Origin of the sequence: Geothrix limicola, assembly GCF_030268085.1 — a bacterium.
Classification (GTDB): Bacteria; Acidobacteriota; Holophagae; order Holophagales; family Holophagaceae; genus Geothrix; species Geothrix limicola.
The window spans coordinates 1-57047 of sequence record NZ_BSDE01000001.1 but is presented as its reverse complement, the minus strand read 5'-3'; the positions used below and the strand labels follow the sequence as shown (position 1 = coordinate 57047).

Sequence of the window (57047 nt, the reverse complement as noted above, 5' to 3'; positions counted from 1 at the left end):
GCTCGCCCGCCAGGCTTGCGGCGCCCCAGCGGCGGAAGTGCTCCCGGAAGAGCGCGCGCCAGGCCTCGTCGAGTTCGGCCCGCCGCGCCCGCAGACGCGCTTCCCGCCCAATCAGGCTCAGGCGCCGCCGCCACAGCTCCGAATCCTCCTCCAGGTGCCGCGCCCAGCCCAGGGCGGCCTCCACCAGTCCCGCGGCGTCGAGGGCCTCGGAAAACCAGGTCCGGAGATCATCCTCGTCCAGGAAGAGCAGGTTCAGGGGCTGGGCTTCGAAGTCGCGGACATTCAAGCCAGTCCCGCGATCAGGCGGGGCGCTGCAGAGGGCCGTCAGACCTTCGGATTCGACCCGTTCCACCGCCCTCGCCAGCGCCACACGGCGCTGGGTGCGGGCACGATCCTGCCGGCGGTCCTTCATGCGATTTGATGAAAAAGGCACGGGATCAAAATCAGGCCCCCCGCACCAACTCCCGCTCCAGACTCTGCAGGCGCTTCAGGCGGGCGAAGGTGCCAGCCTGCCCGGCCAGGGCTTCGGGGCTGCCGAGCTGGATGGGCAGGCCTTCTTCCAGCACCAGCACGCGGGCGCAGGTTTCGGCGACGAAGACGCGATGCGTGGCCAGCACGAGTGTGGAGGTGCCCAGGAAGCCGCGCAGGTTCTCGAGGATGCGGCTTTCGGTTTCCGCATCCACTGCGGACAGCGCGTCATCCAGCAGCAGCAGGCGCGGGCGGCGCAGGAGGGCCCGCGCGAGGGCCGTGCGCTGGCGCTCGCCGCCGCTGAGGATCACGCCCCGTTCGCCCACCACCGTGTCCAGGCCATCGGGCAGGCGCCGGATCAACTCATCCATGGCCACCACCCGGGCGATCTCCCAGATCTCTTCTTCCGTGGCATCGGGACGGCCCATGGCCAGGTTGACGCGAAGCGTGTCCGAGAAGAGGAAGGCCTCCTGGGGCACCCAGCCGAGGCCCGCCCAGTGGCGGCGGAGCGTGGCGTGGGACAGCGGTTCGCCGTCGACGAGCATCCGGCCCGACTGGGGTTCCCGCAGGCCCGCCAGCACCTGCAGCAGCAGCGTCTTGCCCGAACCGATGCCGCCCACCACCGCCAGGCTGTCGCCGGGCGTCAGGTGGAGATCGAGGGGACCGAGCCCGCGTCCCGTCTCGAACCGGTGGCTCAGGCCCTCCAGGCTCAGAGACACCGGAATGTCGGGAAGGGCGATGGGGTCGGCGGCCGGGAGCGCCGGTTCGGGGCTGTGGACCAACTGATCCAGGCGCTCCTGGCCGGCTTTGGCGCGCTGGAAGAGGTTCGCCGACCAGCCCAGGCTCATCATGGGCCAGGCGAGGGCCACGAGGAATCCTGTGAAGGCCGTCAGGTCTCCCAGGGTCAGCTTGCCGTGCACGACGAGGTTGCCGCCGTAGGAGACGAGGACCAGCGCGGACATGCCACCGATGAGGGCTGAGAGCGGCGCGTAGGCGCTGAAGATCACCGACTGCTTCATGCTGAGCATGGCGTGGCGGCGGCTGAGGGTCCCGAATTGCGCCACCCGCGCCTCTTCGAGGCCGAAGGCCTGCACCACCCGCTCACCGCTGATGGTCTCGTGGCTGAAGGTCGAGAGGGCCGAGAAGGCCAGCTGCAGCTTCTGCTGCACCATGTGGCTCCACTTCCCGATGACGTAGAAGCCCAGGGCCAGAAACGAGAACGGCAGCATGACGGCCAGCGTGAGCCGCCAGCTGGTATGGAACATCAGCCCCAGCGTCACCGGCAGGATCGACAGCACCTGCAGGAAGCTCATGAGCCCGGGCCCCGTGGCCATGCGCACCGTACCCACGTCGTCGCCCACGCGCGACATGAGGTCGCCCACGCGCTGCCGCTCGTAGAACGCGAAGGGGCGCGAGAGCAGGTAGCTGTAGAGCGACTCGCGCTGTTCCCGCTCCACCTCGCGGCTGAGTCCGATGAGGGTGTTACGCATGAGGTAGCGGCCGATGCCGGCGGCGACCGTGAAGCCCAGCATCCAGCCCAGGAAGACCCGCGATCCGTGCCAATCCTGGCGTTCCAGCGCGTTCACCGCGCGGCCCGACCAGTAGGGCACCACCGAGGCCGCCACGCTGCACCAGACCGTGGCCGTCAGGCCCCAGTAGAGGGTGCGCCGGTGTCGCGCCATCAGCGGCCACCACCACCACAGTTTCGAATTCGAAAGATCCGCCAAGCGGGCCTCCAGGCAATCAGAGTAGCAACACCAATCCTCCCTCGGTGCCAGGAAGCATCTTCCTCGGAAGCGCGGGCCGGCGCATCCTAGAGGAAATTCAGGGATTCCAAACCATGCGCGACATGCTCCTCGCATTCGGCCTGATCGTCTTCTCGGCCCTGACACCCCTTCCACTCGCCGCCCAGATGGTCGAGGAGTCCCTGGCCCGGGATCCGGGTCCACTCGATTTCATCGAAGGCGAGGGCTACGAGCAGTGGATCCTGCAATCCCTGTCGGGGGACGCCCTGGTGGGCCTCGCGCCGGACGGCCGGCTCGTGCCCCGCTTGGCGATGAGTTGGAAGGTCCTGAAGGACGGCCGCGTCCAGTTCGCGCTGCGGACCGACGCCCACTACACGGATGGCAGTCCCGTCGGCGCGGAGGACGTGCTTTGGACGCTGCGCGAACTGCTGCGCGATCCCAAGGCCAGCCCCACGAAGCGGGCCATTCTCGAGGGCGCCGAAGCGGGCGTCGAAAACGGCCGTCCCTGGGTGCGCTCACCCAAGCCCATCGGACGCCTGCTTATGGAACTGGCCCGCGTGCCCATCGCGCAACAGGGCCATCCGGACCGCGGCTCGGGCCCCTTCGCCTTCCGCAAAGAGCCCGGCGCCTGGGTCTTCACGCGCCGCGACCACTTCCTGAAACCTCGCATCGAAGGCATCCGCTTCCGCCTGCTGCCCGATGCGGCCGGCGTCATGGCCGCGCTCCAGAAGGGATGGCTGAGCCTCGGCGCCCCGGCCACGCGGCGACAGACCGAGGTGCCGCAGACCCACCGCCTGGTGACCCAGCCCATGCAGGCCCAGCTGGTGGTATGGAGCCATGTGGGTGTGGGGCCCCTCCAGTTGCTGGAGCGCTGGCGCAGGGACGCCTTCCCGCCCCAGCTCCTCGCCCTCAATGGCCACCCAAGCCGTGGCCTGTGGCCGGAGACCCTCGGCTTCGAACCCCAGGCCATCGCCGCGAACTCGGCGGCCCCCAAGGGCCCCGGCCTGCTCCGCCTGCTCTATCCCGCCGGGGATGAAACGGTGGAGAAACTCCTCCTGGCCCTGCGCGAACGCGCCCGGCGGGATGGGTTCGACATCCAGTTGACGCCCCTCGAACAAGGGCTGCTGGTGGGGCGCCTTCAACAGGGGGATTTTCAGCTGGCCTGCTCCCTCGTGGTCTTCGATCCTCATCCATGGGCGGTCATGGAGTATCTGGAACCGAAGGGCCCCATGAACTTCACAGGCTGGACCCATCCCCGCCTTGCGGAACTCAGCGCCCAGGCCCAGCAGCCGGGAGACACAGCCTGGCGCGAGCTCCAAAGCCTCTGGGCCAAGGCGCCCGCTGCCCTGCCCTTGGTGGATTTCCAAAGCGTGATCTGGGTGGACAGGCGACTGCAGGTGGAACCGAGCCCCCTGGGCCTCTACTTCCACACCCCGGGGGCCGCCGGGTGGCGCTGGAACGCACGGTGAAGAGCACCTTCTGGCGGATGGCCCCGGGGTGGATGGTCTGGGTTTCCGGACTCGGTCTTGCCTTGGCCCTTCCCGGATCCACCTGGAAATCCGCCACCCCGCCCCTCTTCCCCTGGGAAGCCCTCGGGCCCTCCCTCCTAGCCGTGGCCGCTCTGTCCTTCCTGGCGCCGCTGTTGGCCTGGCGGGGTGGCCCCGACCTGGCGAGACACCGATCCCTCGCCCTTCTGGAGGCGCCGCCCGACCTGATGTGGGCGGCCCTGCTCTTGGCCCTTTGGCCATCAGCCTGGGGCCCTCCAGGCCTCGGCGGATGGCTGGCGGCCTTCCTGCTCGCATCCCTTCCCAGCGAGGTCCGGTGGCTCGCGCAGGCGATCCCCGCCGAGCATCCCTTCCCGCAGGCCTGGGGGAGCGCGGCGGTGCGGCGGGTCCGGCACCTGGCGCTGACACGTCTTTGGGGCCGCTGGGTCGCTGCACGTCTGCCCATCTGGCTCACGGCCACCCTGGTGCTGGAGCGGGTTCTCGGAGTGCCGGGCCTCGGCACCGACTGGATGACTCGCGTGGCCCTGCGGGACCGGGCGGGGCTGACGGTATGGATCCTCGCCCTGGCCCTGCTCTGGGCCCTGTCGCAGACCTGGGACCCGGAGGTCTCATGAGGTGGCGCCTCGCCTTTCTCGGGGCGCTGCTGATTCCCGACCTGGCCCTGGATCCCTTCCGCGGCGGGTTGACCGCCACCCTCCGACATCCCCTGGGAACGGATGATCTTGGGCGGGACGCGCTGTTGCGGCTGGCACTGGCAGCTGCACGCAGTCTGGGGTTCGCCAGTGCCTGCGCCTTGCTGGCCCTCTCGCTCGGTCTCCTGCTGGCCTGGTACGGCGGGAGGCTGCGCAGCGCCTGGTCCGCCCTTCGCAGCCTCCCGCCCCTGCTCTTCCTGCTGCCCCTCGCCGCCCTCCTCGGTGGGCTTTCACCTTTGCCCCTGGGGCTGCTGCTGGGCCTGCTCATCGCCCCCCATCTGGAGCCTCCCCTGCGCACGCGGCTGGAATGGTTCCGTCATTCGCCCGCCTGGGCGGCGGAGCGCACCCTCGGCGCGACCTGGCCTTCGACATTGCGGCGCTGGTCCCCCTGGGGCTGGCAGCAGGCCGCGGCGCTCTTCCCCGGCGCCTGGATCGCGGCCCTCTGGGGCGAGGCGACCTTGTCGGCCCTGGGACTCGGGCCCGGCCCAGGTCACGACAGCCTTGGCCGCCTGCTGGCCGAAGAACTGCCGCGCCTCGGATCGGATCCTTCACCCTTGGCCTGGGCGGCCCTGGCGGTGGTGCTGCTCCTGGCCTGGGTCTCCGCGCCCGGGCGCGCGGAGTGATCGGGCCGGGACCATGTCCCCCGCCGCCAGAACCCGCGCTAACCTGGGGATATGAGCCCCCTCCTCGGACACCCCATTCCCGCTTTCTCCCTGCAGGACGACCAGGGCACCACCGTCACGGCCAAGGATTTCAAGGGCCACTGGACCGTGCTCTACGCCTACCCCAAGGACAGCACTCCCGGCTGCACGACGGAGGCCTGCGACTTCCGCGACAACCTCGCCCGCGTGCAGTCCCTGGGCGCCCAGGTCTACGGCATCAGTCGCGACAGCCTGAAGAGCCACACGAACTTCATCGCCAAGCAGAACCTCCCCTTCCGTCTGCTCTCTGATCCCGACACGGCCCTGCTCAAGGCCCTGGGCGCCTTCGGCAAGAAGATGATGTACGGCAAGGAAGTGGAGGGCATCATCCGCAGCACCTTCCTCGTGGACCCCAAGGGCATCATCCGCCACGTCTGGCCCAAGGTCAGCGTGAAGGGCCACGTGGCGGAGGTGATCGAGATCCTGGCGGGTCTATCCAAATAAGGGCGCTGCGATTCGCGTCCTGAAAGAACAAAGATTTAACCGCGAATGACGCGAAAGGCTTGCATTGCAAGCCACGCGAATGGGGTCGCTGGGGGACCAAGCCGCGGCGGAAATCGTTTGGACCGCAGATCAGGACACCGTCCATTCGTGTGCATTCGCGCCATTCGCGGTTCAGATTTTTATCGCTTCGAGTACCGAGGCGATCATCCAGCCATGATGCTGAAGCCGCCGTCGACGTAGAGCGTCTGGCCGGTGATGCCGCGGCCCATGTCGCTGAGCAGGAACACGCCGGCATCGCCCACTTCCAGTTGATCCGTGTCCTTCTGGAGCGGCGTGTGGGAGCGGTGGGCCTTGAGCTTGGAGCCGATGCCCGGAATGGCCGAAGCCGCCAGGGTCTTGATGGGGCCGGCTGAAATGGCGTTCACGCGGATGCCTTGGGGGCCCAGATCCGAGGCGAGGTAGCGCACACAGGCTTCCAGGCTGGCCTTGGCGACACCCATGACGTTGTAGCCGGGTACCACCCGTTCCGCCCCGAGGTAACTGAGGGTCACGATGGAGCCACCTTCGGCCATGAGAGGCTGGGCCGCGTGACAGACGGCGGCCAGGGAGTAGGCGCTGATGTCATGGGCCACGCGGAAATCCTCGCGGCTGGTGTCGACGAAGCGGCCTTCCAGGGCCTGGCGCGGCGCATAGGCCACCGAGTGCACGAGGAAGTCGATCTTCCCCCACTTCTTGCGGATCTCGTCGAAGGCCATGACGATCTGGCTGTCGCTGCCCACGTCCATCATCTGAAGGTGGGGATTCTTCAGTTCGGCGGCCAGTTCGCGGACGTTCTCGCCCAGGCGCTCATTCTGATAGGTGAGGCAGAGTTGGGCGCCGGCCTCATTCGCCCGCTGGGCGATGCCCCAGGCGATGGACCGCTTGTTCGCCACGCCGATGATCAGGCCCCGCTTCCCTTCGAGCAAGCCACCCTTGGCCACCATGCGATCTCCTTTAGAGTCTTGTTCTAACAAGCACTTAGCATACCGTAAAATCACGTTCCCAGACTATACCCAGGGTAAAGACAGCTCCTGCCCGGATCGGGCTGGCCGCTTCCCTTACACTGGCTGATCCTGACTCGTTCAGGTTCCAACGAGGCCATCGTGATCTTCGCACCTGCGATCTTCCTCGCCCACGTCCAGCTCCAGAGTCCGGCCTATCGCGCGGATCTGGATGCGGGCCGCTACCTCAAGGTGATGGCCGAAACGGAACAGCGGCTCCGCCAGGATCCGAACGATGCGCTGGCCTTGGCCGCCAGATCCCAGGCCCTCTGCAGCCTCATGCGGTTCGCCGAGGCCCTGGCGGCGGCGGATCGCGCGGTCGCGCTTCGGCCGGGCCTGGCCGAAGCGCTGCTGGCGCGGGGCCTGGCCCGGGCCGGCGAAGCCATCCGGCAACGCAACCTCAGCGGCCTTCGCAAGGCCCTGAATGCCATGGACGACCTCCGCGCCGCCACTGCGGCGGATCCAACGTTGGCCTCCGCCTGGACCAGCCTCGGGCTGGCCTACGAGATGCTGCCGGGCCTACTTGGAGGATCGACCAGCAAGGCCCTGCAATGCGCCAGCTCTCTGCGCGCGCTCAATCCCGCCCGGGGCGACCTCCTGCAGGCCCTCATTCTCGTGGAGGAAGACCGGTGGAAGGAGGCCGAACCCTATTTCGGCCGTGCCCTCGCCCTGGCTCCCCAGGATCCGGAAGTGGTGGGCCAATGGCTGGACGCGCTGGACAGCCGCCCCGCCCGGAAAGCGCTCGGTGAAGCCGCAAAGAACGCCCGCCTGCTATCCGAAGCCGCTCGCCTGCTGCCGAGCGTGCGCAGCCGCGCCCAGGGCGTCATCGCCGTCAGCGATGCCTACGTGCATGCCGGCCAACCCGAAACGGCCTGGAAGGTGCTGCAGGATCATCTCCACCAGGTGGAAGCCCCCAGCCTCGTCCGCCAGCAGCTCGGCAAGGTTTCCGCCCTCAGTGGCACCCACCTCCAGGAGGGCCTGGCCGCCCTCGACCAGGTGCTGCGGGAACCCCTGGAGGGCGGCTCCTCCGGCTACCCCGGCACCTGGTGGCGCAAAGGCCAGATCCTCCACCGCCTCGGCCGCAACGACGAGGCCCGCCGTGCCGCCCAGGAAACCCTCAAGCTCGATTCGAAACACCGGGGGGCGAGGGAGTTGCTGGAGAAGCTGGATCGTTCCTGAGTCCTACAGGATCAGCAGAATGACCTCCCCGGAAGCGGCCCGGACGCGCGGCGGCAACACGCTGCCCCATTACGTCAATTCGCCCAGAATTATCGGGGTTTTTAACCAAACCGGATGGAATCCCAAATTCTCTAAATTCAATGTGCAAGACGATTTGATCCTTTTCTTGAGCTTTGGCATAGGCCTTGATATCTTTCCGTGCGGCCACCGCCCACAAGGAGATCTCCATGAAGAACCAGAAGGGCTTCACCCTCATCGAGCTGCTGCTCGTGCTCGCCATCATCGGCATTATCAGCGCCATCGCGCTGCCGGCCCTGCTCGGACAGCGCGCCCGTGCCCGCGACAAGACGGCCATCCAGGGCTCCATCGGCCGCATCGGTGATCTGGTCGGTCAGTACGACAAGGCCAAGGAAATGATCGCCAACGGCGATACCGGCACCATCAAGGGAATCATGGATTCCTACCTCAGCACCGCCGTCAGCTCCAAGGATCTGAACCCCTGGGGCACGGCTTCCACGGATCTGATCTTCGTGTCCGCGATCGACACCACCTCCATCACCGCTGCCACCGACAAGTCCGACTTCGACTCGAAGCTTGTTACGGCCATGGCTGGGAAGACCATCGGCCAGGGTCAGGCCTACCTGCAGCCCCCCACGGCCACCGTTCCTGGATTCGTGGGCGTCGGCGTCGTGCTCAACGGCAAGGATTCCGCCGGCAAGAACATGATTCAGATCAAGTCCGTCGCGGTCGAGTAACCATCTCGCACCTGTGGGTACCGAGTAGAAGGGGAGGCGCATGCCTCCCCTTCTTTTTTGTTTGTCTCGCCTTCTGAAGATCCCATACCCGGTTCTGTCGCTCCTTCGAACGGATCCCGCCTGGCACAGTTCCAGCCATGTGGGCGCCTCACAGTTAGGCTACGTCTGAGCCCGATTGTGATTGCCCGCCTCTCTCCATTGCCAAGGTCATCCACGTGGACGATCTCCCGTTTCCGAGGTGGAAATCAGATCCAGGCGCGGCCCAGCCAGTTCATTTTGATGACTACCCTGGCAATCCGCGAATTCCCCAGCGTTTTCCCCTTGAGCACTCAAATTTGAGGGACCTATTCAACCACCCGTAGGGCTAGGACTTTAGCCTTCGAAAGCATCACCACGGAACGTGACCGCTTTTTTCAAGCCACGAACGAAACTCAGCTTCGTTTCAAGGCGAACACGGCCATCTCTGAATCTAAATAGACTGGGGGACCGAGGAGTTGCCGGTACATGGCGAACAGGGCTCGAAGCAGGCCCGGCGGGTAGGTGCTCGGAAAGGCCAAATGGCGGTGCAACAAAAGGTGAGTGGCGCCGCTGCGGCTGATCGCCGTGGGATCCGTGAGGTCCACAAGTGACGACAAACCCTTCCGCTTCCCACTGGGAATCGGGCTGAGCACCTGATCGATGTAGGTGTTCCCGTAGATCATGCCGGGTACGGCGGAGGGTGCCTCCGGGAAGAGGGGCGCGTAGCCGATCAGGACGGGGCGGTGGTGGACGCGTTGATAGAAGTAGAATGGGTTTCGGTGGTCACCCGCCATCATCGGAAACTCGATGATTGGGCCCGTCCCCTCGCGGGCGAGTTCCAGATAATACGGGGGGATGTCTCCAACCTTCACGGTCCGTTTGGCCACCGCCACGGGCCTCAGTTCGCTGTCCAGAGACTCGGAGCGATCTTCCTGGGTGTGGAACTGGAAGTAGACGGTCTGCGCGGTGAAGGAATTCGGGAACCTGAAAAGCTCAGGCAGGGGTCCCGTCCAGAAACCAGCGAGGAGGATGACCGCTCCCAGCCCCCCTGCCAACCGAGCCGAGTTCCGCCCGAATGAGGCGCAGGCCGCCAATCCCCTAGCCACCAGCAGCAGAAAGACCGGGACGCACACGATGCTGTACCGGGTCAGGACGACGGGAGCATCGATGGAGCGCGGATGGAGGACCACCCCGGCCAGGAGGTGTGCAGGAATGCAGAGCACCAGGATCAGCGCGAAGGGCGGATTCTCCCTGAACAGGCGAAAGGCTCCCCAGATGGCGAGCCCGCCGATGGCCATCGCCAGGGCCAGGTTATGGGTCCCTGCCACCAGTTTGAAGGACAGAAGCAGGGTCCTCAAAGTCAGATGCCCCTGCCCCGCCACTTGGCCCAGGCTCGTCCGCATGGAATCCAGGGTCGGCCAGCCCATGAGTATCAGCGCGCCCACCAACAGGAAGGTTGCGGTCTGAGCGACCTCAGTTAAGTGGACCTGGCAGACCGAGGAAGGCCCGGAAGCCTGGTCTCGCTTCCGGAGTGCGAATAGGCCTCCAACGCCGAGTGGCAGGCAGACGGCCACCGCGGCAAAGAGGTGAAATTCAACCGCCGCCAGGCTAGTGGCGAAGTAGATCCAGCGCATCCGCTTCTGCCCCGTGGAGAGCCAGAGCCCGCCGGCCACCAACGCAGCGAAGGTCAGCAGGGCAGTCGGGCTGTAGGGACGAAAGACTCGACTGTACAGCACCAGGAGGGGTGAGCAAGCCAGCAGCCACTGGAACCAGGTGGCCGTAGTCCGGTCCGTCAACCGGGTCAGGGGGCGACGAAACACGAGGAGCATCGCCAGGCCAGCCACAATGGACGGAAGCCTCAGCAGCCATTCGTGCAGACCGATGGTATTCAGCAGCACCTTCCCATAGACATTCAGGGGGATGCAGGTGGCTCCCGGAATGGAGAAGTGCATGGTGAGCCAGGCGAGGTTTTTCCCGACGATGAAATGAAGCCCGTGCCACTCGTCATCGAGCAGGGGTTGGCCCCAGACCTGGACCAGACGAAGCAGGACTCCCGTGAGCACGGCCAGCACGGAGAGCCGAGGCCAATCGCGGGTGACCTCTGCCACACGCGACCAGCCACCCCGCCTGGCTCGTCCTGGAAGAGAATCCGCCACCCCTCCCTGCCCTTGAACCGGCAGAGTCGTGGAAGGCGATTCGGCAATCCGGGAAGGCGCAGCCTCGTTCATCCTTGGGATCCGGCCTTAGCCGTGGGCGTGAGGCTTCGCAGCGTCTGGACGGTCAGGGTCGGATCCGCACGCTCAAGCTTGTCGAGCCCCTGGGACAACCACGGGGAATCCGGCTTCTCGGTCCGGATGCGTTCGATGATATGACGTGCCTCCTCCGGACGATGATTCCCCAGGAAGGCCATCCCCAGATTGAACAACTGTTCCGGGTCGGCAGGTTTCATGGCCCAGACCTTGTCCAATTGCCGATTACCCTCGTCCTGGCGACCTGCCTCGTAGAGCAGGCGTCCGTAAACCACGCCCGCATAGAAGGATTTCGGGTCCCGCCCCAGGGCAACCTCCGTGGCCTTCAAGGCTTCCGGGAGCTGTTGGCGCGATAGGAGGATGAGGGCCCAGTCCACCTGCGAAGTGACAGGATTCACCCGGTCGGAGGCCGTACCAGCGGCGTCGGGAAGGTGCATGATCCGTTCGACGAAGGGGGCGGCCTCCTCATACTTCCCGATCCTCGTCAGCAGGTGGCCGAGGCCCTGGTTCACGCCCAGGAATCCAGGTTTCAACTCGTAGGATTTCCGGTAGAAGACTAGGGCCCGATCGTACTTCCCCAGCAGTTCCAGGACGTAGCCAACCCGATAATGGGCAAGATAGAGAGACGTGGAATACTTCAAGCCCTGGGAATAGGCCGCCTGCGCGTTTTCGAGTTGCCCCAGCTTGAGGTACTCATCCCCGATGTTCAGGAGCGCCACGGGGTTTTCAGGATCCATGGTGAGGGCATAGGAAAACAACCGAAGGTTGTCGCGCCAGATCTGGGTCTGGGCTGCCGTCAGTGTGGCCATCCCTCCCAGGAAACAGGCTGACACGCCCAGGACGGCAACGCGGGGAACCCTCCAGCGGTAAATAAACTCTTCAGCGAGGAAGGCCAATGCGATGAACACGCCGATCAGGGGGACATAGGTGTAGCGATCAGCATGGGACTGCCCACCCACCTGGATGATCCCGACCACCGGCAGCAAGGTGACCAGGTACCACAGCCATCCCACCGCCAGATAGGGCCGCCGGCGGAGGTTGAGGGCGCACACGGCTGTGATGAGGGCCAGGCCGAGGGAGGCGCCGACGATGTGAAACACGGGATGGAAATCCCAGCTGATGGGATAGAAGGCGCTGAGTTTGTCTGGCCAGACCATCTGGCGGAGGTAGACGAAGATCGCTCCCAGAGAGTTGCTGAGCCGCTGATGAGCGGGCAGGCTACTCAGGCTGGACATGGCCCCCACAGTCTTCTGGATCAGGATGGTCAGGATCCCGAACGCAGCCGAAAGAGCAAAGAGCGGGAGTTTCTCCACCAGCAGTTTCCAGGCCTCCCTGGACCAGAGCGCCTTGAAGCCCCGGTTGGCAAGATCCAGCCGCTGGAGCGGCCAGGCATCGAGCAGAAGCAGGATCACCGGCAAGGTCACCAGCATGCTCTTGGAGAGCAGGCCGAGGAAGAAGAGCAGGAGCATCCAGAAGTAGCCCAGCTTCGAGGGCCGTTCGACCCACCGCACGTACGCCCAGGACGTCAGGATCCAGAAGAGCGTGCTGAGGACATCCTTCCGCTCGGCGATCCACGCCACGCTTTCGACGTGCAGAGGATGGAGGGCGAAGAGCAGCGCCACGCCAGCGCTGGGCCAGGCCGAAGCCGTGATGCGCCGCAGGAAGTAGAAGAGAAGGACGCTGTTGAGAACGTGAAGGAAGAGGTTGGCCAGATGATGACCACCTGCCCAGGTTCCGAAGAGGGACACACAGGCCGCATGGGAAAGCCAGACGAGGGGGATGTAATTCCCCTCTGGTCCGGAACTGAATGCATATCGCAGGGTTTCCCAATTCAATCCTTTGAGGATGACGGGATTGTTGGATACGTAGACCGGATCATCAAAGGTCACGAAATCCGCCCAGCCCACTTGCAGGTAGACCCCCACGGTCAGGAGGACGATGGCCACTGCAATCCAGGTCACCTGTGTCGTCGTCAGAATCCGGGAACCCGCTGGAGACGCAGCCGATCCCCCGACGTCCCCTTTCGCGCCATCAGTGTCCAGGCTCATCATGGTCAGACCCCCTCAGAAGGTGCGGGTTTGCGGGGAAAGAGAGGGTCTGAGCCGAACCCCATGCGCGCCAGTCGAAACCTTAGCGCCGTACCGAGGCACCCGAAGCCGTACTGGACACTGCGCACGAAATTGATGGATGAGGCCTCCGGAAAATACTTGGTCGGGCAGGTAATCTCGGCGATGGTCAAACGATTCCAGACCGCCTGGGCCAGGAACTGGTTATCGAACATGAAGTCATCGCTGTAACGCTCAAAATCCAACTGTTCCAGGGCCTCCCTCGAGTAGGCGCGGTACCCGGTGTGATACTCGGACAACTTGGCGCCGATCATGAGGTTTTCAATCAGGGTCAGGCCCCGGTTTGCAATGTATTTCCACCAGGGCATCCCATTTTTGAGGGCGTATCCCCCCAGGATCCTTGACGCCAGCACACAGGGGTAGAGTCCCTGGGCAATGATGGACGCCATGGCCGGAATGAGTTTGGGTGTGTACTGGTAGTCCGGGTGAACCATGATGACGATGTCCGCCCCCTCCTTGAGGGCCAGCCGGTAGCACGACTTCTGGTTGCCGCCGTAGCCGCAATTTTTCTCGTGTACGTGGACCAGCGTGGACGGCAGGGAGCGGGCGATCGACACCGTCTCGTCCCGGCTCGAATCGTCGACGAGAATGACGAGGTCGACGATGCCGTGCGACATTACTTCATCGTAGGTTTTTCTCAAAGTGAGGGCCGCGTTATAAGCCGGCATGACGACGACAATTTTTTTTCCATCAAGCATGAAAATCCCTTCTAGTCCTTCAGATACACTCAAGCCGGCCGGGCAAAGGCGGAGGTTTGATCCCTAAATCAATGGCCCGATCGATTTGATTTTCAATGTCGGCGTTTCGTCAAATAGACGCATGCCCTACCGACAGACGGGCCCCTTTAGATCAAGCAAGAAGCCCACGCCTGTTATTTGTTATAAACGGTATTCAAAGTGATGGCCCCACTCTGATTGGCCGTCAGCACCTGGGCGTCGCCGAGCACGGGATCCGTAATCGTCATGTTGTAGGTGATGCCTCCAGCGAGCACTTCAACGCTGAAATTCATCTGGCTGGATCCCTTGGGGATGAACGTCGGGGCAAGGTCCGTGGACGGACGGGTCCCATCGGACTTCCAGAGGTAGGTCCCGGCGGTGCCGTAGATTCCCGTTTCAGCCTTCCGGGATTCCAGCGCCATCATCAGTACGTTGGCATTGCTGCGGGCGTCACCGATGACCCGTGCCCGCCGGCGCTGGCCAAGAAAACTCGGAATGGCGATGGCGCTAATGATGCCAAGGATGGCCAGAACCAGAAGCAATTCGATGAGACTGAAGCCTTTTGTCCGCTTGGCCTGAGATGACACATGAACCTCCAGGAATGCGAGGATTGTTGCAAGAATCGTGCAATCAATCCTTGCCCATCACGTTCGCCATATTGAAGATCGGCATGTACATGGCGACCACGATGAATCCGATGATGCCGCCCAGGACGCCGATCATCGCGGGCTCCATCAGGCTGGTGAGGTTGGCCACGGCGTTATCCACTTCGTCTTCGTAGAAATCAGCCACCTTGGCCAGCATGGCATCCAGGGCACCCGTGGCCTCACCCACTCCCACCATCTGGACCACCATGGGGGGAAACACCTTGGTCTCCGCCAGGGGGGTGCTGATGTTGCGGCCCTGCTCCACGGCGTCCTTTGATTTGAGGATCGCATTCTGGATGACCATGTTCCCGGCGGTACGGGCCGTGATATCCATGCCTTCGAGGATGGGAACGCCAGAGCTGATGAGGGTACCGAGCGTTCGGCAGAATCGGGCCACGGCCACCTTCCGTAGGACGTCGCCGAGGATCGGAAGCTTCAGGAGGAAGGCATCGATCTGGAGGCGTCCCTGGGGCGTCTTGTAATACTGGCGCAAGCCGAACACCACCAGGATCGTGGCCAGCACGATGAGCCAGCTGTAGTTGATGAGCGCATTGGAAATGCCCATGCAGATCAGGGTCGGGTAGGGAAGCTTGGCCCCCATGCCTTCATACATGGCCGAGAACACGGGGATCACCTTGATCATGATGATGACCACCACGGTGATGGCGATGCTGATGACGGCGATGGGATAGGTCATCGCGCCCTTGACCTTGGAGGTGAGCTTGACGGCCTTTTCGATGTACCCGGACAGGCGCTGCAGGATGATGTCCAGAATGCCGCCGCTCTCGCCGGCACCCACCATGTTCACGTAGAGGTCGTTGAAGGCCTTGGGGTGCTTGGACAGGGCCGCCTGCAAGGTGGATCCCTTTTCCACATCGTCCCGGACGGCTTCGATGATGCGCTGGAAGCCCTTGTCCTGCTGCTGGGCCCCCAGGATCTCCAGGCACTGAACCAGGGGCAGGCCCGCATCGATCATCACACTGAACTGGCGGGTGAAAATGGCCAGTTCCTTGGCCTTCACCTTGCCCCAGGACTTGGTCCCTTCGGCGGCCATCACCCGGATGTTCATGACCTCGATGCCGTTGCGCTTCAACGTGTTGGCGGCGGCATCGCGGGAATCGGAGACCAGGACTCCTTCCTGGATCTCCCCCATTCGATTCTTGCCTTTCCATGCATATGCGGGCATGCGGACCTCAGCGAGCAGCGGGAACGAGTGGTGACTTCAGGATAGGCAGGAAAACCCCCATAGAGAAGTGCTAGGTGTACTTGATGTTGGGATTCCGCCCCCCCAGAACGGGACTTGTGGGCTGGGCCGGTGCGCTCGCGCGTCCGCCCGCCGCCCCTAGACCCACACCACGATTGATGAGTTCACGGAGTTCATCGGTGTTGGAGGAATATTCAAAAGCCTGTTCCTGGGTGATTTCCTTTCGCATGACCAGGTCCGAAAGGCTCTGATTGAAGGTCTGCATCCCGTATTTCGATTGGCCCGACTGCATGACACCGTAGATCTGGTGGATCTTATCCTCACGGATGAGGTTCCGGATGGCGGGATTGGGAATCATGATCTCAAGAGCGAGGGCCCGTCCCTTGCCGCTGGCCTTGGGGATGAGGCTCTGACACACGACGCCTTCGAGCACCAGGGAGAGCTGGGCCCGGATCTGCGGCTGCTGATGGCTGGGGAAGACGTCGATGATGCGGTTGATGGTCTGCACCGTGCTGTTCGTGTGCAGGGTACCGAAGGTGAGGTGGCCCGTCTCCGCGATGGTCAAGGCCGATTCAATGGTCTCCAGGTCGCGGAGCTCACCCACGAGCACCACGTCCGGATCCTGGCGCAGGGCGGAGCGCAGGGCCTTCTTGAAACTGTGGGTGTCCGCGTGGATCTCGCGCTGATTCACCAGGGCCCGCTTGTGCTTGTGCACGTACTCGACCGGATCCTCGATGGTGAGGATATGCACCGGCTCCTCGGTGTTGATCTTGTCCACCATGGCGGCCAGGGTCGTGGATTTGCCGGAACCCGTCACGCCCGTCACCAGCACCAGTCCGCGCGGCTTGTCGCAGAGCCCCTGGATGGACGGCGGCAAGCCCAGCTGATCGAAGCTCCGGATCTGTTCGGGAATGGTTCGGAACACGCCGGCGGTGGCGCCCCGTTGGTTGAACACATTCGCGCGGAAACGGGCCACGCCTTGAAGGCCGAAGGAGAAGTCCACTTCGAGATCTTCCTCTAGGCGGTGCTTCTGCTGATCCGTCATCACGCCGTAGCAGAGCCAGCGGGTCTGGGCTGCATCCAACGGCGGCAGCTTGAGGGGCACCATGCGCCCATCGATGCGGATCTGCGGCGCCGTTTCCGTGGTGATGTGGAGGTCGGTGCCTCCGTATTCCACCATGGTCTTGAGCAGCTGCTGGAGGGGGGCCACATAGTTGGCGCCGATTTCGCTCACGATCTACCTCGCCTAAAGAACGGTCTCTCGGATGATCTCTTCGATCGTGGTGACGCCATCCAGCACCTTGCGGCAACCGGAGCGGCGGAGGGTGATCATGCCTTCCTTCTGTCCCTGCTCCCGGATCTCGATGGCCGACGCGCCCGTGAGGATCATGTCCTTGAGGGTTTCGGACATCTCCAGCACTTCGTAGAGACCCACGCGGCCCTTGTACCCCCGCTTGTTGCAGGTATCGCAGCCCACGGGCTTGTAGAAGGTAATGCCCCGCTGCACTTCTTCCGGCGTGAAGCCCACCTTGTAGAGCGCTTCCTCCGGCTGATGATGGGAATCCACCACCTTGCAGTTGTTGCAGAGGCGGCGCACCAGCCGCTGGGCGCAGATGATGTTCACGGAGGTGGCCACCAGGAAGGGTTCCACGCCCATGTTCATGAGGCGATTGATGGTGCTCGGCGCATCGTTGGTGTGCAGGGTGGAGAGCACCAGGTGGCCCGTGAGGCTCGCCTTGATGGCGATCTCGGCCGTTTCGAAGTCGCGGATCTCGCCCACGAGAATGATGTTGGGGTCCTGGCGGAGGAAGGAACGCAGGGCGGCTGCGAAATTCAGCCCGATCTGCTCTTTCATCTGCACCTGGTTGATCCCGGGGAAATTGAATTCCACCGGATCCTCGGCCGTCATGATGTTCGTGTCGACCGTGTTGAGCTTGGCGATGGATGAATACAGCGTGTTCGTCTTGCCGGATCCCGTGGGCCCCGTCACCAGCACCATGCCGTAGGGCTTCGAGATCTGGCGGTCCCATCGCTCCAGGCTTTCGGGTTCGAAGCCGAGCTTGGTGAGGTCCAGCATGAGCTTGTCGCTGTCCAGCAGCCGCAGCACGATCTTTTCGCCGAAGAGCGTCGGCAGGATGCTCACGCGGTAGTCGATGACCTTCTGTTTGCCGCCCATGTTGACGCGCAGCTTGATGCGGCCGTCCTGGGGCAGGCGCCGCTCGGCGATGTTGAGCTTGGCGAGGATCTTCACGCGCGAGGTCAGCGGATCCTTCAGCTTGAGGTTGGGCCGCATGACCTCCATGAGGATGCCGTCGATGCGGAACCGGATGCGGTAGTTCTTCTCGTAGGGCTCGATGTGGATGTCCGAGGCGCCACGCTTGATGGCGTCGATGAGCACCATGTTCACGAGCTTCACCACCGGCGCGTCTTCGCTGCCCCGCTTCAGGCTTCCGACGTTGACGCTGTCCTCGTCCTCATCCGCCGCGTCGAACTCCGCATCGGCGTCGAGTTCCTGCTCCAGTTCCGCCAGATCGATGTGTTCGTCCTCGTCACTGAAGGTGCTTGTCCCCCCTGACGTGGTCGTGGGTCCACTGGCCGCCGGGCCCGATCCCTGGGAACCGGCCGCCCGCGTGCCGTCGGCCAGGCGCACGGCGCTGGCACCCCCGTAGTACTTTTCAACCGCCCGGGCGAGCCCCATTTCGCTGGAGACGACGGGATCCACGTTGTAGCCCGTGTGGAAGCGCACATCATCCATGGCGAAGATGTCCGTGGGGTCGGACATGGCAAGGGTCAGGACATTCCCCGTGCGCTGGAGGGGCAGCACCTTGTGGCGCTGGGCCAGGTCTTTGGGGATCAGGGCGATGACGGCCGGGTCGATGGGAGGCCACTGCTCCAGGTCCGCCGCGGGCACCCCGTACTGCATGCCCAGGAAGCTCACGATGTCCTGATCCGAGCAAAATCCGGCTCTCGCCACGATGCTTCCGAGCTTGCCGCCTTCCCTGCGCTGGATTTTGATGACTTCATCCAGCTGGGCATCGGTGATGAGCTGGGCCTTGACGAGCATTTCCCCGAGCTTGCTGACCACGTGCTGCCTCCAGATTGGGGTGAAGCGATGGTATCACCACGTAAAGACAATCGAAGGCCTAACCATTGTATGCTTTTGCCATGTCCTCCCCAGGTACTCAGCCCCAGCGCCTGCTGCTGGCCCGGCAGCTGATCCGCGAGAAGGGTCTATCGAGGACGGACCTCGTGCTGCTGGAGGACATTCTGCGGGAAGGGGCCAGGGATCTGGAGCCCCTCCTCGAGGCCGCGCCCCAGCGGGTCCCAGCCCAGGAGGAGTCCCCTGCCCAAGCGGCCCTCCGCCGGAACCTGGGCTACTTCCTCGCCTTCCTGCACACCTTCTCGCCCCGCCGGCTGGGTGAATCCCGGAACGCCATGGGCCTGGTCATGCTCCACAGCCTGGCGCGCCTGGGTGAACAGGCCGAGGCCGCCCACCGGGAACTGCTGGCGGAGCTCCAGCAGCCCGAGTGGGTGACCCAGCTGCTGGACCTCCTGGCCTCGCTGCGCGCCATGTCCCTCGCGCCTTCCGAAGACACCGGCAACCTCCACCATCTGTGGTCTGCCTTTCTGTCGGATCACCGCGACGGTTTCCGCCGGGTCCTCACGGCCCTGCAGGAAAGCGAGCCCGGTACGGCCTCCGTGGCCCGGCTCAACGCCCAGATGAAGTCCGTGAACCGGGCCATACGCGGCCAGGGGCGGTTGGAGGAATCGCTGACCCGCCTGGCCGAGCAGCTCGAGGCCTGTATCCCCGCCGAAATCCACGCCCGCGTCGAACCGATGCTCCTCCTGGAGCACGTGGTCTCCAACCTGCGTCTGAGTCTGGTTCGTCCTCTGGACCGGGGCATCCACTGGCCCGCCGTAGAGCAGGTCCGGGGGAGCCTGCGCTGGCTCTGGGATCACCTGGGCTGGTCCTTGCCGCGCATGGATGCCGATCTCCTGCGGGAAAGCATGCCCCCGGACCTGCGCCGCCTCCTTCAGCAGCTGCGCCTGCACGATCGCCCTGCCTTTTCCGTGGTCGCCCGGGCCCTGCTCAGCCACATCTCCCTGCTCGGCCTCCTGGAGTCGCTCGAGCCCGCCGCCGCGGCAGGCCTCCGGGATCGCTATGCCGCGGTGCCCACCTTCCTCGTCCTCGAATCCGAACTGGGCCGGCTCGCCGAGCGGGCCTATGACCCGGCCCATGGCGACGGCCTGGATTCAACCACGCCTCAGACTCACCGCGTGCGGGCCTTCCTCCGCCAGGCCGTGCTGAGCCTCCACCAGGATCAGGGAACCCTGAGGAGCCTGCTCCAGCAGGCCCTGGCCGGCCAGGACGCGGACCAGCTGGCCCAGACTCTGGACAACCTGCGGGGCCTCCTCATCAATCACCAGAAGCAGCTGATGGGCGAACTCGTAGGGATCTTCTCCCCCGACGTGCAGCACCGGCTCTTCCCCGAATCGCCCAGCATGATGGAAGAAGGGGAGCGCCTGCGCCTGCGCATCCAGCGGCTCTGGGAACAGGTGCCGCCCCTTCATGGTCAGTTGCAGCTCCACCTCGAACTCCAGGACTGGCCGCGCCTGGCCCTGGGGCTGTCCCAGACCTACCGGCACCTGTTGGCCTTCCGGCGGAGCCCGGAGTTTCCGCTCATGCGCCGGCCGGACCGCGAGGAAGCCGAACGCCTGATCGAAGGCCTGGGCCAGCTACTGGAGTCCCCGCAGGATGTGCCCCAGGCCCTCCGGGACGGCATGGATCTGCTGGGCGAGCTGCTGCGTTTCCTCGAGCTCTTCCTGCTCCGCATCAACGCCCGGGTCCCCCTCATCCGCCAGGATCTGGAAGTGGCCCAGGAGGCCCTGAAGCTCATCGTCGAACTGCAGGCCAATCCCACCGGCGCCGATCGCACCCGCCTCTCCCACAAACTCATCCAGACCTCCAAGCGGCTCGGCGTGCGGGATCCCCAGTCCCTGGCCCTTTTGAAGCGCTGGGTTCGCGTGGAGCGCGGGCAGAAGGAGGGCTCGCTTCCGACCCTCGGCCAATTGGCCGCCCACCTCCGCCAGCTGGCCCTGCGCCTCGAAGCGGCCCTGGGTTAACCGGGGCCCAGCCTCATGCCGAAGAGCAGGCCATCCGGGAGCCCCATGCCTCGCATCCACTGGTTGGACGTCCATCCTTCCCCCGCCGGGGAGAGGCTGCGGGCGGCCCTGGCGGCCTGGGGACACGAGATCGTTCCAGGTGCCGGCCCCGGATCGCTGGTGCTGGTGGCGGAGCATCCTGATCCCCGGCTGGTTCCCGCCGAAGGAACGGAAATCCTCTGGTGGGTCGAACAGGCGGAACCCGAGGAAGTCAGCGCCGTGCTCAACCTCCGGCCCGGGTGGGTTCTGCTGCAGGACCGCCCCCTGGAGGCCGCCCGCGAAGCCATCCTCCACCTGCGTCAACGGGACCTGGGCAGTGAGGGCTGGCTGCGGCAGATGATGCACCTGGCGACCCTGGATGAGCTGTTGCGGCTGGCCCTCGGCCGGGCCATCCGCTTGTCCGGCGCCAAGGGCGGCGCCATCTGGCTTCGACGGGACGACCTCTTCTACCAGCGCGCCGGCGACGGCATCTTCCCCGAGGCCCCCCTGCCCGGACAGGAAGCGGCGGACCTCGTGCGGCGCGGCGAAGCCTACCTCCTCGTGCCCTCCGAACAGCTGGGCATCCTGCGCCTCGCCGATCCAAAAGAGCCGCCCGACCGCTTTCTGCGCGATTTCGACGACATGGCTCCCCTTCTGCTCAACGCCTGGCACCTGGAGGAAAGCCGCGCCCTGTCCTTCAAGGACGACCTCACGGTGGCCCAGAACCGCCGCTGCCTCGAGGCCGAACTGCCCCAGGCCGTCCGCTCCGCCGCGGCCAACGCCGAACCCCTCGCCCTGCTCTTCCTGGATGTGGACGACCTCAAGCGGGTCAACACCCGCCATGGCCATCCGGCCGGCAGCCTCCTGCTGGAGGCCGTCGCCCGCACGGCCCAGCGTCTCTGCCGCGCCCACGACCGGCTCTACCGCTACGGCGGAGACGAGTTCTGCATCCTCATGCCCGGCACCACCTCCCAGGGCGCACGAAAGCTGGGCGAGCGCCTGCTCCAGGTGCTTCAGGAACACCCGCTGGACCTGGGGCGCGATCACCTCGCGGTGTCCCTCAGCGCGGGCGTCGCCGCCTATCCCGAGCACGCCGATGGCGCCGGGCATCTCATCGCCCAGGCCGACCACGCCCTGCTCCAGGCCAAGAGCGAAGGCAAGGGCCGCGTCGTCGTGGCGGGCTGAGCCCGGGACGAGATCCCGAGCTACTTCCGTTTCTTCTTCTTGCCCTTCTCGGATCCGAATACCTTGGCGAGGAAGCCTTCATCCTCGGCCGGGTCGGATTCGCCTTCCAGGCTGCGGCGGAGCTGTTCGACCAGTTCGCGCTGCTCGGCACTGAGGGATTTCGGCACGGCCACCCGCAGGTGCAAATACAGATCACCCCGGCCGCTGCCCTGCAGGCGCGGCACGCCCGCGTTCACGAGCTTCACGACATGGTCCGCAGGGGTACCCGCGGCCAGCTTCACCTTGTCCGGACCGTAGGGCGTCTCCACCTCGAGGGTGCCGCCCGTCACCAGCAACGGCCAGTGGACTTCCAGTCGGCGGTGGAGATCGCTCCCATCACGCTCGTAGCGGGTATCCTGCTCGACGTCGAAGACCACGTAGAGGTCGCCCGTGCGGCCGCCGAAGCGGCCGGCCTCGCCCTGGTTCTGGAGCCGGAGCCGCGTGCCGCGATCCACGCCCGCGGGGACCTTGAAGCTGACCTTGGATTTGCGATGTACCCGGCCCTCGCCGTGGCAGCTCTTGCAGGGCTTGGGAATGATGCGCCCACGGCCTTCGCAGCGCGGACAGGGGGCGAGCATCTGGAAGAAGCCCTGGCGCACGGCCACCTGGCCCGCGCCACGGCACTGGGGGCAGGTTTCGGCGCGCGTGCCGGCTTCGCAGCCGGAGCCGTGGCAGGTGTCGCAGGCTTCGAGGCGGGGAATGGACAGCTCCACCGCGTCCTTGCCGAAGATGGCGTCCTGGAAGCTGAGCTTGAGGTTGTACTGCAGGTCGGAGCCCCGTTCCTCGCCGCCGGATTTGCGCCGGCCGCCGCCGAAGAGGTCGCCGAAGATGCCGCCGCCGAAGAAGCTGCCGAGGATGTCTTCGAAATCCGCGAACTGGCCCGGGTCGAACTGGAACTGCTGGCCGCCGCCGCCCGCGCCGCCTAGGCCCGCGTGGCCGAACTGATCGTAGACCTTCCGCTTTTCGGCGTCCGACAGCACGCTGTAGGCCTCGGCAGCCTCCTTGAACTTCTCTTCCGCTTCCTTGTTGCCCGGATTGCGGTCGGGATGGAGTTCCATCGCCAGCTTGCGGTAGGCCTTCTTCAGTTCATCGGCCCCGGCCTCCTTGGAGACGCCGAGCACTTCGTAGTAGTCGCGTTTCATCATCCCATCCTGATCTTTCAGGATAGCCGATGATTCCGAATCTTAATTGGGTGGAGCCGCACCCTCACCCTCCCCGTCCAGGGAGGCCATCATGGCTTCGCTGGCGGCCAGCACCGCGTCCGTCAGCAGGTTCTGGGCTTCCAGCAGCTGGGTCTCGCAGGCGCGCAGCGCCTCGGGATCCTGGGCGGCCACGGCCTGCCGCGCCCGGGAGAGCACATCCCGAACGAGGGACTGCTGCTCGTCCGTGAGGTACTTGCCGCACTCGATGAAGCTCTTGTCGCAGGAGAAGATCAGCCCTTCGGCGGAGGCGATGTACTTCATCGCGTCGCGCTTCTTCACGTCGGTTTCCGCGTTGGCCAGGGCCTCGCGGATCATCCGCTGGATCTCCAGTTCGGAGAGGCCCGAGCTCGGGCGGATGCTCATGCTCTGCTCGAGGCCCGTCATGAGGTCGCGCGCCGAGACCGTCACGATGCCGTTGGAATCGATGTCGAAGGCCACTTCGATCTGCGGCACGCCCTTGGGCAGGGGCGGCAGGTTGATGAGGTCGAAACGGCCCAGGCTCTTGTTGTGCTCGGACAGTTCGCGCTCGCCCTGCAGCACGTGGATCTCCACCCGGCTCTGGTTGTCGGTGACCGTGGTGAAGGTGCGCGCGTCGCGCGTGGGGATGGTGGCGTTGCGCTGGATGATCTTCACGAAGCCGCCGCCCTGGGTCTCGATGCCCAGGCTGAGGGGCGTCACGTCCAGCAGCACCAGATCCTTGATGTCGCCCTTGAGCACGGCGCCCTGGATGGAGGCGCCCAGCGCCACCACCTCGTCGGGGTTGATGCTGCGGTTGGGCTCCTTGCCGAAGAAGTCGCGCACCATGCGCTGCACGAGCGGCATGCGCGTCTGGCCGCCCACGAGGATGACTTCATCCACCTGCTTGGCGCTGTGGCCGCCCTGCTCCAGGGCATCGCGAATGGGGATGAGGGTCTGTTCGACGAGATCCTTGACCATCTCCTCCAGCTGCTCGCGGGTGAGCGTCGCCTCCAGATGCTGCGGTCCCGTGGGTCCCTGGGCGATGAAGGGCAGACGGATCTCCACCCGATCCAAAGTTGAGAGTTCGCACTTGGCCTTTTCGCTGGCCTCCTTCAGGCGCTGAAGGGCCATGCGGTCGCCGGAAAGGTCGATGTTCGTCTTTTCGCGGAACTGCTCCACCAGCCAGTTCTGGATGATCTGGTCGATGTCTTCGCCGCCGAGGAAAGTGTCGCCGCTGGTGGCGAGCACTTCGAAGACGCCGTCGTTCATCTCCATGAGCGTGAAGTCGATGGTGCCGCCGCCGAAGTCGTAGATGCCGAGGATCTGCTTCACGCCCTTCTTGTTGAACCCGTAGGCGAGGGCCGCGGCCGTGGGCTCGTTGATGATGCGCTGGACGTTCAGGCCCGCGATCTTGCCCGCGTCCTTGGTGGCCTGACGCTGGGCGTCATCGAAGTAGGCCGGAACCGTGATGACCGCATCGGTCACTTCCTCGTGGAGGAAGGCCTCCGCCGCCTGCTTCAGGGAGCGGAGCACGATGGCTGAGACTTCGGGCGGTGCGTAGTCGCGCTCGCCGACTCGCAGCCAGGCATCACCGTTGGGAGCGGACACCACGGGAAAGGGAAGCCGCGAGATGGCGCTCTGTACGCGGGGTGCCTGGAAGCGCTGCCCGATGAGGCGCTTCACGGCGAACAACGTGCGCTGGGGATTCGTGACGGCCTGGCGCTTGGCAATATGCCCGACGAGCACGTCGCCCTTGTCGGTAAAAGCCACCACGGAAGGCGTGGTGCGGCTTCCCTCGCGGTTGGGGATCACGCGCGAGTCCCCGCCTTCCATCACGCAGACGCAACTGTTGGTCGTACCGAGATCAATGCCGATCAGTTTGCCTGCCATGGGTTGAACTCCAGGGATCACGTTGAATCATCGTACCGACAACTCGGCGGCGCATCCAGCACAAGCACAAGAGCCGGCTAGGATATTCCCGAAATTCAAAGCCGATTCACCACCACCCGGGCGGCCCGGAGAAGCTGACCCTTGAGGTTGAAACCCCGCTCGTAGATGGCCGCCACGGCCCCGTCCGGAAGGTTCGGATCCGCGTAGGTCGTGAGGGCTTCCGCGTTGAGGGCGTCGAAGGGATCGCCCACCTGGAGGGGCAGTTGCTCCACGTTGAGGCGGCGGAAGGCTTCCAGGAACTGCTTGCGGATCAGGTCGACGCCGGCCCGGAAGGATTCAACGTCCTGGTAGCTGGCCCCGAGGCTGCGATCGAAATTGTCGAGGACGGGCAGCATTTCCAGGAGGATCTTGCGCTCCGCCTGCTCCACCGCCAGAGCGATGTCCCGCTGGGCGCGGTTGCGGAAGTTGTTGAAGTCCGCCGCCAGGCGGCGCTGCTGATCCATCAGCTCGGCTTCGCGGCGGAGGAGATCCTCCATCTGGTGCTCGGCTTCGGTCAGGGCCGATTCCAGGTTCACGCGCGCATCAGCCTCGAAGGGCTCGGGCGAATCGGACAGTTCCATCTCCGGCACGATCTGGGTGTGGTACTCCGAAGCGACCTCATCGGCCACGGACTGGAGGTCCCCCTCCAGCGAATCGTCGAGGTTGAGATCCACCAGGTCTTCGCCCTCACCTTGGGAAGCGAGGGGCTTGGCGTCCGGATGTTCAGGGATATCAGTAGGCATCGCAGCAGTATAAGCAGGTCACGCAAGCGCCGGGAATGCTTTAGGGCCGAGATCGCCGCCGGTGGACCTGGCGCGACCACCACTGCAGACCGCCCATGACCCGTCGGTAGTCCATGCGAAGCGGGCCCACCAGGGCGAAGGTGACGAAACCCGCGGGGCCGAGGGCCACCGTCCTTACGGCCGTGGCCAGCGGCCAGGTCTCGAAGTAGGGGTTCTCGGTTCCCAGCAGCAGCTGCACTTCTTCCGAGGCCCTGCCCGCAAAGGCGTTCAGGAGGCGGGCCAGGCGCCCGTGCTCCTCGAAGGCGGCCACCAGATCCCGGAAGCGGACCACATCTTCGAATTCGGGCAGGCCGCCCAGCTGGCCCAGGCCCGAGACGAGCACGGGCGGGTCATCGACCGCCGGATCCTCCGGCCAGCGGGCCGCCAGCTCCTGGAGCCGGAGGCGGATGGATTCGCCTTCCTGCACCCCCACCCGCAGGGCGTCCAGCAGGCGGGATCGCATCTCCGCCAACGTGAGGCCCGCAAACTGGGCCGTGGCGTAGTTTCCGAGCTCCGTGAGCACCTCCTGGGAGTGGTTCCAGAAGTTCTCCATCAGGCGATGCTCGACCTCGCCCAGGCTGCCCACCCAGATGGCCACCAGCCGCCCAGGCCCCACGGAGACGAATTCCAGCCGCACCAGGCGGCTTTGGGTGAGGGCCATGGGCAGGGCCACGCAGACCCCGCCCATGACCTCCGCCAGGGTTCGGCTGGCGTGGCGGGCCCAGGTCTCGGGGTCCATGTCCAGGCCTTCGAAGGTCGACGACAGCCGGCCCTCCACCTCGGGATCCGGCGGCATGCCCTTGAGCCAGCGGTCCACGTAGTACCGGTAGGCGCGCTCCGTGGGGATCCGGCCTGCGGACGTGTGAGGCTGGGCGACGAGGGATTCGTCCTCCAGATCCGACAGCACGCTGCGAATCGTGGCGCTCGACAGGGACTCGGGATACCGCTTGGCCAGCAGCCGCGAACCCACAGGCTCCCCCTCCTCGAGATAGGTCTCGATGAGGGTGCGCAGCACGGATTCGCCGCGGGGGTTGAGGTTGGGTTGGGCCATGGCGCGAATCCCACATGGGGATGCCATACTATACGGCACGCTCAACGATCTTCAGGAGGTCCCCATGCGCCCCGCCTTTTACCATGCCGCTCTCGCAGCGGCCCTCGTCTTGACCGTCGCTTGCAATCGCAAGAGTGAGGCCGCCATCCAGGCCGAGGAAGCCGCCAAGGCCGCCGACGCCAAGGTCGCCCAGCTCGAACAGCAGCTGGCCGAGGCCAAGTCCGGCAAGCTCTCCGGCGAGGATGCGGAGCACCTCACCAAGTCCCAGGTCAAGGCCCTCGAACGGCAGGTGGCCGACGCCAAGCGCCGCGCCGAAACCAAGAAGCAAGAAGCCCTCACCCTGGCCCAGGCCCCTGCGCCCAAGGAGACCTCCAAGCCCGTGGTCGTGGAAGTGCCCGTCGGCACCAAGCTCGAGATCACCCTGGCCCGGGAACTGAGCACCGAAAAGGATCAGGCCGGCGATGCCTGGGAGGGCACCCTGGCCTCCGACGTGGTGCAGGACGGCAAGCTCGTCTGGAGCGCCGGCAGCTCCGCCCGCGGCGTCATCACCCAGAGCGCGGCCGCGGGCCGCCTGAGCAATGGCCAGGGCGCCCTCGGCATCCGCCTCACGGAGGTCGCCGGCGTCGGCATCGACACCGACACCCACGTGGTCGTCGCCACGGCGCGCGGCGAGCGCAACGCCAAGTACATCGGCGGCGGCGCGGCTCTCGGCGCCCTCGTCGGCATCCTCGCCGACAGCAAGCACAAGAACGACCACGCCCTGGGCGGGGCCGCCCTCGGTGCCGCCGCCGGAACGGCCCTCGCCGCCGGCACCGCCGACACCGTCATCCGCATCTCCAACACCAAGCCCGTCTCCTTCAGCCTCAGCGCGCCGGAGCGCGTGACGCTGAAGAAGTAGGTCTCAGCCGATCCGCTGAAAGCGGATCGACATCAGAAACGGGGGGCTTCGCCCCCCGTTTCTGCATTTGGCGGCAGAAAAAAATCAGGCCTCGATGGACTGCAGCCGCTCCGCCTCGAAGGCCGCGCGCAGGGGCTCGATGATGGGCTCGATTTGCCCCGACATGAAGCTGTCGATCTGGTGGATGGTGACGCCCACGCGGTGGTCGGTGACGCGGCCCTGGGGGAAGTTGTAGGTGCGGATCTTTTCGCTGCGGTCGCCGCTGCCCACCTGGGATTTGCGCAGCGCCGAGTGGGCCGCGTCGGCTTCGTCCTGGGCCTTCTGTAGCAGGCGGCTGCGCAGCACGGTCATGGCCTTGGCCATGTTCTTGATCTGGCTGCGCTCATCCTGGCAGCTGACGACGGTGTTAGTCGGCAGGTGGGTGAGGCGCACGGCGGAATAGGTGGTGTTCACGCTCTGGCCGCCCTTGCCGCCGGAACAGAAGGTATCGATGCGCAGGTCCTTCTGGTGGATCTCGATATCGACTTCCTCCGCCTCGGGCATGACGGCCACGGTGGCGGCGGAGGTGTGGATGCGGCCCTGGGTCTCGGTCTTGGGCACGCGCTGCACGCGGTGCACGCCGCTTTCGAAGCGGAAGAGACTGTAGGCGCCGTCCCCCTGGATCTCGGCCGTGGCCTCCTTGAGCCCGCCCGCATCGGCGTCGCTCTCGTCCAGCACGGACACCTTGAAGCCGCGCCGTTCGGCGAAACGGATGTACATGCGGAAGAGTTCCGCGGCGAAGAGCGCCGCCTCTTCCCCGCCCGTGCCCGCGCGCACTTCGAGGATGACGTTCTTGGCGTCGGCGGGATCCTTGGGGATGAGCAGCCGCTTGATCTCAGCGTCGCCTTCGGCGATGGCCTTCTTCAGAACCGGGATCTCCATCTCGGCCATCTCACGCAGGTCCGCGTCCATGGTCTTGTCGCCCAGGATGAGTTCAGCCTCCTCCAGCTGCTTCATCCGCGTGCGCTGGGCCTGGAAGGCCAGCACCACGGGCTCCAGCTCCGCGCGGAGCTTGGTCAGCTCGCGCAGGCGCTTGGGATCCGACACCACGGCCGGATCCTGCAGCTGCGCCTCCACTTCCTGGAAGCGGGCATCGACGGCTTCTAATTGATCGAGCATGATCCACCTTTTCGCCACCTTCCAATTTCGGCCAAGCCGAAATTGGAAGCACACAAAAAAAGAACGGGCCGAGAAATCGGCCCGTTCTTGGGGACAGCAGAGCTAGGCTTCGGTCGTCTCGGCAGCAACCTCGGGGGCGGCGGCAGGGGCTTCCTTCTTCGCGTACTTCTTGTTGAACTTCTCCACGCGGCCTTCGGTATCCATCAGGCGCTGCTTGCCCGTGAAGTAGGGGTGGCAGTTGGAGCAGATTTCCACGCGCAGCTCCTTCTTGGTGGAGCGCGTCATGAACTCGTTCCCGCAGGCGCAGTGAACCTTCACGTCATGAAGTTCGGGGTGCATGTTCTCTTTCATCGCTTCCTCCTGGGACCGACCGGATGCCCCCATGAGCGGGGTATCTGCACGCGGCTTGTCCACGCAAGACGACCAGTCTAGCGCCGGAACCGCCTTGACTCAAGGGGGATTCCCCGACCAGCCGAGCAGACACGCCGCCTGTTGAGGAATAGCCGTATCCCGGCTCCGCCGAGATACGGCGTGGGGGTCCGGGGGTGTGCGCGCAGCGCGCCCTTAGGTCCTTGCAACGCGTGCGTTGCGAGGGGAACCCCCGGACAGCATTCACCCCTGCTCTTGGGGCATCAGCACCCGGCGTTCGGCGAGCATCCGCTTGAAGCGGTTGGCCAGCATCACGCTCAGCAGGATGGTGGCGTTGAAGCTGAGCTCCAGGGGCACCTTCCCCCACTGGAACCGGACCCGGCCCAGGATGCCGGCCTCGAGGATGAACATGAGGGCCGTGAAGACGATGGGTTCGAGGAGCGTTTCCCAGAGGGGCCGCTCCTGGCTGTGGCGCTCCAGCAGGAAGCCCGTGAAGGCGCCGTAGAGCAGCCGGGTGGGTTTGAAGCCGTGGTGGGTCGTGAACCCGAGGGGGATGGACAGGATCGAGGTGATGAGGAGGGCCACCAGGGTCCGGGCCCAGGGATCGAGGCGCAGCCAGTGGCGGCGCACCCAGAAGTAGCCGGCGCCCACGGCCAAGCCCTGGGCGGCAGCGAAGGCCAGGGCGATATACCAGCGCCAGCCCTCGAACCACATGTGCCCACCGGTGGCGAGGCCGATGATCATGCCGGCCGCCAGGGCCGCGCCCCCGCGGTGATTGGCATCCTGGCCCTCGCCCGCCGCCAGCTCCTCCGCCAGCAAGCTGGGATGTTCCTTTTCCGAAAGCATGGCCGCCATGGCCGATTCGGATTCGATCCCCCGGGCCTCGGCCTCATCCCGCAGATGGGCTTCCAGTTCCCGGATCAGGGTGGCGCGGCGTCGCCCGGTCAGCCCCTTGAGGCCTGTACCCACCTGGGCGAGATAGGCCTCCAGAGCCCGGGACACGTGTGCCTAGGCCCTCGGCCCCACGAAGGCCTGAACCATGTCGACGAACTGGTTCCATTCCTTCTTCTTGGCCGTCAGGAAGGCCAGGCCCGCCGGCTGGATGGCGTAGTAGCGCCGCTCCCGCCCGTTCTCCTGGGTCTCCCAGTACGAGGCGATGAACTCGGTCGCCTCGAGTTTATGGAGGGCCGGATACAAGGCGCCCTCCTTCAAGGTATAGGTGCCCCCCGTGCGCTGGCGAACCGTCTCGATGATCTGGTAGCCGTACATGGGCCCCTCGCAGAGCAAGGACAATAGCAGCAGGGGAGTGCTGCCCTTCAACAGTTCACGGTCCACGGGGGCCTCCGGGTTAGGAGAAAATGCACATCTTTAATGTGCCTCGCAAAGTGATGGCCGTCAAGGCGGGCGGGGATCTTTCCCAACGATTGATCTTGCGCCTCAGCCCCCCTTCATTGCCTCGGTCAGGGGAAGGCGGCTGGCCCGCCAAGGCGAAGCCCAACCGGGTGGCGAGGGGTGCTGCCAAAGCAGCGTTCCGAGCCGGGCACCCGGTGGGCTGAGCATCACAACCAGGTCGGCCTCAATCCATGCAAACTTCCGAGCCGGGCACCCGGTGGGCTGAGCGTCAGCCGGCTTCCGCAAACGCAGCACCGAAGGTGCAAGCGCGCGGCAGGGCTGGCCGCCTCAGCCCCCCTTCATCGCCTCAGTCAGGGGAAGGCGGCTGGCCCGCCAAGCCGGCAAAAATCCCCCAAGCAGCCCCATCACCAGGCTGAAGGCCACACCCTGGGCCATGAGCCCCGGAGTGATGGTGAAGGCGAAGCTGACATCGCTGAAGGTTTCGAAGCTGGTGGTCCCCGTTTGGATTCCGTTGACGAAGAGGGCCAGACCCGAACCCAGCAAGCCTCCGCTCACGCAGAGGAAGATGCTCTCCCACTGGAAGCTGGCCAGGATTTCCCGCTGACGGAAACCCAGGGCCCGCAGGGTGCCGATCTCCTTCGTGCGCCCGGCCACAGCCGCGTACATGGTGTTCATGGCCGCAAAGATCGCGGCGCCGGTGAGAATGAGCGTGATGAGGTTGCCCAGGATCTTGATGGGGTCGCCGGCCTTGGTGAGCTCCTTGAAGTAGTCCGTTTCGCGCACCACCTCCAGCTGTAGGCGCTTGTCCTCCTCGACGGCCTTGGCGAAGCCTTCCAGTCGCTCCGGCTGCTCCAGACGGGCCGCCATGACCGAGTAGGATTCGCGCTTGAAGGCCTGCATCACGTCGTTCACGTCGGACCAGACTTCGCTCTCGAAGCTGGCGCCGCCGGCGTCAAATGCACCCACGATCTGCCAGTCGCGGCCGCCCATGCGGAGACTGCGACCCATCTCCATGCCCGGAAAACGGCCCTGCATCTTGCGGGGCACCACCACCTCGCTGAGCCCCGGACGGAACCAGCGCCCCTGGACCAGATGCACCTGGGGTCGCAGCGTAAGGCCCATGCGTTCGAGCCCCCGGATGGTCACGTTGGTATCCGAACCGTCGGCCATGGGGAAGAGCTTGACGACCACCACCTCGGCGCTGGCCATGGGACCCTCCGCATCCCGCTTGAGCATGGGATGGACCTTGAGGATGCGCATGCGGTCGCGCTCGATGGAGCTGTTCAATTCGAAGCGCGCGTTGGGGCGCAGCACCAGGGCCTGGTCCGCGCGGCCGCTGCTGACGAAGGCCACGGACAGCCCCTGGGCCAGGCTGAGCACCACGACGAAGATGCCCACCACCAGCGCGATGGCCGCGGCCGTGCTGAGGGTGGAGACCTTGCGCTGCCAGAGCGAGCGAAGGTTGTAGCTCAGGGGAATCGGGTAGGCCACCAGGGCCCAGACGAGCCAACCCAGGTAGGTGAGGAATGGCAGGGCGAACAGCAGTCCGATCATCAGCCCACCGCCTTCAGGCCCTCGGTGATGGGGCGCCGCGTGGCCGCATAGGCCGGGATGAAGGTGGCCAGGATTCCGATGGCGAGAGCGCCCGCCAGACAGGCCAGGGCCGTCTCCGGCTGGATCGAGAAGTCCGCGAAGAAGGGCATGGCCATGCCCAGGGACCCCCGCACCCCGCCCGCCGCGAAGTTGGCCAGGGCCACGCCGAGGAAGCCGCCGACACCCACCAGCAGCACGCCCTCCGCCAGCAGCAGGCTGAGGACACGGCCCGCCGAGAAGCCCATGGCGCGGAAGACGGCGATTTCCGTCGTGCGCTCGCGGATGGCCGTGGCCATGGTGTTGCCCGTGACGATGAGGATGGCGATCACGACGGCGATGGTGATGCCCTGGATGATGGCGCCGATGTTGCCGAGCATCTTCACGAAGCCGAGGTTGAAGGCGTTTTCCGTTTCCGTGAGCGTCTCGTAGGCGCTGTTGGCGTAGTGCCGGTCCACCCGTTCGAGCAGGCGTGGGATGTCCTCCGGCCGCCGGGCCCGCACCCAGAAGGATCCGCACAGGCCCTTCATGCGCGGCACGCCCTCCTCCAGCACCTTGTAGTGGAAGTGCAGCGCGTTCTCATCCGAGAGCTTGGGGCTTTTGAAGATGAGGCGGATGGTGAGGCGCGGGTTGATGGGGAAGATGGTGCCCGTCAGCGGCACCACGTCGCCCACCTTCCAGCCGTTCTTCTTCGCCAGGCTTTCGCCGACGATGCAGCCGGTGCCATCCCGCAGGTAGTCCTTGATCTGGGCCTCCGTGATGTTGGAAGCGCCGAACTCCTCGCGGAAGATCTGGAAGAGCGTCGTCTCATCGCTGGCGAAGTTCGCGAAGAAATTGCGGGGGTCCTGGTAGTAGCCCCCGAACCACTGCAGCGCGCAGACCGTCTCCACCTCGGACTGCTGGCGCAGGTAGTTCTCGTAGCTGCGGGGCAGCATCTGGGTGAGGCCGCTCTTGTGGCGCACCACGAAGCGGTTGCTGGAACGCGGATTGTTCGTCGCCGCGTCCAGGGTGGTGAGCAGGCTCTGCAGCACCGCCACCGTGAACACCGACAGGACGAGGCTCCCCACGATGAGCAGGGTGCGCCGCTTGGAGCGCATGAGGCTCTTCCAGATGAGCGCCAGCCAGCGCATCAGCGTCCCCAGGCCGTCATCGGTTCACCTCGACTGTCCGGTCCAGCACACCCTTTTCGAGGTGGATCTGGTGCCCTCCACCGATCGCAGAGCGCACCGCGCTCTGCTCCCGCTCGCCGCTCCGCGGCTCGGCGGAGGTGGAGCCTCCATGATGCTCACGCGCGGCACGTGGACTCATCGGTTCACCTCGACGGTCCGGTCCAGCACACCCTTCTCGAGGTGGATCTGGTGCCGCGCATGATGCGCCGCCTTTGGATCGTGGGTCACCATGACGATGGTCTTGCCGAGCTCGGTGTTGAGCCGGGCCATCAGGGCCAGAACTTCCTCGGCGTTCTTCGCATCGAGGGCGCCCGTGGGCTCGTCGGCCACCAGGAGGTCGGGATCCGTCACGATGGCGCGCGCGATGGCGACGCGCTGTTCCTGGCCGCCGCTGAGCTGTCGCGGGTAGTTCCGCATGCGGTCCGTCAGGTTCACCAGTGAAAGCGCCTGCTCCACCCGGTCGCGGCGCTCGCCCCGGCCCGCCCCCGTGAGCAGCAGGGGCAGCTCGACGTTCTCGAAGGCATTCAGCACCGGCACCAGGTTGTAGTTCTGGAAGATGAAGCCCACGTGCGCATTGCGCCAGGAGGCCAGCTGATCGTCGTCCAGATCGTTCAGGTCATAGCCGCAGACCTCGAGCGAACCGCCTGTGGGACGGTCGATGCCCGCCACGAGGTTCAGCAGGGTGGTCTTGCCGCTGCCGGAGGGACCCATCAGGGCGATGTAGGCACCCACGGGGATCTCCAGATCGATGCCCTGCAGGACGGGGATTTCCAGGTCCTCGCGCCAGTAGCTCTTGGCCACGTCGCGCAGCGTGATGACGGGTTCGCCGCCGCCCAGATCGAATCGGTCCGCGGCGTTCATCAGCCTTTGACCTTCACCTTGACGCCCGGCTTCAGGGATTCGGGCGGTGCGACGATCAGCGCGGCATCCTTCGCCAGGCCGCTCACCTCGAGCCCGATGGGATTCTCCGCCGTCACGGTGACGAACTTCTGAACGGCTGTGCCGTTCTCCACCACCCAGGCAAAGGGCTTCCCGTCCTGCTTCTTCACCTGCTCGCGGCCCAACACCACCACGTCCTGCGCGTAGGCGTCGCCGAGGAAGGTGACCTTGGCGCCCATGTCCGGCACCAGCAGCGGGTCCTTGTCCACGAAGGCCACCCGCACGATGACGACGGCCTTCTGCCGATTGGAACTGGGATAGATCTCGCGCAGCCGGCCCTTCAGCACCGAGCGGGCGCCCCGCCCATCCAGCGCATCCACGCGGATTTCCGCGGGCATGTTCCGGCTCAGCTTGGCGATGGAGGCCTCGTTCACCTCCACCTCCACCTCGAGGGTGTCGAAGTCGGCCATCACGAGGATGGCGTTGATGGCGTTGGCGCCGCCAGCGCTTCCCGGGGCCACGGTCTCGCCCACCTCGGATAGCTTCTGGGTGACCACGCCGCTGAAGGGCGCGCGCAGCACCATGCTCTCCAGAAGGGCCTCCTGGTAGGCGAGCTGGGCTTCCAGGGTCTGCTTCTGGCTGCGCAACCGGTCCACGGTGGCCACGTCCTGGATGCCCTGGGCCTGCAGCTTCACGGCCCGGTCGAGATCGACCTTGGCCTGATCGAGCTGGGCCTTCACCTGATCGCGAGCGGCCGCCAGATCCGGCGATTCCAGACGGGCGAGGATCTGCCCCTTGGCGACGCGGCTGCCTTCCTGCACGCCCAGCCAGCACACGCGGCCCAGCACCTTGCTCGACAGGGTGGCGCGGGTGCGGGCCACCAGGTAGCCCGAGGCCGTCACCAGCGGGTTGCGTTCACCGGCCTTGAAAACGGTGGGCGCCGACACGGACACCGACACCGGCCCGCCCTTGGCCGCCACCATGGCACCCAGCACGCCGACGCCGAGGATCCCGAGCACCAGCCAGCCCCAGGGAAACCGCTTCCGGATCACAGACGGCTTGCGCGCAGGGGACTCGCTCATTGGATCTCCAAACATCAATTTCGCCCGTTCAGGCTAGCGGATGCGCCAGACGCCATCAACAGCTCGATCGGCGGATGATCCGATCTCACCGGTGAAGCCCCGCGCACCAGCGAGTTACGCAGTCTCGCGTCCCAGCCGCCGGGCGAGGGCGGCGAACACCGGGCGCAGCAGAAGGGCCAGGAGCGTCGCGGCCGGCAGCGCCAGCAGGGCCCACACCACGCTGGCATGCCAGAGGCGCGACCAGAACAGCGTGAGGGTCGACCAGGGATGGGCCTCCAGGGACTGCATCAACAGGGATGGGGACAGCGGCATGGCCTCGACCCGGAAGAGGCGTTCGCCCAGCCGGATGAGGGGGATGAACAACAGGAGCTGCAGCGGGTAGGCCAGGTAGTTGGCCAGTTGGAGCGCGGGCTGGTTCAAACGGAACACCAGCCCCACGCCAACGCACAGCAGCGTGGAGGTTCCGAAGAGCGGAATGGTGCCGAGGGCCAGGCCCACGGCCAGGCTCCAGGCGAGGCCCGCGGGACTGAGCCCCTGCTTCAACAGCCCGAGCAGCGGTTCCCGGATCTTGGTCCGAACCCAGGACATCAGGATGCCGCGGACACCGGGTGCGGCCGGATGTCGCGCACGAGGCCCACCCAGCTCAGCGCCTTCAGCACGTAGTAGGTCGGATCCAGTTCCCACCAACGGAGGCCCTGGCGGCAGCTGACCTGGCAATGGTGGTGGTTGTTGTGCCAGCCCTCGCCCAGGGTGATGAGCGCCAGCACGAAGTTGTTGCGGCTCTGGTCGCTCGTCTCGAAGCGCCGGGTGCCCCAGACGTGGGTGAGCGAATTGATGCAGAAGGTCCCGTGCCAGAGCAGCACGGTGGAGATCACGAAGCCCCATACGAGGGCGCCCCAGGCGCCGAGGCCCGTCCAGAGGCCGAAGGCGAAGGTGCCCACACCCAGCAGCCATGGGCAGATCCAGTGGTAGGCGTCGAGGAAGCGCAGCTCGGGGAAGCGGCCGAAATCCTCGATGGATTTCGCCTCGTAGCGGTCATGGGCGTCGGAGAGGATCCAGCCCACGTGCGACCACCAGAATCCATCCACCACGGGCGAATGCAGATCCTGGGGCGTGTCCGAGAACCGATGGTGGTGCCGGTGGTGGGCGGCCCACCAGAGCACGCCCTTCTGGGCGGAGGTCTGGGCGAGGAAGGCCAGGAGGAACTGCGGCACGCGGCCCAGCTTGTAGCTGCGGTGGCTGAAGTAGCGGTGGTAGCCCGCCGTCACCGCGAACATGCGGAGGAGGTAGAGCCCGAGACACAGCGCCACCAGCTTCCAGGAGAACCGCACCCAGATCGCCGTCAGGCAGGCCAGGTGCAGCAGCACAAAGGAAACGGAAGTGACGGAGAACGAAAACGCCTTGCGCATGGAGGGCCTGCTTTGGAAAGGCTCCAGAGTAGCCTGCGGGGCGAGGTTTCCGAGCCTCAATCCGGCAATGCCAAGGGCGGCAGATCGATTCGCACCCGAAGGCCGGAGGCCCCGCTCGCCGGCATCAGCTTCACCTGCCCCCGGTGCCATTCCACGGCCCGCCGGACGATGGCGAGGCCGAGACCCGCGCCGACCGAATGGGTGCCCAACTCCCTGGAGAACCGTTCGAAGGCGCGGGCCTTGAAAGCCTCGCTCATGCCTGGCCCATCGTCTTCCACTTCCATGAAGAGACCTGCGTCGCTCCCTCCCAGCCGCAGCGTGATGATGCCCCGCTCCGGGGTGTAGCGGATGGCGTTTTCCAACAGGTTGTCCAGGGCCATGGCGAGTACGGCCGCATCCCCGCGGATCTCGAGCCGCTCGGGCCCCTCCACGCCGAGGTCCTGCCCCTTGGCCAGGGCCAGGGGCAGGAGGTGCGCGGCTCGCTCCCGCGCCAGCCGGCCCAGATCCAGGGTGCCTTCGATGCGCTCGGGCTGGACGGCCTCCAGACGGGCCACGCCCAGGAGCTGGCGGACCAGCCCCGTGGCGCGTTCGATGCCGTGCTGCAGGTCCTGGCCCAGGGCTTCGCGCCGCACGGGATCCGTCTCCAGCATCAGGGTGTGGGCCTGGGTTCCCACCACCGCCAGGGGCGTGCGCAATTCGTGGGCGGCATCGGCCACGAAGCGCCGCTGGGTTTCGATCAGTTCCTGCACACGGGCCAGCAGTCCGTTCATGGCCGCCACCAGGGGCCGGGTCTCCTTGATGTCCATGGAGGGCAGCAGGGGGCTCAGATCGCCCGGTTTGCGCTGCGCCACCGTCTCCGCCAGATGGCGCAGCGGGCGCAGGGCCCGGCGGCTGTAGAGCCAGGTGCAGACCGCCAGGATCACGAACAGGATGAAGAAACCCAGGGGGGTCTGGCCCAGCAACCGCCACCCCAGGCGCCGCCGGAAACTCAGCGACTCGGCCACGGCCACGCGGAGACGGCCGCCGGCGCCATCCTCCACGAACACCCGGTAGGCTTCGCCCTGCACCTCCAGGCGATGGAACCCGGGCCCCTGCCCCGCCAGCGAGACTGAGGGCGCCGACGGGGAACGGTAGAGCAGGTGTCCCGCTCCATCGAAAACCTGGTAGCGGGAATGGTACTCACCGGGCTTGACGACCCCGCCGCCCTCGGCCGAGAAGGTCTCGTCCAACGCACGCACCCGCTCGGCCTGGAGGCGGATCCGCGCGGGATCGGTTTCATCCCCCAGGAAGGCCACCAGCGCCCCGGCGCACATGCGCAGCGAACTGTCGAAATGCCATTCGCTGCTGCGGTAGGCGGGGATGACCGTCACCGCCATCTGGATCAGCCACAGGGTGACCAGGCTCAGGGCCTGGGCCCAGATCATCCGCCGAAGGAGGGAGGTCTTCACGCGCTCTCCAGGAGGTAGCCCAGACCCCGGATGGTGCGGATGCGGCGGTGGCCGAGCTTGCGCCGGAGGCGGTGGATATGGACTTCGATGGTGTTGCTTTCCGGTTCTTCGCCCAGATCGAAGATGCCCTCCTCCAGCTGGGCGCGGCTCACCACACGCCCCGCGGAACGGGCCAGCAGGTAGAGCACCTGGAACTCCCGCGGGCTCAGGATCACGGGCTCGCCCTTCAGGTTGGCCGCCTGGAGTTCCGGCTCCAGCACCAGGTCGCCCAGCACCCACTGGCGGGCCGCGAACCCCGCGCTGCGGCGCACCAGCGCTCGGATGCGCGAATGGAGCTCGGGCACGGCGAAGGGTTTCACCAGGTAGTCGTCGGCCCCTTCGTCCAAGCCGAGTACGCGATCCTCGATGCCATCCCGGGCCGTGAGGATGATGACGGGCGTGCGGTCATCGCGGCGCCGCATGGCCCGCAGGATCCGCAGCCCTGATCCGTCGGGAAGCCCGAGATCCAGCAGCAACGCGTCGTAGGTCCGCGTGCGGAGGTGCAGGTCCCCATCCTGGGCGCCGCGCACCCAGGCCACCTCGAACCCGGCCTGGATCAGGGAGCGCGAAAGGGCCGCCCCCAGTTGGTCATCGTCTTCAACGAGGAGAATCCGGATATCGGCGCTCAAGGGTGGGACCTTCCATGTGTTCCGTTTCAGTCGTCTGGGCCCGAAGGCAGCCGTGGCGCATGCCCTGACCCGCGGATCCGCTGGGTTCCGGTTCCAGCCTGGCGTCCCAAGCTTATCGAATCCTTACGGGATCACCACCCGCAGGTGGCCCGCTGTAAGGCGGCGTTAAGACAAGGGGCGGATGCTCGGAAACCTTGCGGCACGTCCCGCCGGGCGGGCCGCCCTTTGACAAAGACACGCAGCCTGCGTGGCATGAAGGAGCCAGAGTGAGATCCTTTCTTCGAACGCTTGTTTGCCTGCCGGCCGCCCTGGGCCTGATCGCCCAGGAGCCCCTTCCGCCGATCCAGGTCTCGGTGCCCGAACCGCGGACCTTGGACCTGCGGCAGGCGGACGCGGCGGCCTTGCTGCCGGGAGAGCACCGGGATCCGGCCCGCCTCGAGGCCGTGGCGCGGGCCTGGCGGCCCCTGCTGCAACCGATCGACACGGCTCCCGGCATCCGGCTCCTGCTGCCCGCGGGGCCCGAGCGTCTCCAACTGCTGCTGGCCGCCAGCCAGGCGCTTCGCGCTCGGAATCCCAAGGTCCGGATCTACGTCGCCTTCCAGCCCGAACTCGGCCCCGTGATGGATGAACTGGCCTGGGGTGCGGTGGACGGGGGCGTCCTGCTGCCTTCGGACCTCGGAGCGGATGGCGCGCGCTGGCGGGGCCTGCTCACCCAGGCGCAGAATGCGTTTCCCGGGCGGCCCTGGTTCCTCTGGGTGCCTGCGGATCCCGGGGCCCTCACGGCGCAACTGCTCGGTGACGGCGGACGCCTGATCCTCCCCGCGAACGGGCCCGGCGCCGCCCTGGCCCAGGAGCTTCCGCCCGGCTACACCGAGGTGGAGGGCGGGCTGGGCGACCTCACCCTCCGCAAGGGTTCCGGCGGCGCGGCCTACCGCCGCATCTTCCGCGACGGAACGTGGGTTCCCGCACCCCTGCCCGCCGACCGCCACGAAGTCCAGGTGCAGGGCCAGGAGCTCTACGATCTCGGGGGCCTGCTCGCCCGAATGCGCGCGACCCAACTGCGCGACAAGTCCGCCATCCGCACGGCCCAGGCCACGGTGGACGTGAACCTCCACATCCAGAGTGAAGGCGGCGCCGGGGATCTGGGTTTCCGATTCCAGGGTTTCGAAAAGGTCGGCACGCCCGAGGAACTGCTGCGGAAGGAGGTCCGCTTCAACGGCGTGCGGGCCAACCTCTCCGAATCGGCCCAGTTGCCCATCCTGGAATCCCGCACCAGCGCGGCGCCTCCCATCGCCCTCACCCTGACCGAGCGCTATCGCTACGCGGACGGCGGGCCCGCCGGCGCGGGAAAACGGCGCGTGCGGTTCAAGCCCGTGGACGACGATCCCCTGCTCTTCGAAGGCGAACTCACGGTGGACGAGGGCTCGGGGCGGATCCTCCACGAACAGAGCCAGCGCTCGAACCTGCCGGGCCTGGTGCGGAGCGAGCGCCGCGAACTCAGCTACGGCGAACCCGCGCCGGGACTCTGGCGGGTGATGCGGATCCACACCGCGGAACGCTGGATCGTCAGCGGGGGGACGGTCCAGGTGCTTCGCGATCTGGAATACCGCGGCTTCTCCATCAACGATGCCGGCTATGACGAGGCGCTGGCCTCGGCCCGCGCGGGCCAGGGCAGCATCCTCCAGAACACCCCGGACGGGTACCGCTACTTCGTGAAGCAGGCCGATGGCAGCCGCAAGCTGGAATCCAAGGCCAGCAGCCGCGTGAAGGGCGTCGGCGGCATGATCCTGATTCAGCCCGGAGGCGATCCGCCCGTGGCGCCCTTGGGCGGGTACCTGTTTTCCGACTTCAATGCGCTGGATCGGGGCATCCAGTATTCGCTGTTCACCGCCGCCGTTTTCAACATGGGTTCCCTCCTGGTGCCCAGGGCCCTGCTGGATCTGGATCTCTCCTTGGCGGGCACCCTTTCCCTGCTGGGCGGCACCGAGCGCCCCGTGAAGGACGGCAAGCAGCTCGACGTGGACGGCGTCCAGCGCCGCAGCCAGAACCTGGAGCTGGGCCTCGGCCATGATCTGGGCGCGGGGTTCCGCGTCGAGCTGAAGGCTCAGCTCACCCACGACGCCTTCTCCGATCCCCGGGAAGACAAATACAAGACCCAGGGCTTCCTCAACCCGCCTTCCGGACTGACCCACCTGGGAGGTGCCGCACTCAGCTGGCAGTACGAAGGCTTCCACCTGCAGGGGTCCTATCTGAAAGGCTCGCGGCCCGAAGGCAGCTACGGCGCCCCCGGCGCCATCCAGGCGGTGCCGAACGAAGGTCGCCTCGTGCGATGGGACACCCGGGCCATGTTCGACCGGCAACTGGGCCACGGCATCTGGTTCAGCGCCCATGCCGGCCGAGCGGGCGGCGAGGGCTTCGACCGGTTCCAGCCCCTCAGCTTCGAAGGCCGCGTCTCGGGCATCAAACCCTACGCAGTGGTGGCTGACCGCATGACTTACGGAGGGTTCGACGTCGCCTTTCCCACGGGCCCCAACCTGCGGCTGACGCTCGGCCTCGACCACGGCCAGGCCCACAGCCTGACGGACCTGAAGACCTACGGCTTTTCCGGCCTGAAGGTGGCGGGCGATCTACCGGGCTTCTGGTGGTTCACGACGATCCGCGTGGATCTCGGCGCCGGCCTCCAGAGCGACGTGAAGGGCGTCAAAACCGTCAACGGCTCCATCGCCTTCCTGCACTTGTTCTAGGGTCGGTCCTCAATCATCCAGGCCCTTCCCCTGAAGAATGGCCTGGGTGTACGTCTCGATCCTCGAGGTTCGCGTCTTCGACTGTTTGGGCGCAGAAAAATACAGGATGTAGGCCCGCTGCCGCCCCGGCGTCAGGGATTCGAAGGCGTCCTGCAGACCGGGGACATTCTCAAGTTTGGCGATGAGTTCCTCGGGGAGCGCGAATTCCGAGGGCTTCTTATAGGCCACCTTCTGGCCGGAGGCTTCGACCTCGATGGCTTCCCGGATGTAGGCCTTCAGGAGGCTTTCCATCCCGTGGATCTCCCGAAGCGCGGTGAATCGGATCTGGCGCGCCGCCTGAACATTTTCCGTCTGCGTGATCAGCACGCCCTGCGGATCCTTCAGCAGGGCCCCCTTGTGGAACAGGACCGCGCAGTAGTCCTTGAATCCGTGGATCAGCACGACGTTCTTGCCCTCAAGCGTGTAGCAGGGAACGCCCCACTTCAGGTCTTCCGTCAGCGGTGTGTCCAGAATGATTTGTCTCAACGCTCTGAAAGATTCCTGCCACGGGGAGGCCTTCTCGAAAAAGAAGTCGACCTTTGGATTCGTCCGACCCATTACCGGTTTGGGCATGATGACCTCGCGGGAAAAAGGTTATAACGCAGGCGCCGGGATGCCGCGCCCAGCCTCGGGATTCGGCCAAAAAGCCGCCCCTGCAATCATTCGCCTTCCTGGGGCCCGCTCCGCCGGCGGGCATAGGGCAGCACAAAGAGGTACAGCCCCGTGAACAGAAGCATGGCCAGCGGAGGCAGCGGCGAGTAGGTCACCCAGGCCGGCGGTTTGCCCCGGGTCATGGCGATGAAATTGGCCGCCACCGCGAGGGTGAAGACAACCGATACCCACCTGTGGGTCTGTCTGACGAAGGTGTTTCCGGTCATGGCATGCTCCTTTCAAAACGGGTCCGAAGCGGATCGGGCCCGCGTGGACGTTCAACGGTGCTCCTCGATTTCCGCGCAGAGCTCCCACCAGGCTCAGCGATCGGTCGTTCGCCGCTCGATCATCTTCCAGCCGTTGCCCGAGGGGTCGCGGAAACCCGCGTCCACGGTGCCGAAGCGGTCCATGGGCTCCTGCGTGAACTCCACGCCCTGAGCCCGCAGCCGCTCGTAGGCCGCGCGGCAGTCATCCACGGCCAGCACCAGCGGCGGCATCGCGCCCTTGGCCACGATCGCGCGCACCGCCTGGGCGGTCGCGGCGTCGAGCATCGGCGGCCCCGGCTCGAAGAGGCCGAGCTGGAACAGGGGCTGATCCGGATGCTGAACCGTGAGCCAGCGATAGCTGCCGTTCCGCACCTCCGTGTGGACGCGAAACCCCAGCTTCCCGACGTAGAACGCGAGCGCCTCATCCTGGTCCCGCACATACAGGCCGACCACTTCGATCCCTTGGCTCATGGGGCCTCCTTGTCCTCGGCCCCTTTTATATCGCCCACCTCCCGGCGCCGCTTCTCCGAAACTGCCATCCTGAGGTCGGGCCGGCTCGCCGCGTTCAACGCGCAGGCGGGCATGCCGCCGAACTCCCGCGCCTCCGCCTGCATCCGCGTCCGCGCCGCACCGGGGTTTTCGCCGGTGACATCGCGGAAGGTCCGTCCAAAGGTGCCCAGGCTTTCCCATCCGGTGCTGAAGGCGATCTCCGTGATCGACAAGTCCGTATCGCGAAGCAGCGCGGTCGCCCTTTCGATCCGCCGCGTCAGCAGGTAGCGGTGCGGCGGGAGGCCGAAGGCCAGCTTGAAGGAGCGTGCGAAATGGGCCTCCGACACCCCGCTCACCTGCGCCAGCCGCGGAACCGGCCAGGCCTCGTGCGAGGCGGCGTCCATGCGGTCCTTCGCGCGCAGGAGCCGACGCAACAATTCGGGATCCTGGCCTCCAGAACCAAGGTTCATGCCGCCTCCGGTTGCGTAAGGGGGCGCCCTGGATCCCCTCCCCAGTAGCCTGCCTGTTTCCACAGACAGTGTCCATTCACACCGCCTCCCAGGCGTAGCTGGCAGAAGCCAGGGGTCTCGCGGTATCATCGAACTCCGCCAGGCAGTCGGCGGGCTTCCGGATGAAGCGCGAACCAGGCCAAGCCTGACACCGGAAGCCCAAACACCAGCCAAGGCAAGCAAGTGCAACACGAGTACCCGTAGCTCAGTTGGATAGAGCGTTGGCCTCCGAAGCCAAAGGTCGCTGGTTCGATTCCAGTCGGGTGCACCACTCAGAAGATCGGAGCCAGGGCGATAACCTGGCTCCGATCTTCGTTGGAGAAGGAATCGAACCAGCGAGTGGGATCGCGGAGACAGCCCGGTGGGCTGTCGGGAGCGAGACCGGGGACGGCGCAGCCGGACCAGGTCGATTCCAGTCGGGTGCACCACCCAGAAGACCGGAGCCAGGGCGATAACCTGGCTCCGATCTTCGGTGGAGAGGGAATCGAACCAGCCCCCGCAACGCATGCGTTGCAGGGATCTAGGGTCGAGTGGGATCGCGGAGACAGCCCGGTGGGCTGTCGGGAGCGAGACCGGGGACGGCGCAGCCGGACCAGTTCGATTCCAGTCGGGTGCACCAGAAAAGAGGGCCGCGTCCGCGGCCCTCTGCTCCCAAGAACCCGAACCAGCTTCAATCCTTCGGCTGCTCTTCGGGCTGCATGGCCGCCAGCTGGGCCTTGGCCTGCCGCTTGCCCATGGAACGCAGGGTTCCGAGGGCCGCCAGCTGCTGGGCCCGGGGACGGGATTTCCCGGCCTCCCAGTTGTAGATGGTCTGGGCCGACACGCCCACGAGGGCCCCCATCTCGGCGGCGGAGAACCCGAACTTCTGCCTCTGGGTCGCCAGGCCTTTGGCGCTGAAACGGATGCGAGGGGCTGCTTCGCCCTCCGCCGGGGCCGCGGCCTTGGTGGCGCCTTTCTTTTCAAAGTGGGAAAGCTGCTTCTCCAGCGTGGCGATCCGGCGCTTCAACGCGGCGATGTCCGAGCGGTACTGGGCTGAGGCCTTCTTGAGCCCTTCGGTTTCAGTCCGGACTTCCTTGCGGGCCAGCCGGAGGATTTCTTCTTTTAGGACAGAGGCGATGTTTGGCATGCCGGGTCTCCTCTAAGCAGGTTGAATGTTAGCTAACGCATATTTCCCATAATAGGCCGGCGATCTGAAAAGCCCATGCCATGGCCCATATTTATTCAAATATATCAGCAGCAAAGATCCATCCTTTCTTTGATTACTGATATCGGCACGCCTGAGATTCGTTTGAATTCCATAAAATCAAAGTCTTCCCTACGCATCTTTTATGCAAATAGAAACCCCGCCTACCTAGGTGCATATTCTCGAACTCAATTCGTCCCAGTGCGCCCGGATGCGTCGCAATTCGCATGCCCGCAGCCACAGCCCCCGGAAAAATCCGGCTGAAGGGAGGCGTGGAATCCGCCCCAGCCCTCCCGGGCGATGAGGGCCGCCACCACGAGCGCCGTGGCCGCGTCCACCCACCAGAGGCTGGGCCAGCGCCAGAAGAGGAGGCTTCCGATCAGGAGCACCGTGGACAGCTGCATGCAGGCGAGGCTGCAGGCGGCATCGCTCATCATGGCCCGGCTGTCCAACGCGGCGGCGGTGCGCACCTTCCCGCGCCAGAGGAGGAACATGGCTAGCAGGCTCACGAGGGACACGATCACGCCGGGAAGCGTCGTCCCGGGATGGCGGTGGCTGAGGAGCTGGAGGATCGACCCCAAGGCCGTGCCGCCCGCAAGGAGCAGCAGCATGATCCCGATGAAGCGCGTCGCGAGGCGTTCCCGCCGCGCCGCCTGCTGATCCAGCAGGGCCCCGTCATGGCGGAACCGCCAATAGATCAGGGCCGCGGCCGCCACCTCCACCAGGCTGTCGACGCCAAAGCCGAACAGCGCGATGGACTGCTCCTCCCATCCGAACCCGATGGAGACCAGGCCTTCCAGGAGGTTGAAGCCCATGGTGAGCAGGGCCAGGGCCAAGGCCCGCCGAACCCAGGTCATGCGATCCGCGTGAGTCGTCATGTCCAAAGTATGGTTCAACTCATGCGGTTTGCAGGCATCGCTTGAGCAGGGGCCCTTTCAGCAGCTCGCGGGTCTCCCGGATCATGGCCGCCGTGTCATCCCAGCCCAGGCAGGCGTCCGTCACCGAACACCCGTAGCGCAGGGTGCCGAGGTCCGCAGGAATGGGCTGGTTGCCTTCTTCCAGGAAGCTCTCCACCATCACGCCGAGGATGGAGCGGTTGCCCCGAAGAATCTGGTGGGCGCAGTCCTGGAGCACGAGGGGCTGCAGGCGCGGATTCTTGCGGCTGTTGGCGTGGGAGCAGTCCACCACGATGTTTTCAGGCAGGCCCGCCTTGCGCAGCGCGGCCTCTGCCTGGGCGATGCTCACGGTGTCGTAATTGGGACGCCCGCTGCCCCCCCGCAGCACCAGGTGCCCGTAGGCGTTCCCGCGGGTGCGCACGATGGAGGCCAGTCCCTGGTCGTTGATGCCGAGAAAGCTGTGGGGCCGCGAGGCCGACAGGATGGCGTTCACGGCCGCGCTGAGATCGCCGTCCGTGGCGTTCTTGAAGCCCACGGGTGTGGATAGGCCGCTGGACATCTCGCGGTGGGTCTGGGATTCGGAGGTCCGCGCCCCGATGGCCGTCCAGGCGATGAGGTCGCCCAGATACTGCGGGCTGATGGGGTCCAGGGCCTCGGTGGCGGCGGGCAGGCCGATCTCCGCGATGTGCAGCAGGAATTCGCGGCCCCGGCGCACGCCTTCCTCGATGTGGAAGGAATCATCCATGCGCGGATCGTTGATGAAGCCCTTCCACCCCGTGGCCGTGCGGGGCTTTTCGAAGTAGATGCGCATGGCCAGCAGCAGCGTGTCTGACACCTCGTCCGACAGCGCCTTCAGGCGATGCGCGTAGTCCAGGCCCGCCTTGGGATCGTGGATGCTGCAGGGGCCCACCACCACCAGCAGGCGGGGATCCTGTCGCGAGAGGATGCGCTCCATGTCGCGCCTCCCGCCCGCCACGGTGGCGGCCGCGGCATCGGACACGGGCAGGGCCGCGCGGATCTCGCCGGGCGAGGGCATCGCGTCGAAGGCATCGATGTTGAGGTTGTCGAGGGCCTGGTGGCTCATGATCGCGGCTTCCTGAAGATGACGAAAAACCCCGATCCCTTGCGAGGATCGGGGTGGTCGGTGGGATGTTCCGGAACTAGGAAAGACCCTGGCCGCTCCACGCGCGATCCGCGCGAGAGGGACGATAATAATGATGATGGAGCCGTCGGGTCATGGGTCTGCCTGAGGCTCCATCCTGGGTCAGGGGACCTTCGCCGTCAAGGCAGGGCGCAGGCTGAGGGCCGGGTTCACCAGACCGCTCATGTCGCGCTGGGTACTGGGCTCCAGTTCCAGCACGATCACCTCATTGGGACCGGCCTTCAGGAAGGAGGCCGGGCAGTAGAGCGTACCCATGGGGCCCAGGTTCCAATGACGGCCCAGGTTGCGGCCGTTCACGAAGACCTGGCCCTTGCCCCATCCGCGCAGGTCCAGGAAGGTGGCGCCCGGGGCCTTCAGATCGAAGCTGGCGCGGTGGAAGGCAGGCGCAGCCAGATCACCGGATCGGAAGCTCAGGCCTGACAGATCCGAAAGGGGCAGGCTATAGCAGTCCCATCCCTTCAGCTCCTGGCCGCCCAGGCTGACCTTGCCGAGGATGCCCTTGCGTTCGGCGAGCATGGCCTTGTCGAAGTTGATGCGGCCCGTGTTCTCCACGAGGATGTCGAGCGGTTCACCCGCCGCCAGGTCCACGTCCAGACAGGTCTGGCGCAGGCGCCGATCAAGGCTGCCGAAGCGCCGCTCCCCCTGGAGCACCAGCGCGTAATCGCGCACCTCCCCGATCTCCAGCACCTCCTTGGTGGCGTGCGTCGTGGCGCGGCGGTACAGGACGTAGCCGTAGCTCTGGTCCAGGGCCTCCATGGCGAGGGGCGCCTCCGCATGCACGGGCGTCTTCAGCAACTGGGACAGCGGCGCGCTTTCCGTAAAGCGGAAGGTGGGGATCTCGATTAGGGGCTGCGGCGCGGGCAGCTCGGGCAGGGTTTCGCCCTTGGCCAGGAAGGGGCGGATGACCTCGCGGTAGGCGAAGAACTTCGGCGTGGGGCGGCCGGCCTCATCGAGCATCACGTCGTAGTCGTAGCTCGTCGTGTCGGGAGCATAACGGCCCGTCCAGTTCGCGCCGTTCATGAATCCGAAATTCGTGCCGCCGTGGAACATGTAGAGGTTGAAGCTGATGCCGCGCTGCAGCATCCAGGTCACGCCCGCCGCGCCTTCCTTCGCATCCGTGGTGTGGTGGGGCTTGCCGTAGTGATCGAACCAGCCCGCCCAGTATTCGCCGCACATTCTGGGAATGCCGGAGCGGAACTTGTCCAGTTCGGCGAAGGCTTCCGCACATTCGGGCCCGGCACCGAAATTCACCGTCGGCACCAGATCGGGGAAGGTGCCCCCCGCCAGTGTGTCCTGGCCAGGCCCGTCACTGGTGTAGAGCCGCACACGGAAACCCGCATCCACAATGGCTTTGCGGATGGCCGACTTGTAGGCCATGTCGCTGCCGAAGGAGCCGTACTCGTTTTCCACCTGCACCATCAGGATGGGGCCGCCGCGATCCGCCTGGAGGCTGTCCACCTCCTGACCCACGCGCTTGAGGTAGCGTGCCGCCGCTTCAAGGAAGCGCGGATCCGCCGTGCGCACCTTCATGTCCGGCGCCTTCAGCAGCCAGGCGGGCAGGCCGCCGAATTCCCATTCGGTGCAGATGTAGGGCCCGGGGCGGAGGATGACCTTGAGCCCCTCCTCCTGCGCCGTGCGGAGGTAGGCCGCCAGATCCAGGTCTCCACTGAAATCAAACCGGCCCGGCTCGGGTTCATGGAGGTTCCAGAAGACATAGGTGCAGAGGGTGTTGAGCCCCATGGCGCGCATCTTTTTCATGCGGTCGCGCCAGTCGGCGCGCGGCACACGCGGGTAATGCATCTCGCCGCTGCGGATGACGAAGGGCTTGCCGTCCAGCAGGAACCGCTCGCCCTGGACCGTGAAGGAGACGGGCTTGGGCGCGGATTTCGTGGGTCCGGCAAAAACAGGCAAGGCGGCCCAAGCCAGGGCGCCGAGAAAAAGGAATGGTCGAAGCATGGGGCTCCTGTCCGAAAGGTCGATGAACAATCAGCGCGGGAAGGATTGGGGCTTGTCCAGCGGGTGGTAGCCCACGGCAAGGGCATCCAGACGCTTCAGGTGCGTCTTCAGGCGCTTCTGGAAATCCGTGAAATCGCGGGTCGCCTTCGGGCTCCACACCACTTCGGCCAGGGCCGAGAGGCGGGGCCATGCCATGAATTCCACCTTGGCCGGCGTAGCCATGTACTCGGTCCAGAGTTGGCCCTGGGCACCGAGGACGTGGGCCTGCTGGGCGGCGTCCAGCCCCGCAGGCATGGGGTCGTAGGCGTAGACCTTCTCCAGGGGCGTAAAGCCGCCGATGGCCTGCGGTTCGGCACCCTTGGCCGCGTAGTAGTCGAAGTAGGTGTGGCTTTCCGGCGCCATCACGACGTCATGGGAGGCCTTGGCGGCCTCGATGCCCGCCGCTTCACCGAACCAGCTCATCACCGCCGCCTTGGGTGCCAGGCCTCCATCTATCGCGCCCTGCCCCGCAGGGCGCTCCCGCTCACCCTTCGGGCTTGCGGAGATGAAGCCTCCTTCCAGGATCTCGGACCAGCCCATGAGGCGCCGCTCCTTGGCGGACAGGTAGTCATCGAACTGGCGGATGAACCAGGCCTGCAGCTTGTGGAGGGCAGGATGCTCGGCGCGCTCCCCCTTCCCGTTGCGGTAGATCTGCAGGTCCTCCAGCGTCGTGGCGGCGGGCACCAGGCCCTCCTTCTTCATGCGCGCCAGCGCACGTTCGCTTCGGGCCCATTCGGACTTGGGGCACTCGTCCCCGCCGATGTGGATGTAGGTCGAGGGGAAGAGCGCCATCACCTCGTCCAGCACATCCTTCAGGAACTGGATGTTGGCGTCCTCCACGCCGTAGACCGATGGGAATACGCCCCAATAGGTGCCCACCTCCACCTTGCGGTCGGGGAAGTTCCCCAGCTCCGGATAGGCCGCGATGGCCGCCGTGCTGTGGCCCGGCATCTCGATCTCGGGCACCACGGTGATGAAGCGGTCCGCCGCGTAGGCGACGATCTCCTTCACGTCCGCCTGGGTGTAGAAGCCGCCGTGGGGCATGCCGTCGAAGAGGCGCTGACTGGCGCGGTCGGCCTTCATGTACATGGGCAGCACCGTCTCCTTGCGCCAGGCGCCGACCTCCGTGAGCTTCGGATACTTCTTGATCTCCAGGCGCCAGCCCTGGTCTTCGGTGAGGTGCCAGTGGAAGACGTTGAGCTTGTGCAGGGCCATCAGGTCCAGGTGCTTCTTGATGAAGTCCTTGGGCATGAAGTGGCGGCCCACGTCGAGGTGGCTGCCGCGCCATGAGAAGCGCGGCTGATCTTCGATGTCGCAGGCCGGCACGGTCCAGGTCGCGCCCTCCACCTTGGCCTGGCGGAAGCCCTCGCTGGACAGCAACTGTCGCAGGGTCTGCACCCCGTAGAAGAGTCCCGCGGGACGGAAGGCGCGGATCTCGACGCGATCTCCTGTGGCCCGCAACCGATAGCCCTCGGGCCCCAGGGAGGCGGCGTCGGGATCGAGGGCCAGTTGGATGGCGTCGCGCCCGCCCTTGTCCTGAACCGGGAGGGGGAGGCCCGTGGCGGGCCTCAGATCGGCCTGAAGACGCTCGGCGATGGGGCGCGCCGCGCCCGAGGCCACGAGGCGCGTGCCCGGTCCCAGGGCGAAGCGCCCCGCCCCGGCCTGGTAGTGGGCCGGCTGCGGAATCAGGTCCTGGGCCCGGCCCAGCAGGGCCATGGACGCGAGGGCCAGGCCCCGCAAGGCTTGATGCAAAGGGGTTCGCCGCATGGCTTCGACTCCTCGGGATGGATGGGAAGGGGTGGTATCAGTCATCGTCATCGCCATCGTCATCGAGGGTGGGCCGCGCATCGAGCCTCAGGCTCAGGCGCTTCAGCCCCTTGCCGTGGGCGCCGCTAAAGGCCGACGGATAGGGGATGGCCCCCTTCTCCGCCACCCACAGCACGTGGTTCAGCGCGTTGTCATCGATGCGATCCGGACGGCTGAAGTCCATGCCGATGGGCGTCCCGGCGGGGTTCTTCTCGTCCAGGGGCACGCGGGCCGGAAGGGCCGCAAAGGGCCTGAAATCGGGCTTCCCCGTGAAGCAGGCCTCCATGGTGGGGGCGGCGCCGTCCAACTGGTTCATGGGCGGCAGGCCCAGCATCCGCTCCATGGTGTGCAGCACGGAACCCTGGTTGTAGAACCGCGAGATCACGCGGCCCCGCTTCGTGTAGGGGCTGATGACGAGGCAGAGCGAACGGTGGCCGTCCACGTGATCGAAGCCATCCTGGGGATCATCCTCGTTCACGAAGATGCAGGTGTCCTTCCAGAAGCGGCTCTTCGAAATGGCCTCCACCAGCCGCCCCAGGGCGAGGTCGTTGTCCGCCAGGTGGGCCCGCGGCGTCGGCGCGCCCGGCGTGGCGCCCCGGGTGTGGTCCTGGGGCAGGTAGACGAGGATGAGGCTGGGCCACTGGCCGCTGGCCTCGCTTTCGCGGAATTCCTTCAGGAAGGCATCCACGCGGACCTGGTCCGGGATGCGCATCTCCCAGCCTGGGAAGGTGGGCGAAGTGTAGGTCCGCAGGGCCTCGAGCGGGATGTTCTGGATGAAGCGGGGCCGCTGCTTCGCGTCATGGAAATCATCCCACTTGGCTGTGGCGGGCTCGATGGTGGGGAAGTCGAATTCACCGTAGTTGCGAAAGGACAATCCACGGATCAGGGCGTGATCCCACAGGAAGGGCGTGGGCGCGAAGGCCAGGGGATCGGTGCCGAAGTCGTAGCTGCGGGTCCACTCGCCGAAGGCCTTCTCCTGGTAGTCGCTGGTGATGCCCTGGGTGGCCCACTGGTGCCCGTCGGCGGAGACGATGCCGTTGCAGTAGTAGTTGTCGAGCAGCACGAAGCTCTCGGCCAGGGCGTGGTGGTTCGGCGTCACCTCGCGGCCGTAGATGCACAGGTTCGGATCGCCGTTGCCCTGCTTCAGATCACCGAACACCTGATCGTAGGTGCGGTTCTCCTTGAGCACGTAGACCACGTGCTTGAACACCGAAGGTGCGCCCGCGCGGGCTGGGACGGGCACGGGCTTCGCACCCGCGCGCCCCCGCTCGAGGGCCCGCAACGCCTCGGGCACGAGGCTCAGGGCCGAGACCTCGCCGGTGTAGGCCTTCAGTTCATCCGCACTCGGCAGCACCACCTTCTGGAGCGTGCCCCGCTGCAGGCCCACGGCCCACTTGCGGTGTCCCGGCTCGCCCAGGCGGGAGCCATCCCCCTTCGCGTTGGCGATGAAGAGCGAGCGGCCATCCGTCGCCAAGGCGGCCGGAAACCAGCCCGTGGGAAGGAAGCCCGCAACCTTCGCCTTGGGCTGGAGCTCCACCACACCCACGGCGTTGTTTCCGCCATTGGCCACCAACAAGCGGCGCCCATCGGGCGTGAGGGCCAGCGCATTGGGCAGGCTTCCGAACGGCAGGGCCGGATCGGGACGAAGCGACACCGTGTCGCGCACGGTGAAGGCGGCCGCATCCAGGATGGACACGGTGTCTGAATTGGCATTGGCCACGAAGATCCGCTGGCTTTCCGCGTCCAGCAGGACCTGGGAGGGATGCAGGCCCACCGCCACTTCAGCCGTCACGACGCGCGCGACGAGGTCCACCTGGGAGACCGTGCCGCTGGTGGGCAGGCCCCGGTCGTCCACCTGGACGGGAGTGCCCGCAGAAAGCATGGTGCGCGCTCCGGCTCCAGGGCGACGACCACCCCAGTTGGACACGAAGGCCCTCCGGCCATCGGGCGTGATCGCCACGCCGTAAGGCGCGACGCCCACGGGGATCTCCCCGGCCACACGGGCCTCCGCCAGATCCACCACGGCCAGGCTGTTGGCGCGGGAGAGGGCCACCAGGGCCGTCCGCCCATCCGCGGCCAAGGCCACACCACAGGGATAGGCCGAGCCCTTGTCGCGGGACGGCAGCGGAATACGCCGGCCCCAGGCCCAGGTATCACCGTCCCGGCGCAGTTCCACCAGCAGGCCGTTCCCCACGCTCAGCCAGGCCGACCGGCCGTCACGGGCCACGGCAAGGCCGTGCATGGAGGCGCCGTCCTTGGCGACATAGGGCAGGCTCTGGCGCTGGGTCCAGGTCACCGCGTCCACCACGAGCACGCCCTCGTCGGTCTTGACGAGCAGGACCTTCCCGTCAGAAGTGAGGGCCACGTCCAGCGGCCGGCCTGAAAAAGCAATCACCTGACCCGCGGGGCGCACGGTCTGCCCCGTCGCCACCAGGGTGCCGCCCCGGTGCGCCGCGCCGACGGCGGCCTGGCGCGGAGCGCTCTCAGGAGCTTGGCGCGCAGCGCTTTCAGCAGTCGGACCCGCAGCGCCCTCGTGCGCAGGCATCGCCGCGCGCACCGCGAGGGCGCCGAGCGCCAGAATGAGGGAGATCACGTGGGCTGCCTTCATGGTCGTCCTCAATGGAGGGGGCTGATCCGCCCCTCGTTCATTCTCCCTGGGATCCCCAGAAAGCGGACTTCAAACCAGGTTGCGGATGCGGCCCATGAAGGCCTCCTCCTGGCTTTCGAGACTTCGGACGAGGGCGAACTGGTTGCGGGCCCGGTCCAGGTTCTGCGCGGGGCGGTGGGTGCGGAAATAGGTATCGCCCAGCAGGTAGTCCGTGAGGAAGCGCGTGCCGCACTCGTAGGTGAGCAGCTGGCCCGCCACCACGAGGTGCTCCCGCTCCACGGGCAGCAGCGCGCCGCCCGTGCCCTGCAGGTACCCGCTGGCCAGGGCCTCGAACATGTCGCCCCGCGCCACCATGCGGCTCGTGTCCGGATCGTCTTCAGCCAGGGGATTGCAGGCCGTACGCACCATGTCGCCGAAATCGCAGAGCGAAAGCCCCGGCATGACCGTGTCGAGGTCGATGACGCAGACGCCTGCGCCCGTCGCATCGTCGAGCATGACGTTGTTCAGCTTCGTGTCGTTGTGGGTGATGCGTTCCGGGATCGCCCCCTCGGCCTGCAGCCCCACGAGGCGGCCCGCCAGCGGGGCCCGCTCCAGCGCGAAGAGGATGTCGGCCTCGCAGTCCCTGGCCCGGCCCAGGGGATCCTCCGCCACGGCTGCCTTCAGGGCCGCCAGGCGCTTGGGCGTGTGGTGGAAGTCGGGAATGGTTTCGTGGAGCGAGGGCCCTTCATAGTCCGCCAGCAGGCTCTGGAAGGCGCCGAAGGCCTTGGCGGCCTCAAAGGCCTGCTCCACCCGCTCGATCACGTCGTAGGTCCGCGCCCCTTCGATGAAGAGGTAGCAGCGCCAGAAGCCGAGTTCGGGATCATCCAGGAAGCACACGCCCGAGTCCGCCAGGGGCACCAGCGTGAGCACGCGCCGCGTGAAGGGTTCGCCTTGGCGCTTCAGCTTGCCGCGGATGTGTCCCGTCACTTCTTCGATGTTCTTCATGAGGCCGCGGGGCGTCTTGAAGATCTTCGTGTTCAACCGCTGGAGCAGGTAGCGCACCGGCTCGCCCGCCTGATCACAGGTCACGACGTAGGTGTCGTTGATGTGGCCGGTGCCGTAGGGCACGGCGCTGAGCAGATCCCCCAACACCTGGAAGCGGCGTGCGATGTCGAGGAGCAGGGAGGCATCAACGGGCATGTTCGTTCCAGAGACTGGCGGGGTAGGCCCCGGCATCGATGAGGGCCCGGATGCGCTGCTGGACCAGGGCCTTGTCTTCCTTGTAGGTGACGCCGAACCAACGGTCCGGCGTGTTCAGGACGCTCACCTGCGCCTGGCCATCCTGGATCATCTGATCCACCACCGATGGCAGGAAGTACTCCGCCTTCGGGTGCTGTCCCCAGTTGGCGAGGAAGTCCCTGAGCCTTGCTTCGAGCGCGGGAAACAAGTCGGGCCGGAACCCCCAGAAGTTCATGGAGACGGGTTCGAGCCCGCTGAAGTGGCGCGTCCCCCCTTCGGGCAGCTCCTCCACGGCGCCGGGGCCGTCGGGGTTGCACATCAATCCCACATGCTCGACCACCCGGGCGAGGTGCCCATCGGGCGTAACCTCGCAGAGCCCGCGGGCGACGGAGCCGTGCTCCGACAGGGTGTTCTCGAGGCGGAACGCCACCATGGCGAAAGCGCCCGTGGGTGCGGGTTTGGCCAGCCATTCGGTCATGATGCGGAAGGCTTCGGCGCCGTAGAAATCATCGGCGTTGATGACGAGGAAGGGGGCCGTCACCGCCGTCCGGGCCGCCAGCACGGCATGACCCGTACCCCAGGGCTTGGTGCGTTCCGCGGGCACGGTGAACCCCGCGGGCAGGTCCGTCAGTTCCTGGAAGGCGTAGGCCACTTCCATCCATGGTTCGTAGCGGTTGCCGACCTGCTCGCGAAAGGCGGCTTCGATGTCCTTGCGGATGACGAATACGACGCGCTTCACGCCCGCCCGAAGGGCATCGTAGAGGGCGTAGTCCATGACCGTCTCGCCGTCGGGCCCCACGGGTTCCAGCTGCTTGAGGCCACCGAAGCGGCTGCCCATGCCCGCGGCCATCACCACCAGTTCGGGAGTCACCATGTCGGGAATCATCGGTCGCCCCGTTCCTCGGCAAACCAGCGGTAGGTGAGTCTCATCCCTTCGGTAAGGGATGTGGCGGGAGTCCAGCCCAGCTCGCGCTGGGCCTTGGAGGCGTCGAGGATGGAGCGCCGCTGCTCGCCCGGAATCGCCGGAGCGTGCTCGATGCCGGAGGGATCCACGCCCGCCTGCGCGCAGAGCGCCCGGGCCACGTCGAGGATGGAGGTCTCGCGGCCCGTGGAGAGGTTGAACACACCCGTGGCGCGCTGGGCCAGCACGCGGGAGGCGGCCTCGGCCAGATCGGGCGCATACACGAAGTCGCGGGTCTGGAGGCCGTCCCCGTTGATGTGGGGGGCCAATCCCTCCCGCAGGCGCTTGCAGAACACCGCGATCACGCCCGCTTCGCCCTTGGCGCCCTGCCGGGGCCCGTAGACGTTGGAGAAACGCAGGCTGCAGCTCGCCAGCCCCCGCTGCACCGCGTAGGCGTGAAGGTACTTGTCCACGGCGAGCTTGGCCACGCCGTAGGGGTTGATGGGAACTTCGGGATGGCCTTCGGACTGGGGCCCCGAGGCCTCGCCGTAGATGGCGCCGCCGCTGCTCGCGAAGACGAAGTGCTTCAGACCGCTGGCCAAGCCCGCCTCGATGAGGCGCAGGGTGCTCAGGATGTTTTCTTCCGCGTCGTAGACGGGATCCTTGCAGCTGACCCGGACGTCGATCTGGGCCGCGAAATGGAGGATCGCCTCGGGGCGGAATCGGGCGACGACTTCGGCCAGCCGACCGTCGCGGGTATCCAGCTCGATGAATTCGACGCCCGCGGCCACCTGGTTTCGTGCGCCGCTGCGCAGGTTGTCCAGCACGGCCACCTCGTGCTCGTCGCGAAGGCACCTGTCCGCCGCATGGCTTCCGATGAACCCGGCGCCGCCGGTGACCAGGACTCGCATGAAACCTCCAGACTTGATTCGAATGCCAGGTAGTTCAGGACGGACCGAGCCGATTGGGTTCTGGCAGTAACCTTCCGGCTACGGATCCGACCAGGGTGGAGCTGCTAACCTAAATGTTTTAAACGAGCGGTCGAACTATTTTCACAAAACCACAACATTCTGCTTGACCCTACCTGCCAGCTTCCATACGCTACGGAAAATTATTCGATCATGCAATTGTTTTGTTCGCTCAAAAAATTCTGTTGAACATCCGATGCCGCTCACGTCACAAACCCGCTCCAAAGCCCTCCGGGCGACGCCCAGAATCACGCGCCGCCCCTACCTTCCGCGACATCACCGATAGCCCCACCCCACACCCCCACAACCCAAGGAGGACGATCCATGACGATCATCCACACCCTGAAACGCTCCGCCCTTCTATGTGCGCTCCTGGGAACGAGCCCCCTGTGGTCCGCGGACGGACCCTTCTCGTTCGACCTGAAGCTGCACGGAGGCGTCACCGGCGGCGCGCTCCACGAGGACCACGCCAACAACAAGACCTTCGGCTTCGGTGTTGAAGGCCGCTACGCCCTGGGCGGACAGAAGGCCCTCACGCTGGAATTCGCCTACGACGTCCTGCCCGCCCGCTGGCGCGACGTGCCGCCCCCCAGCAGCACCATCTACGCCCAGCCCAGTTCCGGCGCCCCGGTCACCACCTGGAACGGCGTGCCCCTCTCCCTCTCCAATGCCAATTCCATGGATCTGCGCAAGGAATCCGCCCAGGGCTTCAGCCTTCGCGGCGGCTACACCGACGCGCTGCCCTGGATCCAGGGCATGACCTGGAAGGCCGGCCTCAGCCTCGATGCCTACAAGGTGATGTCCGAATTCAC

50 protein-coding genes and 1 tRNA gene (1 of these 51 running past the window's edge) are annotated in these 57047 nt (G+C 66.0%); 12 read left to right on the top strand and 39 right to left on the bottom strand.

Translation table 11 applies throughout. The features are described from left to right. Both QSJ34_RS00255 and QSJ34_RS00250 read right to left on the bottom strand, forming a co-directional pair. Positions 1-412: the 5' portion of an acyl-CoA-like ligand-binding transcription factor gene (locus tag QSJ34_RS00255; protein ID WP_285568756.1), read on the bottom strand. It extends 161 nt beyond the left edge of the window; the window shows 412 of its 573 coding nt (coding positions 1-412); its start codon is at positions 410-412; its stop codon lies off the left edge, out of view. A gap of 31 nt (positions 413-443) precedes the next feature. Next, positions 444-2150: an ABC transporter ATP-binding protein gene (locus QSJ34_RS00250; RefSeq protein WP_285568754.1), complete on the bottom strand. Its 1707-nt coding sequence runs from the start codon at positions 2148-2150 to the stop codon at positions 444-446. A 158-nt stretch (positions 2151-2308) separates the two neighbouring features. On the opposite strand from QSJ34_RS00250, the gene QSJ34_RS00245 reads away from it, so the two are divergent. From QSJ34_RS00245 to QSJ34_RS00230, 4 genes are read left to right on the top strand one after another with little or no spacing between them, the layout of a single operon-like run. Then, entirely contained in the window at positions 2309-3682 is a 1374-nt protein-coding gene (locus tag QSJ34_RS00245; RefSeq protein WP_285568751.1) for an ABC transporter substrate-binding protein, read from the top strand. Then, positions 3661-4332 carry a hypothetical protein gene (locus QSJ34_RS00240; protein ID WP_285568749.1) on the top strand — a complete coding sequence of 224 codons (672 nt, stop codon included), beginning with the start codon at positions 3661-3663 and terminating at the stop codon, positions 4330-4332. Before QSJ34_RS00245 ends, QSJ34_RS00240 begins: the two co-directional genes overlap by 22 nt. Further along, positions 4329-5033 carry a hypothetical protein gene (locus QSJ34_RS00235; protein WP_285568746.1) on the top strand — a complete coding sequence of 235 codons (705 nt, stop codon included), beginning with the start codon at positions 4329-4331 and terminating at the stop codon, positions 5031-5033. The genes QSJ34_RS00240 and QSJ34_RS00235 overlap by 4 nt, the downstream gene beginning before the upstream one ends. Positions 5034-5084: 51 nt before the next feature. Further along, on the top strand, positions 5085-5555 hold the full coding sequence (locus QSJ34_RS00230) for a peroxiredoxin (protein ID WP_285568742.1): 471 nt from the start codon (positions 5085-5087) through the stop codon (positions 5553-5555). Between the two features lie 203 nt (positions 5556-5758). Here QSJ34_RS00230 and QSJ34_RS00225 read toward each other — a convergent pair whose 3' ends face one another. Then, positions 5759-6538: an enoyl-ACP reductase FabI gene (locus QSJ34_RS00225; protein ID WP_285568739.1), complete on the bottom strand. Its 780-nt coding sequence runs from the start codon at positions 6536-6538 to the stop codon at positions 5759-5761. A gap of 159 nt (positions 6539-6697) precedes the next feature. Here QSJ34_RS00225 and QSJ34_RS00220 point away from each other — a divergent pair, with 159 nt between their 5' ends. Next, on the top strand, positions 6698-7774 hold the full coding sequence (locus QSJ34_RS00220) for a tetratricopeptide repeat protein (RefSeq protein WP_285568736.1): 1077 nt from the start codon (positions 6698-6700) through the stop codon (positions 7772-7774). Between the two features lie 227 nt (positions 7775-8001). Beyond that, complete coding sequence (locus QSJ34_RS00215) at positions 8002-8529, top strand: type II secretion system protein (protein ID WP_285568734.1); 528 nt, start codon at positions 8002-8004, stop codon at positions 8527-8529. Positions 8530-8960: 431 nt separating this feature from the next. On the opposite strand, the gene QSJ34_RS00210 is transcribed toward QSJ34_RS00215, so the two are convergent. The 7 genes from QSJ34_RS00210 to pilB all read right to left on the bottom strand — a co-directional run bounded on the left by QSJ34_RS00210 (position 8961) and on the right by pilB (position 18574). Continuing rightward, entirely contained in the window at positions 8961-10655 is a 1695-nt protein-coding gene (locus QSJ34_RS00210) for a hypothetical protein (protein ID WP_285568731.1), read from the bottom strand. Between the two features lie 116 nt (positions 10656-10771). Next, on the bottom strand, positions 10772-12757 hold the full coding sequence (locus QSJ34_RS00205; protein ID WP_285568729.1) for a tetratricopeptide repeat protein: 1986 nt from the start codon (positions 12755-12757) through the stop codon (positions 10772-10774). A gap of 92 nt (positions 12758-12849) precedes the next feature. Then, the gene (locus QSJ34_RS00200; RefSeq protein WP_285568726.1) at positions 12850-13620 is read right to left on the bottom strand and encodes a glycosyltransferase family 2 protein; all 771 of its coding nucleotides are present in this window, start codon (positions 13618-13620) and stop codon (positions 12850-12852) included. A gap of 173 nt (positions 13621-13793) precedes the next feature. Further along, the gene (locus tag QSJ34_RS00195; protein WP_285568723.1) at positions 13794-14225 is read right to left on the bottom strand and encodes a type IV pilin protein; all 432 of its coding nucleotides are present in this window, start codon (positions 14223-14225) and stop codon (positions 13794-13796) included. A 43-nt stretch (positions 14226-14268) separates the two neighbouring features. Continuing rightward, on the bottom strand, positions 14269-15471 hold the full coding sequence (locus QSJ34_RS00190) for a type II secretion system F family protein (protein WP_285568721.1): 1203 nt from the start codon (positions 15469-15471) through the stop codon (positions 14269-14271). A 70-nt stretch (positions 15472-15541) separates the two neighbouring features. Continuing rightward, positions 15542-16699 carry a type IV pilus twitching motility protein PilT gene (locus QSJ34_RS00185; protein ID WP_420798814.1) on the bottom strand — a complete coding sequence of 386 codons (1158 nt, stop codon included), beginning with the start codon at positions 16697-16699 and terminating at the stop codon, positions 15542-15544. A 36-nt stretch (positions 16700-16735) separates the two neighbouring features. Then, on the bottom strand, positions 16736-18574 hold the full coding sequence (pilB, locus tag QSJ34_RS00180) for a type IV-A pilus assembly ATPase PilB (protein WP_285568717.1): 1839 nt from the start codon (positions 18572-18574) through the stop codon (positions 16736-16738). 80 nt (positions 18575-18654) lie between these two features. Here pilB and QSJ34_RS00175 point away from each other — a divergent pair, with 80 nt between their 5' ends. Both QSJ34_RS00175 and QSJ34_RS00170 read left to right on the top strand, forming a co-directional pair. Then, positions 18655-20613, top strand: a complete 1959-nt coding sequence (locus QSJ34_RS00175) for a hypothetical protein (protein WP_285568711.1) — start codon at positions 18655-18657, stop codon at positions 20611-20613. A 45-nt stretch (positions 20614-20658) separates the two neighbouring features. Then, entirely contained in the window at positions 20659-21816 is a 1158-nt protein-coding gene (locus tag QSJ34_RS00170; RefSeq protein WP_285568709.1) for a GGDEF domain-containing protein, read from the top strand. Between the two features lie 20 nt (positions 21817-21836). On the opposite strand, the gene dnaJ is transcribed toward QSJ34_RS00170, so the two are convergent. The 4 genes from dnaJ to QSJ34_RS00150 form a co-directional block, all read right to left on the bottom strand. Further along, positions 21837-23000, bottom strand: coding sequence for a molecular chaperone DnaJ (gene dnaJ, locus QSJ34_RS00165; RefSeq protein ID WP_420798808.1), 1164 nt, complete (start codon positions 22998-23000; stop codon positions 21837-21839). A gap of 39 nt (positions 23001-23039) precedes the next feature. Further along, positions 23040-24905 (bottom strand): molecular chaperone DnaK, encoded by a 1866-nt coding sequence (gene dnaK, locus QSJ34_RS00160; protein ID WP_285568705.1) that lies wholly within the window; start codon positions 24903-24905, stop codon positions 23040-23042. A 95-nt stretch (positions 24906-25000) separates the two neighbouring features. Then, positions 25001-25687 (bottom strand): nucleotide exchange factor GrpE, encoded by a 687-nt coding sequence (locus QSJ34_RS00155; RefSeq protein WP_285568703.1) that lies wholly within the window; start codon positions 25685-25687, stop codon positions 25001-25003. 40 nt (positions 25688-25727) lie between these two features. Then, on the bottom strand, positions 25728-26777 hold the full coding sequence (locus QSJ34_RS00150) for an HrcA family transcriptional regulator (protein ID WP_285568701.1): 1050 nt from the start codon (positions 26775-26777) through the stop codon (positions 25728-25730). A gap of 64 nt (positions 26778-26841) precedes the next feature. Between QSJ34_RS00150 and QSJ34_RS00145 the strand changes: the two genes are divergently transcribed. Further along, positions 26842-27675 carry a hypothetical protein gene (locus tag QSJ34_RS00145; protein WP_285568698.1) on the top strand — a complete coding sequence of 278 codons (834 nt, stop codon included), beginning with the start codon at positions 26842-26844 and terminating at the stop codon, positions 27673-27675. Positions 27676-27759: 84 nt separating this feature from the next. Here QSJ34_RS00145 and prfA read toward each other — a convergent pair whose 3' ends face one another. The 12 genes from prfA to QSJ34_RS00085 form a co-directional block, all read right to left on the bottom strand. Beyond that, a complete protein-coding gene (prfA, locus tag QSJ34_RS00140; protein ID WP_285568695.1) occupies positions 27760-28833 on the bottom strand; it encodes a peptide chain release factor 1 in 1074 nt (357 codons plus the stop codon). Between the two features lie 102 nt (positions 28834-28935). Then, the gene (rpmE, locus tag QSJ34_RS00135) at positions 28936-29184 is read right to left on the bottom strand and encodes a 50S ribosomal protein L31 (protein ID WP_285568692.1); all 249 of its coding nucleotides are present in this window, start codon (positions 29182-29184) and stop codon (positions 28936-28938) included. Positions 29185-29445: 261 nt separating this feature from the next. Continuing rightward, complete coding sequence (locus tag QSJ34_RS00130; RefSeq protein ID WP_285568691.1) at positions 29446-30204, bottom strand: hypothetical protein; 759 nt, start codon at positions 30202-30204, stop codon at positions 29446-29448. A 6-nt stretch (positions 30205-30210) separates the two neighbouring features. Further along, complete coding sequence (locus QSJ34_RS00125) at positions 30211-30537, bottom strand: PadR family transcriptional regulator (protein ID WP_285568689.1); 327 nt, start codon at positions 30535-30537, stop codon at positions 30211-30213. 345 nt (positions 30538-30882) lie between these two features. Next, positions 30883-32109, bottom strand: coding sequence for an ABC transporter permease (locus tag QSJ34_RS00120; RefSeq protein WP_285568686.1), 1227 nt, complete (start codon positions 32107-32109; stop codon positions 30883-30885). Continuing rightward, a complete protein-coding gene (locus QSJ34_RS00115; RefSeq protein ID WP_285568684.1) occupies positions 32109-33275 on the bottom strand; it encodes an ABC transporter permease in 1167 nt (388 codons plus the stop codon). Before QSJ34_RS00115 ends, QSJ34_RS00120 begins: the two co-directional genes overlap by 1 nt. A gap of 174 nt (positions 33276-33449) precedes the next feature. Then, positions 33450-34175, bottom strand: a complete 726-nt coding sequence (locus QSJ34_RS00110) for an ABC transporter ATP-binding protein (protein WP_285568681.1) — start codon at positions 34173-34175, stop codon at positions 33450-33452. After that, complete coding sequence (locus QSJ34_RS00105; RefSeq protein ID WP_285568679.1) at positions 34175-35275, bottom strand: efflux RND transporter periplasmic adaptor subunit; 1101 nt, start codon at positions 35273-35275, stop codon at positions 34175-34177. Before QSJ34_RS00105 ends, QSJ34_RS00110 begins: the two co-directional genes overlap by 1 nt. Positions 35276-35389: 114 nt before the next feature. After that, entirely contained in the window at positions 35390-35863 is a 474-nt protein-coding gene (locus QSJ34_RS00100; protein WP_285568677.1) for a DUF2062 domain-containing protein, read from the bottom strand. Continuing rightward, entirely contained in the window at positions 35863-36684 is an 822-nt protein-coding gene (locus QSJ34_RS00095; RefSeq protein ID WP_285568675.1) for an acyl-CoA desaturase, read from the bottom strand. Before QSJ34_RS00095 ends, QSJ34_RS00100 begins: the two co-directional genes overlap by 1 nt. Before the next feature lie 56 nt (positions 36685-36740). After that, on the bottom strand, positions 36741-38132 hold the full coding sequence (locus QSJ34_RS00090; RefSeq protein WP_285568673.1) for a sensor histidine kinase: 1392 nt from the start codon (positions 38130-38132) through the stop codon (positions 36741-36743). After that, positions 38129-38788, bottom strand: a complete 660-nt coding sequence (locus tag QSJ34_RS00085) for a response regulator (protein ID WP_420798813.1) — start codon at positions 38786-38788, stop codon at positions 38129-38131. Before QSJ34_RS00085 ends, QSJ34_RS00090 begins: the two co-directional genes overlap by 4 nt. A gap of 278 nt (positions 38789-39066) precedes the next feature. Here QSJ34_RS00085 and QSJ34_RS00080 point away from each other — a divergent pair, with 278 nt between their 5' ends. Further along, positions 39067-41544: a hypothetical protein gene (locus tag QSJ34_RS00080; protein WP_285568668.1), complete on the top strand. Its 2478-nt coding sequence runs from the start codon at positions 39067-39069 to the stop codon at positions 41542-41544. Positions 41545-41553: 9 nt separating this feature from the next. Here QSJ34_RS00080 and QSJ34_RS00075 read toward each other — a convergent pair whose 3' ends face one another. From QSJ34_RS00075 to QSJ34_RS00060, 4 genes are all read right to left on the bottom strand, one after another. Beyond that, positions 41554-42141, bottom strand: a complete 588-nt coding sequence (locus QSJ34_RS00075; RefSeq protein ID WP_285571561.1) for a YdeI/OmpD-associated family protein — start codon at positions 42139-42141, stop codon at positions 41554-41556. Between the two features lie 101 nt (positions 42142-42242). Beyond that, positions 42243-42461: a hypothetical protein gene (locus QSJ34_RS00070; RefSeq protein WP_285568667.1), complete on the bottom strand. Its 219-nt coding sequence runs from the start codon at positions 42459-42461 to the stop codon at positions 42243-42245. A 93-nt stretch (positions 42462-42554) separates the two neighbouring features. Then, on the bottom strand, positions 42555-42971 hold the full coding sequence (locus QSJ34_RS00065) for a VOC family protein (protein ID WP_285568664.1): 417 nt from the start codon (positions 42969-42971) through the stop codon (positions 42555-42557). Next, complete coding sequence (locus QSJ34_RS00060; RefSeq protein WP_285568662.1) at positions 42968-43459, bottom strand: helix-turn-helix domain-containing protein; 492 nt, start codon at positions 43457-43459, stop codon at positions 42968-42970. The genes QSJ34_RS00065 and QSJ34_RS00060 overlap by 4 nt, the downstream gene beginning before the upstream one ends. Before the next feature lie 233 nt (positions 43460-43692). Between QSJ34_RS00060 and QSJ34_RS00055 the strand changes: the two genes are divergently transcribed. After that, positions 43693-43769 (top strand) — tRNA-Arg (locus tag QSJ34_RS00055). A 399-nt stretch (positions 43770-44168) separates the two neighbouring features. Here the strand turns inward: QSJ34_RS00055 and QSJ34_RS00050 are convergent. The 9 genes from QSJ34_RS00050 to QSJ34_RS00010 form a co-directional block, all read right to left on the bottom strand. Continuing rightward, entirely contained in the window at positions 44169-44624 is a 456-nt protein-coding gene (locus QSJ34_RS00050) for a helix-turn-helix domain-containing protein (protein ID WP_285568659.1), read from the bottom strand. A gap of 245 nt (positions 44625-44869) precedes the next feature. Beyond that, entirely contained in the window at positions 44870-45538 is a 669-nt protein-coding gene (locus tag QSJ34_RS00045) for a cation efflux transmembrane domain-containing protein (protein WP_285568656.1), read from the bottom strand. 40 nt (positions 45539-45578) lie between these two features. Then, positions 45579-46661 carry a 3-deoxy-7-phosphoheptulonate synthase gene (locus QSJ34_RS00040; RefSeq protein WP_285568653.1) on the bottom strand — a complete coding sequence of 361 codons (1083 nt, stop codon included), beginning with the start codon at positions 46659-46661 and terminating at the stop codon, positions 45579-45581. Positions 46662-46841: 180 nt separating this feature from the next. Beyond that, positions 46842-48695 carry a glycoside hydrolase family 35 protein gene (locus QSJ34_RS00035; RefSeq protein ID WP_285568651.1) on the bottom strand — a complete coding sequence of 618 codons (1854 nt, stop codon included), beginning with the start codon at positions 48693-48695 and terminating at the stop codon, positions 46842-46844. 30 nt (positions 48696-48725) lie between these two features. After that, positions 48726-50501, bottom strand: a complete 1776-nt coding sequence (locus QSJ34_RS00030) for a beta-N-acetylhexosaminidase (protein ID WP_285568648.1) — start codon at positions 50499-50501, stop codon at positions 48726-48728. 37 nt (positions 50502-50538) lie between these two features. Then, the gene (locus QSJ34_RS00025) at positions 50539-53148 is read right to left on the bottom strand and encodes a bifunctional YncE family protein/alkaline phosphatase family protein (RefSeq protein WP_285568645.1); all 2610 of its coding nucleotides are present in this window, start codon (positions 53146-53148) and stop codon (positions 50539-50541) included. A gap of 69 nt (positions 53149-53217) precedes the next feature. Then, a complete protein-coding gene (locus QSJ34_RS00020) occupies positions 53218-54327 on the bottom strand; it encodes a phosphotransferase (protein WP_285568643.1) in 1110 nt (369 codons plus the stop codon). After that, positions 54317-55252 (bottom strand): nucleotidyltransferase family protein, encoded by a 936-nt coding sequence (locus QSJ34_RS00015; RefSeq protein WP_285568641.1) that lies wholly within the window; start codon positions 55250-55252, stop codon positions 54317-54319. The genes QSJ34_RS00020 and QSJ34_RS00015 overlap by 11 nt, the downstream gene beginning before the upstream one ends. Further along, positions 55249-56178, bottom strand: coding sequence for an NAD-dependent epimerase/dehydratase family protein (locus tag QSJ34_RS00010; RefSeq protein WP_285568639.1), 930 nt, complete (start codon positions 56176-56178; stop codon positions 55249-55251). The genes QSJ34_RS00015 and QSJ34_RS00010 overlap by 4 nt, the downstream gene beginning before the upstream one ends. Before the next feature lie 381 nt (positions 56179-56559). Here QSJ34_RS00010 and QSJ34_RS00005 point away from each other — a divergent pair. After that, positions 56560-57047, top strand: a 488-nt coding sequence (locus QSJ34_RS00005; protein ID WP_285568635.1) for a hypothetical protein, incomplete at its 3' end; no start/stop codon positions are given.

Coding starts and splice junctions, on each gene's coding strand:
- QSJ34_RS00250 (WP_285568754.1), bottom strand. CDS start 2,150: ATGGCGCGACACCGGCGCACCCTCTACTGGGGCCTGACGGCCACGGTC.
- QSJ34_RS00245 (WP_285568751.1), top strand. CDS start 2,309: ATGCGCGACATGCTCCTCGCATTCGGCCTGATCGTCTTCTCGGCCCTG.
- QSJ34_RS00235 (WP_285568746.1), top strand. CDS start 4,329: ATGAGGTGGCGCCTCGCCTTTCTCGGGGCGCTGCTGATTCCCGACCTG.
- QSJ34_RS00230 (WP_285568742.1), top strand. CDS start 5,085: ATGAGCCCCCTCCTCGGACACCCCATTCCCGCTTTCTCCCTGCAGGAC.
- QSJ34_RS00225 (WP_285568739.1), bottom strand. CDS start 6,538: ATGGTGGCCAAGGGTGGCTTGCTCGAAGGGAAGCGGGGCCTGATCATC.
- QSJ34_RS00215 (WP_285568734.1), top strand. CDS start 8,002: ATGAAGAACCAGAAGGGCTTCACCCTCATCGAGCTGCTGCTCGTGCTC.
- QSJ34_RS00200 (WP_285568726.1), bottom strand. CDS start 13,620: ATGCTTGATGGAAAAAAAATTGTCGTCGTCATGCCGGCTTATAACGCG.
- QSJ34_RS00190 (WP_285568721.1), bottom strand. CDS start 15,471: ATGCCCGCATATGCATGGAAAGGCAAGAATCGAATGGGGGAGATCCAG.
- QSJ34_RS00175 (WP_285568711.1), top strand. CDS start 18,655: ATGTCCTCCCCAGGTACTCAGCCCCAGCGCCTGCTGCTGGCCCGGCAG.
- QSJ34_RS00170 (WP_285568709.1), top strand. CDS start 20,659: ATGCCTCGCATCCACTGGTTGGACGTCCATCCTTCCCCCGCCGGGGAG.
- dnaJ (WP_420798808.1), bottom strand. CDS start 23,000: ATGATGAAACGCGACTACTACGAAGTGCTCGGCGTCTCCAAGGAGGCC.
- dnaK (WP_285568705.1), bottom strand. CDS start 24,905: ATGGCAGGCAAACTGATCGGCATTGATCTCGGTACGACCAACAGTTGC.
- QSJ34_RS00155 (WP_285568703.1), bottom strand. CDS start 25,687: ATGCCTACTGATATCCCTGAACATCCGGACGCCAAGCCCCTCGCTTCC.
- QSJ34_RS00150 (WP_285568701.1), bottom strand. CDS start 26,777: ATGGCCCAACCCAACCTCAACCCCCGCGGCGAATCCGTGCTGCGCACC.
- QSJ34_RS00145 (WP_285568698.1), top strand. CDS start 26,842: ATGCGCCCCGCCTTTTACCATGCCGCTCTCGCAGCGGCCCTCGTCTTG.
- prfA (WP_285568695.1), bottom strand. CDS start 28,833: ATGCTCGATCAATTAGAAGCCGTCGATGCCCGCTTCCAGGAAGTGGAG.
- rpmE (WP_285568692.1), bottom strand. CDS start 29,184: ATGAAAGAGAACATGCACCCCGAACTTCATGACGTGAAGGTTCACTGC.
- QSJ34_RS00120 (WP_285568686.1), bottom strand. CDS start 32,109: ATGATCGGACTGCTGTTCGCCCTGCCATTCCTCACCTACCTGGGTTGG.
- QSJ34_RS00115 (WP_285568684.1), bottom strand. CDS start 33,275: ATGCGCTGGCTGGCGCTCATCTGGAAGAGCCTCATGCGCTCCAAGCGG.
- QSJ34_RS00110 (WP_285568681.1), bottom strand. CDS start 34,175: ATGAACGCCGCGGACCGATTCGATCTGGGCGGCGGCGAACCCGTCATC.
- QSJ34_RS00105 (WP_285568679.1), bottom strand. CDS start 35,275: ATGAGCGAGTCCCCTGCGCGCAAGCCGTCTGTGATCCGGAAGCGGTTT.
- QSJ34_RS00100 (WP_285568677.1), bottom strand. CDS start 35,863: ATGTCCTGGGTTCGGACCAAGATCCGGGAACCGCTGCTCGGGCTGTTG.
- QSJ34_RS00095 (WP_285568675.1), bottom strand. CDS start 36,684: ATGCGCAAGGCGTTTTCGTTCTCCGTCACTTCCGTTTCCTTTGTGCTG.
- QSJ34_RS00075 (WP_285571561.1), bottom strand. CDS start 42,141: ATGGGTCGGACGAATCCAAAGGTCGACTTCTTTTTCGAGAAGGCCTCC.
- QSJ34_RS00070 (WP_285568667.1), bottom strand. CDS start 42,461: ATGACCGGAAACACCTTCGTCAGACAGACCCACAGGTGGGTATCGGTT.
- QSJ34_RS00065 (WP_285568664.1), bottom strand. CDS start 42,971: ATGAGCCAAGGGATCGAAGTGGTCGGCCTGTATGTGCGGGACCAGGAT.
- QSJ34_RS00060 (WP_285568662.1), bottom strand. CDS start 43,459: ATGAACCTTGGTTCTGGAGGCCAGGATCCCGAATTGTTGCGTCGGCTC.
- QSJ34_RS00050 (WP_285568659.1), bottom strand. CDS start 44,624: ATGCCAAACATCGCCTCTGTCCTAAAAGAAGAAATCCTCCGGCTGGCC.
- QSJ34_RS00045 (WP_285568656.1), bottom strand. CDS start 45,538: ATGACCTGGGTTCGGCGGGCCTTGGCCCTGGCCCTGCTCACCATGGGC.
- QSJ34_RS00040 (WP_285568653.1), bottom strand. CDS start 46,661: ATGAGCCACCAGGCCCTCGACAACCTCAACATCGATGCCTTCGACGCG.
- QSJ34_RS00035 (WP_285568651.1), bottom strand. CDS start 48,695: ATGCTTCGACCATTCCTTTTTCTCGGCGCCCTGGCTTGGGCCGCCTTG.
- QSJ34_RS00030 (WP_285568648.1), bottom strand. CDS start 50,501: ATGCGGCGAACCCCTTTGCATCAAGCCTTGCGGGGCCTGGCCCTCGCG.
- QSJ34_RS00025 (WP_285568645.1), bottom strand. CDS start 53,148: ATGAAGGCAGCCCACGTGATCTCCCTCATTCTGGCGCTCGGCGCCCTC.
- QSJ34_RS00020 (WP_285568643.1), bottom strand. CDS start 54,327: ATGCCCGTTGATGCCTCCCTGCTCCTCGACATCGCACGCCGCTTCCAG.
- QSJ34_RS00015 (WP_285568641.1), bottom strand. CDS start 55,252: ATGATTCCCGACATGGTGACTCCCGAACTGGTGGTGATGGCCGCGGGC.
- QSJ34_RS00010 (WP_285568639.1), bottom strand. CDS start 56,178: ATGCGAGTCCTGGTCACCGGCGGCGCCGGGTTCATCGGAAGCCATGCG.